Below are 42,603 nucleotides of genomic sequence, written 5' to 3' on the forward strand. Positions count from 1 at the left end.
TGAACAAAAAACGAAACCACTGACAAAAATCAATGATTCCAGAAATACATCTCGCAAAGAAATAAACGAGAAAAGCCACAACACAAACAACCAAATAATTTGATTGTCCATGCGTGCCAAAAAATTTGGCACTGACAATTTCATCGACACACTGTTGAGTTCTCAAAGAACACGCCAAACGCGGCCGCTCACACCATATGTTTTCTGTGTGAACCGCACCTTCGCAGGCAGTTCATGCTACTCTATCGGAGTCAGCAGGTCAACTTGACCGGCTCTACTCGTTCGGAGCAACCGTTCTAGCTTAGCAGAGCGGATTTCCGTGTGCAACTCGCTCTCGCGGGCGGCTTCGGAAGCGCTTCGATCTGCTCAACCTCACGTTGAAACCCTCTCGATCGCGCTGGGCGCTCGAAAGTGATGTTCTTTCGTGGGGCTGGCTGCTCGGAGCAACCGTTCTAGCCTAGCAGGTCGGAATTTCGTTCGCAACTCGCTCTCGCGGGCCGCGTTTCGGGCATCCGAACCGCTCACCACATGGAGGAACCACACGATCCCGCTGGGCGTGATCGAGGAGAAGGTTTCTCTTCCGTGGCGGTCAGCGCGATGATCCTTGCGGATCTTCCCGGTTTCCGAACTTCCGGCGGCACGTCGAGATCCAGATTCATTGGACTGCTGTGGGCCTTGCCGGGCGGCGCCTGGGCGCTGCTGACTCGATATAAGTTACACACGTCGAACTCGGAACACAAATCGGCAGGTCGTCCGGGTGATCGGGCCTTCCGGCCCGCATCGATGTCCGCTGCCGGCGTGGATCCCCTCCTAGGAGACCCGCTCGATCCGTCCGCCCAGCGCCGTCACGTTCCCGACGAAGTTGGGATACCCGCGATCGATGTGGAAGACGTCGTGCACCTCGGTCACCCCATCGGCGCAGAGGCCGGCCAGGACCAGGCCGACGCCCGCGCGGATGTCGGTCGACCAGACCGGCGCGCTCGAGAGCTGCTCCACTCCCCGGATCACCGCATGATGACCGTCTGTCCGCGCGTCCGCGCCGAGGCGCACCATCTCCTCGACGAACCGGAACCGCGCCTCGAAGACGTTCTCCGTGATCATCGACGTACCGTCCGCGACGCACGCCATGCCGATGGCCATCGGCTGGAGGTCGGTCGGGAATCCCGGGAAGGGCAGCGTCGCGACGTTCACGGCGTGCGGTCGCTCCGGCGAGGCGATGCGGAAGCCGTCCGCACGCTCGGTCACCGTCGCCCCCGCGTCCTGCAGCTTCTGCAGCACGACCCCGAGGGTCTCCGGTGCCACGCCGTTCACGGTGATGTCGCCCCGCGTCATCACCGCGGCGAAGCCCCATGTGGCCGCGACGATGCGATCCCCGATGACCCGGTGCTCCGTGGGGTGCAGCTTCTCCACCCCGCGCACCATGAGCGTGTCGGTTCCGATGCCCTCGATATCGGCGCCCATCTGCACGAGCATCGCGCAGAGGTCGACGATCTCGGGCTCCCGCGCGACATTGCTGATCACGGTCAGTCCCGTGGCCAGCACCGCCGCCATCAGGATGTTCTCCGTGGCCCCCACCGAGGGGAATTCCAGCGTGATCTCGGCGCCTCGGAGCGAGTCCGCCTGCGCCACAACGCAACCGTGCTCGATCGAGCTGGTCGCGCCGAGCGCGCGGAGCCCCGACTGGTGCATGTCCAGGGGCCGCGAGCCGATCGCGTCGCCACCCGGGAGTGCGACCACCGCGCGGTGTTCACGGGCCATCAGCGGCCCCAGCACGCACACCGACGCGCGGAACTGCTTGACCGCGTCGAAGTCGGCGCGATGGTTGAGTACCGCCGGCGTCGTGATCCGCGCCGTGTCGCCGTCGAGCTCCACCTCCGCGCCGAGGCCCCGCAGCACGTCCGCCATCAGCGGCACGTCGAGGATCTCGGGGCAGTTGGTGAGCACCGACGTGCCCTCGGCCAGCAACGTGGCCGCCATCAGCTTGAGCACACTGTTCTTCGCGCCGCCCACCGTGACCTCGCCGGTCAGCCGGGCTCCGCCGTGTACCAGAAACTTCTCTCCCACAGTGCTCAGCCTATGGCACGTCGCCCGGGCCTGTGACAGCCTGTGACCATGGCTGTCCACCTCACCCGCATCTACACCCGCACCGGCGACGACGGCACCACCGGCCTGGGCGACTTCTCCCGGGTCACGAAGTCGGACGCCCGGCTCCGGGCGTACGCCGACTGCGATGAGGCGAACGCGGCCCTGGGGCTCGCGGTCACCGTCGGAGATCCGGGGCCCGAGCTGCGCGCCGTCCTCCTGCGGATCCAGAACGAGCTCTTCGACGTCGGCGCGGACCTCTCCAACCCGATCGTCGACGATCCGGAGTATCCGCCCCTGCGCGTCACGCCCGACTACGTCGACCGGCTCGAGGCCTGGTGCGACGAGTACAACGCGGACCTGCCGAAGCTCGATTCCTTCGTCCTGCCGGGCGGCACTCCCCTGGCGGCGTACCTGCACCTCGCGCGCACCGTCGTCCGCCGGGCCGAGCGGGCGGCGTGGGACGCGGTGCGCGAGCACGGGGAGACGGTGTCAGTGCTGCCGGCGAAGTACCTCAACCGGCTCTCGGACCTGTTGTTCATCCTGTCCCGGGTCGCGAATCCCGGGGGCGACGTGCTGTGGAAGCCCGGCGGCGACCGCTGACCGGGCGAGCTACTAGGGCCGCTGGCGGCGCGGGCTGGGCCGCGACTCGAGCCAGGACTGGAAGGCCGTGAGGCCGTCCCGCGCGAAGGCGAGTTCGGTCTCCCCGCCCGGGGTGACGGCGTGCACGATCACCATGTCGGCGTCGATGACGTCGAGCTCGGTGCCGTGCGGAGCGCGCCGGCCGACGATCTCCGTCTCGCTGCGCGGCAGCGTCCAGCTGGGACCGAGCCGCACGCTGGAGAGCCGGTAGTACTTGAGTTCGTGGTCGTCGTAGCGGAGCGTGCCGTGCCGCCAACCCTGCTCCCCCGCCGCCGGCAGGTACCGCAGGATGATCGGCACACCCGCCACGCGGAGGCTGTACAGGCGCAGGACCACGACCGCGCCGACGACGAGCAGCAGCAGGACCGCGACCACCGCGGCGAAGAAGACTCCGCCCATCACGCGCTCCTCACTGCTCCGTGTCCGGATAGCAGGAAAGCCGGTGGCCCGTCCTCACCGGGCCACCGGCTTTCACGCTGCTTCTTCTATGCTACTTGCCCGCGAGGAACTCGATCGCGCGCAGTTGTCCCTGCGCGGTCGCCTGCTCGTCGGACCCGTCCGCCGCCGCCTCGAGGGCGCGCCGGACCTCGGCCTCCTCCAGCGTCGAGGCCCACTCGGCCCCGTCCGCCAGCACGGTGACCTTCTCGCCGGTCACCGAGAGGAAGCCGCCGCGGATCGCCGCAGCCAGTCGCTCGCCGCCCACCGTGTCGATGGCGACGGCGCCACCGGTGGTGAGCTGGCCGAACAGCGGCTCGTGATGAGCCAGGACACCCAGCTCACCCTCCGTGGTCTGAGCGATGACGAACGTCGCCTCGCCCGACCACAGCCGCTCCTCGACGGAGACGACCTCTACCTGAAACGCCGTGTCAGCCACTGGAAACTACTTCCCGGCGATCTTCTTCGCGGCGGCCTCGACGTCGTCGAGACCACCACAGCTGTTGAACGCCTGCTCGGGCAGGTGATCGAACTCGCCCTTGCACACGCGGTCGAAGGCCTCGATGGTGTCGGCCAGCGGCACGACCGAGCCCTTCTCGCCCGTGAACTTCTCGGCGACGATGAAGTTCTGGCCGAGGAACTTCTGGATACGGCGAGCGCGCTGCACCGTGACCTTGTCCTCTTCCGAGAGCTCGTCCATACCGAGGATGGCGATGATGTCCTGCAGCTCCTTGTACTTCTGCAGGATGCGCTTGACCTCGTTGGCGACGCGGAAGTGGTTGTCGCCCACGATCGACGCCTCGAGGATGCGCGAGGTCGACGTCAGCGGATCCACGGCCGGGTAGATACCCAGCTGCGAGATCGGACGCGAGAGCTCGGTGGTCGCATCGAGGTGCGCGAAGGTGGTGGCCGGCGCCGGGTCGGTGTAGTCGTCAGCGGGCACGTAGATGGCCTGCAGCGACGTGATCGACCGGCCCTTGGTCGAGGTGATGCGCTCCTGGAGCTCACCCATCTCGTCCGCCAGGGTGGGCTGGTAACCCACGGCCGAGGGCATACGACCCAGCAGGGTCGAGACCTCGGAACCGGCCTGCGTGAAGCGGAAGATGTTGTCGATGAAGAGCAGCACGTCCTGGTGCTGGATGTCGCGGAAGTACTCGGCCATGGTCAGGGCCGAGAGGGCGACGCGCATACGCGTGCCCGGCGGCTCGTCCATCTGACCGAACACCAACGCGGTGTCCTGGAGCACGCCCATCTCCTCCATCTCGAGGTGGAGGTCGGTGCCCTCACGAGTACGCTCGCCGACGCCCGCGAACACCGAGGTGCCCGAGAACTCGCGCGCGATACGGGTGATCATCTCCTGGATCAGAACGGTCTTGCCGACGCCGGCACCACCGAACAGACCGATCTTGCCGCCCTTGACGTACGGGGTCAGAAGGTCGATGACCTTGATGCCCGTCTCCAGGATCTCGGTCTTACCCTCGAGCTGATCGAAGGCCGGGGGCTTGCGGTGGATGCCCCACTGCTCGCCGTCGCGGCCGAGGCCGGGGGTGTCCAGGCAGTCGCCGAGGGCGTTGAAGACGTGGCCCTTGACGACGTCGCCGACGGGCACGCGGATCGGGAAGCCCGAGTCGGTGACGTCGGTGCCGCGGACCAGGCCGTCGGTGGGCTGCATCGAGATGGCGCGCACCAGGTTGTCGCCGAGGTGCTGCGCGACCTCGAGGGTCAGCGTCTTGGCCACGGACGGGAGGGTGATCTCCGCGCGCAGGGCGTTGAACAGGGCGGGGACGGCGCCGCGCGGGAACTCGATGTCGACGACCGGGCCGATGACCCGCGTCACGCGACCGGTGGCCGCAGCGGTGCCCGCCGACGCGGGCTGGGTTGCTGTAGTCATGTGTCTGCTTTCCGGTTTCTAGTTCGCGAGGGCGCCGGCGCCACCGACGATTTCGCTGATTTCCTGGGTGATCTGCGCCTGACGGAGCTGGTTGGCCTCGCGGGAGAGCGAGACGGCCAGGTCGTTGGCGTTGTCGGTGGCCGCCTTCATGGCCGTACGACGCGCGGCGTTCTCCGACGCCGCGGAGTCGAGCAGGGCCGCGAAGACTCGGGTCGCGACGTACCTCGGCAGCAGCGAGGACAGCAGGCTGTCGGCGCTGGGCTCGAAGGTGAAGTTGCGGGCCGGGGCGTCGTCGTCCGACGCGCCGTCGCTCTCCTCGACCACGAGCGGAGCCATGCGGCGCACCTCGGGGTTCTGGGAGAGCATCGACACGAAGCGCGTGTACACGAGGTGCAGCTCGTCGACGCCGTGCGTCTCGACACCGTCGATCGTCACGTACTCCTCGGAGCCGGTCTCGAACAGCTTCACCAGCGTCTCGGTCGCCGCGGTGGCGTCCGAGTGGTGCGGCAGCTGCGAGAAGCCGGTCCACGCGCCCGCGACGTCCTGGCCGCGGAACCGGAAGTAGTCCAGCCCCTTCTGGCCCATGACGTACAGGACGGGCTCCTTGCCCTCGTCCTTGAGCAGCTGGATGAGCTCGCGCGTCTCCCGCAGCACGTTGGAGTTGTAGCCACCGCACATGCCGCGGTCGGAGGAGACGACCAGGATCGCGGCGCGCTTCGGGTTCGCCCGCTCGGTGAGGAGCGGGTGATCGAGCGAGCCGGACTTGCTGGCCAGCTCCGAGAGCACCGAGGTCATCTCCTCGGAGTACGGCTTGGCGGCCGCGACTCGGGCCTGCGCCTTGGTGATCCGCGAGGTCGCGATCAGTTCCTGCGCCTTGGTGATCTTCTTGGTCGAGTTGACCGAACGGATCCGCGAGCGCAGCTCTCGGATACTAGCCATTGCGCTTGACCTTGATCGTCTCGTGCTCGACGTCCTCGGCCGGGAGGGCGTCGGACTCGGCCTCGTTCACCACGCGCGAGCCGTCGGAGGCGAGGAAGCTCTGCTTGAAGCGGTTGGTCTCGGCGACGAGGATCTCCGCCTGGTCCTTCTCGAGGACCTTGCCGCCCGCGATCGACTCGTAGACGCCGGCCGCGGCGTGGTGCAGGTGGCTCAGCAGCTCACCGTCGAAGCGGCGCACGTCCTCGACGGGCACCGAGTCGTAGTGGCCCTCGCCGCAGAGGTAGATCGAGACGATCTCGTCCTCGACCGACGACGGGCTGTACTGGTCCTGCTTGAGCAGCTCGACCCAGCGGGCGCCACGGGCCAGCTGCGCCTTCGAGGCGTCGTCGAGGTCCGAGGCGAAGGCCGAGAAGGCCTCCAGCTCGCGGAACTGGGCGAGCTCGAGGCGCAGCGAGCCCGAGACCTTCTTGAGGCCCTTGGTCTGCGCGGCGCCACCGACGCGGGACACCGAGGTGCCGACGTTGATCGCGGGGCGCACGCCCTTGTTGAAGAGGTCGGACTCGAGGAAGACCTGGCCGTCGGTGATCGAGATGACGTTGGTCGGGATGAACGCCGAGACGTCGTTGGCCTTGGTCTCGATGATCGGCAGCGCGGTCATCGAACCGCCGCCGAGGGCGTCGGACAGCTTCGCCGAGCGCTCCAGCAGGCGGGAGTGGAGGTAGAAGACGTCGCCGGGGTACGCCTCGCGGCCCGGCGGGCGGCGCAGCAGCAGCGAGATGGCGCGGTAGGCCTCGGCCTGCTTGGACAGGTCGTCGAACACGATGAGGACGTGCTTGCCCTGGTACATCCAGTGCTGGCCGATGGCCGAGCCGGTGTACGGGGCGAGCCACTTGAAGCCGGCCGAGTCGGACGCGGGGGCCGCGACGATGGTGGTGTACTCCATCGCGCCGGCCTCGTCGAGCGCGGTCTTCACACCGGCGATCGTCGAGCCCTTCTGGCCGATGGCGACGTAGATGCAGCGGACCTGCTTGGTCGGGTCGCCCGACTCCCAGTTCGCCTTCTGGTTGAGGATGGTGTCGACGCAGACCGCGGTCTTGCCGGTCTTGCGGTCACCGATGACCAGCTGGCGCTGGCCACGGCCGATGGCGGTCATGGCGTCGATGGCCTTGATGCCGGTCGCGAGCGACTCCTCGACGGGCTGACGCTCGAGCACGGAGGCCGCCTGCAGCTCGAGGACGCGCTGCTCCTCGGCCTCGATGTCGCCCAGGCCGTCGATCGGCTGGCCGAGGGGGTTGACCACGCGGCCGAGGAACTTGTCGCCCACGGGCACGGACAGCACGTCGCCGGTGCGGCGGACCTGCTGGCCCTCCTCGAGCTCCTCGTAGTTACCGAGGATGACGGCGCCGATCTCGTCCTCGTCGAGGTTCAGGGCCACGCCGAGAACCCCACCGGGGAACTCGAGCAGCTCGTTCGCCATCGCGCCCGGGAGCCCGGTGACGTGGGCGATGCCGTCGGCGGTGTCGGAGACGGTGCCGATCTCCTCGCGGGAGGCGTCGGCCTCGAACGTCGAGACGTACTGCTCGATCGCGCCCTTGACGTCGTCGGTTGAGATCGTCAACTCAGCCATGAGTACTCGTTTCCCTCTTTTGTGTTTCTGGGTGGAAGTTTGGTTGTTAGCGGGGCAGCTGTTCGGCGGCCTTGTCGAGGCGCGACGCGATGTCGGCCTCGATGACCTCGTTGCCCACCGTGATGCGCAGGCCGCCCAGGAGCTCGGCGACGACCTCGGTCTGCACCGCGATCTTGCGCTGGTAGATCCGGGCCAGCAGATCCGCCGTGCGGGTCCGCTGCGCGTCGGTCAGGGCGACCGCCGACTCGACCACGGCGACGGACTCGCCGCGACGGGCCGCAGCCAGCTCGGCGATGGAGGCGACGGCGGCGTCCACGCGGCCGACGCGCACGAGGCGCACCGTCTGGCGGAGCAGCGCCGCGGTGAACTCGTTCACCTTGCCGCCGAAGACCTTGTCCAGCAGCGCGATCCGGTCCGAGGCCGGAACCCGGGAGTCCGACAGCGCCGCGGTGAGTCGCGCCTCGCCCTCGAGGATGCGTCCCGCGCGGAACAGCTCGTCCTCGGTCTCGTCGAGCGCGTCGGCGCGCTCGGCACCGAGTAGCACCGCCACGCGGGCCTGGCGCTCGATCGCGGTCACGAAGTCGGCCGGGGCCGACCACTTCGCCGCCGCGGCGTCCTGCACGAAGGCGTTCGCCTCGGCGCTGATCTTGGCGCCGAAGAGGTTGTCGACGAGCGCACGCTTGGCGGCGGGCGCCTCGGCCGACTCGGCGAGGTGCTTGCGCAGCACGGGCTGCTCGCCCAGCACGTTGACCACGTCGGCCAGGTCGTCGGCGACGCGGGCCAGCGCGGCCCGGTCCAGACCGGCGGTCCGCTGGTCGAAGCCTGCGGCCAGCTGCCGGATCGCGTCGCGGCTGGCGGCACGCAGGGAGCGCGTGCCGATGCGATCGGCCTCGGTGACGCGGGCCGTGTCGGCGCCCTCGGTCATCGACTCGAGCTCGGTGAGCGCGCGGTCGACGGACGTGGACTGGTTGGCGGGGTCGCTGAGGTGGTCGCGGACGAGACGCCCGGCCACGTCGACGGCCTCCGCACCGAGCTCGGAGCGGAAGCCCCGCACCAGGTTGCTGCGGTTGAGCGCGACCTGGCCCTGCCCGTGCTCGCCGATCCGCGCGACCTCGCGGTCGGTCTGGGCGCGCAGCTCCTCGCGGATCGCGTCCGCGTCGCCACGTGCCTCGTCGCGGATCTGGCTGCCCTCACGGGCGGCGTCGGAGCGCGCGCGCTCCCCCGCCTGGCCCGCCTGCGACAGCTTCTCCTGCGCGATGCGCGACTCCTCCAGCTGCGCCCGGACCGTGTCCTGGCGCTCCTTCATGAGCCGCTTCACCGGCGGAACCACGAACTTCCACAGGACGAAGAGGATGACCGCGAAGGCGATCAGGTTGCCGATAAAGACACCCATTTAGTTCTTCACCACCTTTTCGCTCGAAAGTGCATCCAGCTTCGCCGTGAGGGCCGGGTCCTGCGTGACGTCGAAACCGAGCACGCGGCTCGCCAACGACGCCGAGAGCGGAGCGAGATCGGCGCGCGCCGCCGCGGCCGCGGACTCACCCGCGGTGCGCAGCTGCTCGGTCTTCTCCCGCGTGATCGCGTCCGCCTCGGCCGCAGCCCGCTGCTTCTGTTCCTCCATCGAGACGCGGCCACCGGCGCGCGCCTCGTCGCGGATGCTGCCGGCCTCACCGCGGGCGGAGGCGACTCCGGCGCGGTACTCCGACTCGGCGTCCTCGAATCCCTTGGCCGCGGCGCGACCGTCGTTCGCGGTCTGGTGGATCATCTTGTCGCGATCGTCCAGGACCTTCTGGATGGAAGGAGCCACGAAGAACCAGATCACACCGAGCACGATCAGGAAGATGATCAGGCACGAGATGAAGGTTCCCGCGGTGGGAAGAAGGAAGTTTCCCTCAGCGAGCTGCATGACGACAGTCCCCGTTTCTTGCGAGTGTCTCAGCCTGCGGTGATCGGGGTAGCGAACACGAACAGGGCCATGAAGGCGAGGTTGATGAAGTACGCGGCCTCGACCAGGCCGACGGTGATGAAGAACGGGGTCATCAGGCGGCCCTGGGCCTCCGGCTGCCGCGCGATGCCAGCGACAAGCTGGGAACCGGCGAGGCCGTTACCGATACCGGCACCGATCGCGCCGCCACCCATGATCAGGCCGCCGCCGATGAGCGCACCCTGAGCGATTGTCACATCTGCCATTGTTGTTTCCCTTTCGGTTTCTGGTAGTCGGCCTACCAGGGTCTACTCGTCCGTGGCCCGTGTGGGCCGCGAACACGTCAGTGGTCCGTCTTCTCCATGGACGTGGAGAAGTACAGGATGGTGAGGAGCGAGAAGATGAACGCCTGGATGAGGCCGACGAAGAGCTCGAAGGACTTCCACAGGGAGTTCGGGAACCAGAGGATGTAGGCCGGCAGCAGCGCGATGACCGCGACCATGACCGTGCCCGCGAAGACGTTGCCGAAGAGTCGCAGTGCGAGCGACAGCGGCTTGGAGATGAGCTCCTCGATCACGTTGATCGGCGCCAGGCCGATCGCGTGGCCCTTCACGACCTTCGCGGGGTAGCCGAAGATGCCGTGGGTGCGGAAGCCGGCGAAGTGGTAGCCGAGGTAGACGACCAGCACGAGGGCGTAGACGAAGCTCACGTCGGCCGCCGGCGGCATGAAGATCTCGGTCGGGGTACCGCCCTCACCGGAGTACTGCTGCGGCAGTACGGCGAGCCAGTTCGCGAAGAGGATCAGCGTGAACAGCGCGATCGCCAGCGGCAGCAGGAACGGCGCCACCTTCATGCCGATCGCGCCCTCGACCTGGCCGCGGAGCTGGATGGTGACGGCCTCCCAGAACAGCTGAACACCGCTCGGCACGCCGGTCGAGGTGACCTTCGCCTTCAGGATGAACGCCAGGATCAGGACGATCGTCGCGGCGATCGCGGTCGCCAGGATCGTGTCCCAGTGAAAGGTCATGCCCCACAACTCGAACGACTTGTAGTGGGCTACCTTGATCGCGCCTTCGGCGTACAGGTTGGTGTTCATGACTGCTGGCGAAGCCCTTTCAGAACGGGGATGACGGTGTTCAGGACGAGGACGACCTGACCGACGGCGAGGCCGAAGATCACGCCCAGGCCTGCGGGCCGGAGGAAGTAGGCGATGACGAGCGCGACGACCGTGACCACGGCGAGGCGCACCATCGAGTTGACCGCGACGGGAGCCTTCCGCGGCTCGTCGTCCGCGGTGATCACCGAGACCTTGAGAACCGCGAGCTTCGCGTTGAGGAGGGCCATGAGCCCGCCGACGAAGAACCACGCGCCGAACCAGATCTCGCCGTACGCGGCGGCGATGCCCGCGACGACGACAGAGATGCCCGCGAGGATCACGAAGGGGTTGGCGAACGTCACGACGCCGCGGGGCGCTGTGCGATCGGCCGAGGGGGCGGGCGTCGTCATGTCCCCTCCTTCGGGGTCAGGGTCGCTCACGCGAAGGGTCTCGCGGCGAACGGGGGCGGCGTCTGCCGAATCCGTAGCGTGGGTCACATCACGAATTCTTTGTGATTGGCTGAGACTCTACCAAGAAGTAGGGGCACTCCCCACATCGGGGCTGCGCCGTGATCCAGCCGATCAACTACACACGATAGTACAACAGGACGGCCGTCCTGCGTTACCGGGCACCCGTCTTGGGCGATGTATCTGACCTCGCGGTTTCGGAGTAGCGCTCCCGCAGGCGGGGCACGATCCGCGGCACCACGGTGACGACGAGGGCGCACAGCAGGCCCGCTCCGAACAGGGGCGCGATGAGGGTCGGCGGCAGCATCGTGGACGCCGCGGCACTCAGGCCCAGCACACCCACCCACAGGTAGATGACCACGACGACGCGGCGCTGACTGTGTCCGATCTGCAGCAGCCGATGATGCAGGTGCATCTTGTCGGCGGTGAACGGGTGCACCCCGGCGCGCGTGCGGCGCACGACGGCCAGCAGGAGGTCGAGCATCGGCACGAACATCACCGCCACCGCCAGGAGGAGCGGCAGCAGCAGCGCGAAGATGTCGGTGGTGCCGTAGGCGTTCTGGGAGATGCGGCCCGACGCGGACGTCGACGCAGCGGCGAGAGTGAGGCCGAGGAGCATCGAGCCCGAGTCGCCCATGAAGATCCTGGCGGGCTGGAAGTTGTGCGGCAGGAAGCCCATGCAGGCGCCGAAGAGCGCGGCCGTGATCAGGGCCGGGGGGTACGACGGTGCGTCACCGCCCGAGTCGAACATCAGCCCCACGGAGAAGATGAGGATCGCGAGGGCCGCGAGGGCCGCCACCCCCGCCAGGAGGCCGTCGAGCCCGTCGATGAAGTTCATGGCGTTGACGGTGGCGACCGCCACCACCACGGTGAGCAGGCCGGCCTGCAGCTGGTCGAGCACCACCGTCGTATTGATCCCCGGGACGTAGACCACGTTCCAGGCCACCCCCATCACCACCAGGAGGGCGGCGGCGAAGATCTGTCCGACCAGCTTCGTGAGGGCGTCGACGCCCCACCGGTCGTCGATGACACCGACGACCACGATCACCGCGCCGGCGACCAGAACGGCGACGGCATCCTTGGAATAGGCAAAGCCCCGGGTAAGAGCGGGCAACTGCGCGGCCAAGAAGATCCCCGCGACCATCCCGATGTAGATGCCCACGCCCCCGAGACGCGGAGTGGGAACCACGTGGACGTCGCGCGCACGCGGGACGGCGACCGCCCCGAAGCGGGTCGCCACGACCCGGACCAGCGACGTCGCGAAGAATGTGACAACTGCAGCTGTCAGTCCCACTACCAGCAATTCCCGCATCGGGACCCCGGCAGCGCCGGCCCCGGCGACCCCCCCGCCCAGCATCTCGATGTGCACGCGTGCGAATCTACTCGCACCCCCGAGCCGACGGCTTCCGGCGGGCCGAGGCTTTGCGATGACACTTCGTCGCACCCCGCCTGACCTGAGCGGATGGACACGATCCACCCGACTGCCCGAATGTTACTGACGAGTCGCTCACATAGCCTCCGCGAAGCAGGCCAATGACGCACATCACTCGTTGGACCGTTATAGTGTCCTCGGTCATACACCTGAGAACGCAGTATGTGGGTCACAGTGTGGCCACAGTCGAGAGGAGACGTTCGCGGTGACGCAATCCGTTGTGCAGGGCTCGACGCCTGCCAGGCGACCTTCCTACTGGTCGATCATCAGCAAGAACTTCTCCAGCACCGTCGTGGATTCGATCCGCACGATCGGGCGCAGCGTTCGGATGCTGATCATGTCGCTGGTGGCCATGGTGACGGACACGGTCCGCGGCCGACTCCAGTGGAAGGAGGCGCTGAACCAGGTCTGGTACATGATCGGCGTCACCACCTTCCCGGGCGTCCTCATCGCCATCCCGTTCGGCATCGTCATCTCGATCCAGGTGGGCAACATCATCGCCCAGCTCGGAGCCGACTCGCTCCAGGGTGCCGCCGGCGGCCTCGCCGTCATCACGCAGGGCGCCCCGATCGCCACGGGCCTGCTGCTCGCCGGCGCCGGCGCCTCCGCCATCGCCGCCGACCTCGGCGCCCGCACGATCCGCGAAGAGACGGACGCGATGCGCGTCATGGGCATCAACCCGCTCAACCGCCTCGTGGTGCCCCGACTGCTCGCCGCGTGGATCGTCGCGCCGCTGCTCAACATCCTCGTGATCGCGATCGGCACGCTCGCCGGCTACCTGGTGGCCGTGGGCGGCCAGGGCGTGACGCCCGGCGCCTACTGGCTGTCGTTCGGCTCCTTCGCGCACCCCGTCGACGTGTGGATCTCGCTGATCAAGTCCTTCATCTTCGGCACCGTGATCGCGATCATCGGCTGCCAGCGCGGCCTCGAGGCCCGCGGCGGCTCGCGCGGCGTCGCCGACGCGGTGAACGCCACCGTCGTCCTCTCGTTCGTCGTCATCTTCGGGTTGAACCTGCTCATCACGCAGGTCACCACGATGTTCTTCCCGATGCAGGTGGGCTGACCAATGACCAACTCACGCAGGGCACAACCCTCTTCATCCCCGGCGCAGGTCGGCTGACCCATGACCTCCTGCACCGCCGTACCGACCGCCTTCGTCCCTGAACAGGTGAGCTGATACATGGCAACCGTTTATCGCCCTCGGGGCACACGCTGGTTCTTCAACCTGTTCGGAGCATCCGGATCGGCCTGGAGCCTCTTCGACACCATCGGCCACGTCGTCTCCTTCATCGCCGAGGTGATCCGCACCGTTCCGCACGCGATCAAGCACTACCGGTCGCAGATCATGTACATCCTCACGGACATCACGTGGGGCCGCGGCGCGCTCGTCGTCGGCGGCGGCACCGCGCCGGTGCTGGCGGTCCTCGGCATCACCGTCGGCGGCATCGTCGCCGTGCAGGGCTTCGCCATCCTCAACATGCTCGGCATGGGCCCCCTGACGGCCGTGGTCGCCTCGTTCGCGAACACCCGTGAGTTCGCCCCGATGCTCGCGGGCGTCGGCTTCGCGGCACAGGCCGGCTGCCGAATGACCGCCGAGATCGGCGCCATGCGCATCAACGAGGAGATCGACGCGCTCGAGTCCCTCGGCCTACGCTCGGTGTCCTTCGTGGTGACGACCCGCGTGCTCGCGGGCCTGATCGCGGTGGTCCCCGTCTACCTGATCACCCTGATCCTGTCCTGGCTCTCCTGCGCCTGGGTGGTGAAATCGGTGTACGGCATGCCATCCGGCACGTACGACCACTACTTCAGTCAGTTCGTGAGCGGATCGGACATCGTCTTCTCCGTGATCAAGGTGGCCGTGTTCCTGACCGCCGTGATCATCATCCACTGCTACCAGGGCTTCTTCGCCTCCGGTGGTCCGGAGGGCGTCGGTACGGCCTCAGGCCGAGCCATCCGCGCCAGTCTCGTGGCCGTCGTCGTCCTCAACCTCGTCATGACCGTCGCGCTGTGGGGCTTCACCTCCCCGGTCTACTTCAAGGGGTAACCAATGGGAGTCGTTTCCGTACCAGGAATGTCGATCGAGCGGTCGGTGCTGCGGCGCCGCGGGCTCATCGCTGTCGCCGTCATCCTCGCGATCCTGCTCGTCGGGTGGCTGGTCAAGGCCCTGTGGCCCAAGGACGAGTTCTCGTTCACGCTCCGCTCCCCCGCGGTGGCGGCCGGCATCAAGGACGGCGCGCCCGTCCGGATCCAGGGCATCAAGGTCGGTGAGGTCACCGGTATCTCCGCCCTCGGCAACGGCCAGCAGGGCGTGAAGGTCACGATGAAGTCGGCCGACGGCAAGTCGCTGACCAACAACCTCGAGGCCGCCTACTCCGCCGGCAACCTGTTCGGCGTCTCCGAGGTCATCCTGACCCCGCACGACGGCGGCGGCACGCTGCAGGAAGGCGCCCAGATCGCGCCCACCAAGCCGATCACCGACAACACCGTCTCGAACATGATCATGACGATCGGCGACGTCAACAGCGACGCCCTGCGCCCGCACATGAGCCAGATCCTGCTGAACTTCGACGCCTCGTCGAAGGCCATGCTCCCGCTCTTCACGGCCCTCGGCAGTGTCGCGCAGGCAGTGCAGGACACGCAGCGGCTCACGACCGCGCAGACCTTCCCGGTGATCACGCAGGCCATCGAGAGCGCCGACTCCGCGACCACGGCGCTCATCCCGGCCGTGAAGACGCTGTTCGATTACGCGCCGGTGCACGACAAGGGGTGGGTCAACCGCGGCAAGGCGACGCTGGACTCGCTCACCAACGAGCGCGACAGCCTGACCGCCGCACTGCAGAAGATCCTCGACCCGAAGGCCCTGGCGGGACTCCAGACGGCGACGCCGATGCTGGTGGCCCTGATGCAGCCGCTGCTCAACGCCTTCCCCAACGGGAGCGCGACGGGCGTCGGCATCCAGATCGGGCAGCTGATCGACAACGTCCGCAAGGCCATGCCGAACACCCCGAACGGGCCGGTGCTGAACCTGCGGCTGTCGGTCGACTACCCTGCCATCGGCGCGATGCTGCCGCCGGCACCGACGTTCACCTACATCCCGCCGAAGCCGGGCGAGAAGCCCACCGAGGCGAAGCCGGGCGAGACCAAGCCGGCGACGCCGTCGCAGGGCGCACCGTCGTCCGCGAAGCCGAGCACCCCGACGTCCACGAAGCCTGGGAGCTGAGCCAACGATGAAGTCAATGAAGGCGACCTCGATCAAGATCGTGGTCTTCGCCGCGGTGATGATCCTGCTGCTCGTACTGGTGATGCAGGCATTGACCCGGCCGCCCCAGGGCGACCTCGACACCTTCCACGCCGAGTTCAAGGACGTGTCCGGCCTCAAGGTCGGCGACGATGTGCGCATGCTCGGTGTGCAGGTGGGCAAGGTCAAGGACATCGCGGTCAAGCAGTCCTCGGACCACCGGCTCTCCAACGCGGCCGTGACGTTCTCGGTGCAGCGCGACCGCAAGTTCCGTGCCGACGACACGCTGGCCATCCGGTACCAGAACCTCACCGGTTCCCGGTTCCTGGAGGTACGGCCCACGCCGAAGAGCACGGCGGCGGAGGTGAAGCCCGGCAGCACGATCGAGGAGAAGTACACGCAGTCCTCGTTCGACATCACGTCGGTCTTCGTCGGCCTCAAGCCGGTCCTGTCGACGCTGAACGCCGATGACATCAACCACCTGTCGCAGTCGGTGCTCGCGGTGATCCAGGGCAACGGCGAGGGCCTCGGCCCGCTGCTCGGCTCGCTCGACAAGCTGATGGCCGTGAGCAACGACCGGCAGCGCGTCCTGACCCAGCTCATCACGAACCTGGGCTCGGTATCGGAGTCCATCGGCGGGGCCTCCCCCGGCCTGACGAAGGTGCTCCAGCAGCTGGACGTCTTCGCCCGCACGCTGGCCAGCAACATCGACTCGATGCGCGAGTGGTCCGACAAGACCTCGGGTGTGGTGAGCCGCACCAACGCGCTGCTCGCGGCACTGGGCCTCACGCCCAACGAGAACCCGCCGCTCGACGCCATCGTCAGCAACGCGATGCCCATGGCGGAGCAGCTGGTGAACGCGCTCGCGACCCTCCCCGGCATCGTCCAGCTCCTGAACGAGGGCACGAAGCCGCAGGCGGGGCCCGCGGTCTCGGCGACCTGCAGCAAGGGCCAAGCCAAGCTCCCCGGCATGATGAATCTCTTCGTCGCAGGTCAGAAGGTGACGGTATGCAATCCAAAGTGAACCTCTTCAACCGTCCGCTGCCGACGGCGGCGCAGGACCGCCGGTACCAGCTGAACTGGGGCATCGTCGGCGCCCTGATCGCCGTCATCGTCCTGGCGATCTGCGGTTACCTCTTCGTATTCCAGCCGGGCACCAAGGAGTACTCGGCGGACTTCAAGGAGGCGCAGGCCGTGCGCTCGGGCGTCGACGTCCGCGTCGCCGGCATCAGCGTCGGATCGATCTCCGACGTCGAGCTGCTCGACGACCGGGTGCGAGTGAAGTTCCGCGTCGACAAGGACGTCTTCCTCGGTGACGCGACCACCGCGTCGATGAAGATGCTGACCACCGTCGGCGGCTACTACATGGCGCTGACCCCGATGGGCACGACGAGCCTCGGCGACAAGCCGATCCCGCCGGAGCGCGTGTCGATGCCGTACAGCCTCCTGGAGACCTTCCAGCAGGCCACGCCGAAGGTCGAGAAGATCAAGGCGACCCCGATCCGCGAGTCCATGTCGCAGCTGAACCAGGCGCTCGAGGACCAGCCGGAGTCGATCCGCAACACCGTCGGCACCTTCAACAAGATGTTCGAGAACATCCTGCGTCAGCAGGACCAGGCGGGCGACTTCGTCAAGGTGATGGGCGAGTACTCGACGACCATCAACCAGAACGGCGACCTGCTGCTCTCGCTGATGCGGAACATGAGCACGTTCTTCTCCGCCGCCGAGGTGAACCTGGCCGGCTTCAAGAGCTACCTGTCGAACACCACGCAGCTCGTGCAGCGCCTCGGTCCCCTGCTCAACGTCTACCTCAACAACGTGGACCCGCTCGCCAGCCGCTTCGACGCGCTGGTGGCCAAGGCCCGCGAGGTGGTGCAGCAGGCCGAGCCCGCGATCGCCAACGCCAAGGAGATGCTGGCCGGCCTGCAGAAGACGATCGCGCCCGACGGCACGATCCAGCTGAACCAGTCCGAGCAGACCTTCCTCGCGACCAATGTCTGCATTCCGAGCCCGGGGGTGACCTGCTGATGCGTAAGTTCCTCGCTTCCCGTGGCGCGATGTCCGCGTTCGTGGTCATCGTCGCCGCCGCGCTGGTCCTCGGCGGTGTGGCCTTCAAGGGCCTCACCGAGAAGACCACCTCGTACTGCGCCGAGCTCGACAACTCGGTGGGCCTGTTCACCGGCAGCAAGGTGGCGCAGTTCGGCTACCCGATCGGCGAGATCACCAAGATCACCCCGAACGGCGCCACGACCCGCGTCGACTTCGACCTGCCCGCCGACCGCAAGCTGCCGACCAACGTCGGTGTCGTCGCGATCGCGGACTCGCTGGTCGCCCAGCGCCGCCTGGAGCTCCTCCAGACCTACACCGGCGGCCCGACGTGGCAGCCCGGCAAGTGCATCACCAACACCAAGACGCCGCTGTCGATCACCGAGTCGCTCCAGGCGGTCTCGAAGGTCGTCGACGATCTGACCGTCGGCGGCGGTGACGAGGAGTTCCGCAAGGCGATGGCCTCCATCCCCGCGCTGAACAAGGCGACGCAGGGCACGGGCCCGGAGATCTCCGCGCTCACCAACAAGCTCGGCGAGCTGATGCGCAACCCCGGCCCCGGCATGGGCGACGTGGCGGCGATCCTCGACGCCTTCGCCCCCGCGTCCGACGGCCTGGTCCAGAACTGGGACGAGATGCGCGCCTTCCTCACGAAGTACGCGTTCCGGATCAAGAACGTCGGCGAGCCGCTGATGGACACCGGTATCGGCGCCTTCCCGCAGCTGGTCCCGCTGGTGAAGGTGCTGGCCACCGTTTTCGACAAGTACGGCGCCTTCATCGCTCCCCTGCTCGAGGTCACGGTCCCCACCACGACCCTGCTGGCGGCGACGACCAAGCAGTTCGGCGACCTGCTCAACATCCTGCCGCCGCTGATCCGGGCCTTCCAGGTGAGCGTCGACAAGAAGACCCTGGCCACCAAGATCACGTACCGGCCGCCGTCAGCGCTGGTGCCGTCGAAGAACCCGGCCCAGACCTGCAACAACCTGAACCGGTTCGCGCCGGGCCAGTGCAAGGTCGCCGATGCGGGCCACGTCAACGTGGAGCTCATCTCCACGGTCCTGCGCGCGACGGGAGCGGCGTACTGATGCGCAATCCATTCACCAGGCGGGCCCTCGCGATGGGCGTGGCCACCGTCGCCACCGGCGCGGTGCTGGCCGGCTGCGGCTCCGTGCCCTTCAACCCGTCGGCGATCCCCGCCCCCGGCCAGCCGGGCGGCGGCGACGGCTACGTCGTGCACCTCGACTTCACGAACGTCCTCAACCTGCCCGACCGGGCGCGCGTCGTCTTCGACGGCGTGGTCTCCGGCCGCCTGCAGAAGGTGACGCTCGAAGAGGGCAAGGCCGTCGTCGACGTCAAGATCAACAACGGCGTCCAGGTGCCCAACACGGTCACCGCGACGCTGCAGCAGGACACGATCCTCGGCGACACCTACGTGGCCCTCAAGACCACGCCGGGCAAGCCGGGCACGCCGCTGAAGGGCGGCGACACGCTGCCGACGACGCAGACCAAGCCGCCGACGCAGATCGAGGACATCCTCGCCGACCTGGCGAACTTCCTCGGCAGCGGCAGCCTGATGCAGCTGCAGGACACCTTCAGTCGGATCAACAGCAACCTGCCGGCCGACCCGCAGAAGCTCTCCGGCCTGGTCAAGACGGTCTCGCAGACCGTGGTCGACCTCGGCGCGCAGAGCGACAACGTGAGCCAGGCGATCACGTCGGTCGGCGGCCTCGTGACGACGGTCAACGACAACGACCAGATCCTCGTCGCCCTGCTCAAGCCGACGGACGACTGGTTCGGGGACACGCTCGACCTGACCACCGGCGCCATCAAGCTGCTCAGCCGGCTGTCCGACGCGCTCTCCCCGCTGATCTTCACCGCGCCGCTGCTCGACGCCTCGACGGCGACCGTCGCGGGCGTGATCAAGCCGCTGATGTTCCCCGGCTGGCCGAACATGAACGGCCGGCAGGCGAACCTGGCGAACCTCGAGGACCTGCTGAAGAACAAGATCCTGCCGTTCCTCTCCAGCGGGGCCAAGGTCAACGTCAAGGAGCTGGGCACCAACGGGAACGTGCCCACTTCCGATGCCGCCCGCCAGGCGGTCAACAACCTTCGGATGGTGGGAGCAGTTCCGTGAAAAAGAGCACCTTCTTGAGCCTCCTGACCTTCGCGTTGGTCATGGTGCTGGGCACGGCGTACATCGCCTTCGGCGTGCTGCACTGGCGGCCGCTGGCGGACTACCGCTCGGTCACGATGAAGCTCGACAACGCGAACCAGCTGCTCCCCGACTCCTCCGTGCTGCTGCGCGGCGTCAAGGTGGGCAACGTCGAGACGATCGACCGCAAGGACGGCAAGGTCGTCGTGAAGTTCCGCTACGACGGGAAGTACAAGATCCCGTCGGACACGGGCCTGCGCATCGAGCAGCTGTCCGCCGTCGGCGAGCCGTACATCGATTTCCGCCCCGAGAACCTCAACGGCCCGTACCTGGCCGACGGCTCGACGATCGACATCGCGAAGATCAAGGAGCCGCTGTCGCTGCCCGAGACCTTCCAGCTGATCTCGGGCCTGACCAGCAACATCAACTCGACGGACCTCGGCGGCATCACTGAAACCCTGGCGGACGCGACCAGCAACACGCAGGGCTCGCTGCCGAACATCTCGCAGGCCGGCGATCTGCTGGCCCGTACCCTGACTGCCCGGATGCCCAACATCCGCCGCATGATGGAGAACACGCAGGACTACCAGGCCGACATGGACTGGCTGCCGGGCGCGATCTCCGAGTTCGGTCCCGCGACCCGCACCTTCGTGGTCAAGGACGTCGAGGTGCTCAAGGCGCTGGACGTCCTCATGAACGGCATCAACGGGCCCGAGATGCTCACGAAGTCGGTCAACCCGTTCCTGATGAAGATCGCCCCGAACACCAGCAAGCTCCTGTCGAACCTCGGTCCGATGACCGAGCCGCTGGTGCCCGTGGTGCAGGCCCTGACGGACGTGCTGCCCCAGATCGACATGGCCGCGCTACTCTCGCAGGCGTTGAACACGGTCGGCTCCGACGGTGCCGCGAACCTCACGGTGGTCATCCCGCCGAAGAAGTAGCGCTCCACCGGACCGACGAACCCCGACACGATTGGCTACGCGACAAGTGACTGATTCCACCCCGGACGACAAGAACCTCGCTGACGAGGCCGCGGCGACCGAGGAGACCGTGCAGGACACCGTCGACGAGGCGGCCGAGGAGACCGCCGACGCGACCGAGGAGATCGCGACGAAGGACGAGGCTCCGACCGAGAAGGTCTCGACCGCGAAGAAGGCCGCGCCCGCCGCGAAGACGGCCAAGCGCCCCGCTCCCCCGGTCGAGGACGACGAGGACGACGTCGTGGAGGCGCCCGTGCGCCGCCCGAAGGCGTCGGCCCGGGCCGCGGCGACGCGGAACCAGGCCGCGGGCCTGACCGCCGGCGCGACCGTCACCACGGTGGTCATCACCGTCGTGATCCTGGCCCTGCTCGCGGCGTCGATCACCTTCGGCGTGCTGTGGGGCCTGCAGAAGTCCGAGAACAGCGACATGAAGGCCGCCGCCGCCGAGAAGTCGCAGGCCGAGAAGGTGGCCGCGGAGTACGCCGCCGGCGCCTCGACCTTCGACTATCGCGACCTCGGACCGTGGCGCGCGGCCATCGTCAAGGGCGTCTCCCCCGACCTCAAGACGCGGATGGACGCCACCGCCGGCGCCATGAACCAGCTGCTGCAGCCGCTGCAGTGGGTGTCCAAGGGCACCGTGATGGACGCCGTCGTCAACTCGCAGTCGGGCCCGATCTACAAGGTCAGCGCCTACGTCAAGGTCGAAGCCACCAACGTGCAGGCCGCCAGCGGCCGCGAGGTGGTCACCGTCTACAACGTGACCCTGGACAAGGACAAGGACTGGCAGATCACCGACGTGGGCGGCTCGCTCGCCGATCCGTCGTCGCAGGCCACTCAGCCGACCCCGGCGGCACCGACCGAGGGCGCGCAGACGCCCGCGGAAACGCCCGCTCCGGGCAACTGACGCCGTAGCCGTCCCGCCGAAGCGCCCGGATCCCGCATGGGTCCGGGCGCTTCGTTGTTCTCGTGAACGTGCGATCATCGAATGGTGAATCAGCCGCAGATCCCGCCGCCCGGATACGCACCTCAGGGGTACGCACCCCAGGGTTACGCGCCCCAGGGGTTCGGCGCCCCCACTCCCCCACCGCGCCGCTCGGCCGGCCTGGTGGCCGGGCTGGTGGTCGCGTCCGTCCTCGTGCTCGCGCTCCTGGCGTCGACGGTGACCTTCGCCGTGCTGTGGAGCGGCGCCCAGGGCCGCGCCGACGACGCGCGCGCCGAGCTGGCAACCACCCAGCAGGCCGCGGCCGACGACGCCAAGGCCGAGGACGTCGCCGGGAAGTACGCGATCGGGTCGTCGACCTTCGACTACCGCGACCTCACCCCGTGGCGCACCGCGATCACGACCGGTGTCTCGCCGGCGCTGAAGGCGAAGCTCGAGGCGACGGCCGGCGCGATGAACCAGCTGCTGCAGCCGCTGCAGTGGGTGTCGAAGGGGACCGACCCAGTCGCGGTGGTGACCAGCCGTAGCGACTCGACCTACAAGGTGGCCGTGTTCGTGACGGTGACCGCGAACAACGTGCAGGCCACCGCCGGCCGCGAGCTGCTCACCCGCTACGACGTGACGCTGGACAAGGCGCAGAACTGGCTGATCACCGACGTCGGCGGCACCGCTGGCCCGACGAAGTAGCTCAGGCCAGCGATTCGACGGTGACGCCGAGGACCTCGGCGATCCGGGCGGTGCTCACGGCGCCCTCGCGCAGCACGCGCGGCTGCGGCCCGGACAGGTCGACGATGCTCGACGGCGCGGCGTGCTCGGAGGGCCCGCCGTCGAGGTAGACGTCGACCGAGTCGCCCAACTGATCCCGCGCCTCCAGCATGGTGGCGGCGGGCGGCCGGCCGGAGACGTTGGCGCTGGAGACCGCCATCGGCCCGACCTCGCGCAGCAGCTCGATCGCGACGGGGTGCAGCGGCATCCGCAGCATCACGGTGCCGCGGGTGTCCCCGAGGTCCCACGCGAGGCTGGGCGCCTGCTCGACGACGAGGGAGACGGCGCCGGGCCAGAAGGCGCGGGTCAGCTCGCGGGCGGCGTCGCTGACGCGGCTGACGAGCCCGTCGATGGTGTTCCACGAGCCCACCAGCACGCCGACGGGCATGTCCGGGCCGCGGTTCTTCGCGGCGAGCAGGGCCGCGACGGCGCGCCCGTCGAAGGCGTCGCAGCCGATGCCGTAGACGGTGTCGGTCGGCATCACCACGAGGTGGCCGCCCTTCAGCGCGGACCGGGCGGCGCTGAGGCCCGCGGCACGGGATTCCGGGTCGGTGCAGTCGAAGGCGCGGCTGGCGATGCTCACGGGTCCATCCTGCCAGTCACGTACCGGGGCCTTCCCGCGAGGTCCCGGTGCTCGGCGACGCCGCCGAAGCCGGCCGCGCGCAACTGCTCGGCGGTGCCGGCGCCGTTGCTGTCGTCGTGCTCGACGCCCACGGCGCCCCCGGCGGCGAGGAGTCGAGCGGCGAGCGGCGCGAGGTCGCGGATCAGGTCCAGCCCGTCGGCGCCGGAGAACAGCGCGACGGCGGGGTCGGCGGCCGCCTCCCGGTCGAGCTCCGCCCCCTCGGGCACGTACGGCGGATTGGACACCACCAGGTCGACGGTGCCGAGCAGCTCCGTCAGGCGCGCGGGCAGCGCCGGGTCGCGGACGTCGGCGTCGAGCACCGTCGCCGAGCCCGCGAGCGCGGCCGCGTCGGCGTTGCGGCGCAGGTAGTCCAGGGCCGCGGGGTCGCGCTCGACGAGCACGACGCGGGAGTCGGGCACCGTCGCCGCGAGGTACAGGCCCAGCGCGCCGGAGCCGGCGCAGAGGTCGACGACGGCGGCGCCGCGCCCGACCTGCCGGGCGGCCCAGACGGCGAGGAGCTCGGTCTCGGGCCGCGGGACGAAGACGCCGGGCCCCACGGCCAGCGTGAGCGGGCCGAAGTAGGCGCGGCCCAGGATGTGCTGCAGCGGCTCCCGGGCCGCCCTCCGGGCCAGCAGGGCCTCGTACGCGGCCGCCTGCTCCGGGGTGGCGTCGTCGGCGATCGGGATCCGCCCGCGGTCGATGCCGAGGGCCTCGGCGAGCAGGACCTCCGCGTCGAACCGCGCCGACGGGACGCCGGCCTCCGCCAGCCGGGCCGTCGCGGCGGCGGCCAGCATCGTGGGTCGGGTCACGCCGGGTTACTCGGCCTCGAGGCGCGCCTGGCGATCGGCCGCCTGAAGGGCGTCCAGGAGGGCGTCGAGCTCGCCGTCGAGGACCTGGTCGAGGTTGTGCGACTTGTAGCCGATGCGGTGGTCCGCGATGCGGTTCTCGGGGAAGTTGTAGGTGCGGATCCGCTCGGAGCGGTCGACGGTGCGGATCTGCGCGGCCCGGGAGTCCGACGCGGCGGCCTCGGCCTCCTCCTCGCGGAGGGCCTGCAGGCGCGCGGCCAGCACCTGCATGGCGCGGGCCTTGTTCTGCAGCTGTGAGCGCTCGTTCTGACAGGTCACGACGATGTTCGTCGGGAGGTGCGTGATGCGGACCGCGGAGTCGGTGGTGTTGACGCCCTGCCCGCCCTTGCCGGAGGAGCGGTAGACGTCGATGCGCAGGTCGGACTCGTCGATCTGCACCTCCTCGACCTCGTCGGGCTCGGGGTAGACGAGCACGCCGGCCGCGGAGGTGTGGATGCGGCCCTGGCTCTCGGTGGCGGGGACGCGCTGCACGCGGTGCACGCCGCCCTCGAACTTCATCCGGGCCCACACCCCGTCGATGGTCCCGTCGGCGCCGGCGCCGCGGGACTTGATCGCGAACGTGGCGTCCTTGTAGCCGCCGAGGTCGGAGTAGGTGGCCCCGAGGGTCTCGACCTTCCAGCCGCGGCGCTCCGCGTAGCGCAGGTACATGCGGGCGAGGTCGCCGGCGAACAGGGCGGACTCCTCGCCGCCCTCCCCCGACTTGACCTCGAGGACCACGTCGTCGGAGTCGTGCGGGTCGCGCGGCGCGAGCAGGTCGGTGAGCTGCTGCTCGAGCGTCACGATCTGCTCGCCCAGCGCGGTCACCTCCTCGGCGAAGGAGGCGTCGTCGGCGGCCAGCTCCTGCGCGGCGGCGCGGTCCTCGCGGGCGGCCTCCAGCTTGCGGTGCGTCGCCATGACCGGCGCCAGCTCGGCGAAGCGCTTGCCCACCCTGCGCGCGGCGGCCGGGTCGTTGTGCAGCGCCGGGTCGGACATCTGCTGCTCGAGGCCGGCGTACTCGGCGAGGATGTCGTCGATCGCGGAGGGGGACGAGGCGCTCATGGCGGCGGTGCCTTTCTCGGACGGGGCGGGTCGATGCGGGAGCTGGGGTACCCGTGAAACGCGCCGACGCCCGGCCTGCGGGGCAGGACGGGCGTCGGCGGGACAGCTACTGCGAGTCGGCTGCGGCCTCGGTGGCCTTGCCGGCGCGCTTGCCGTAGCGCTTCTCGAAGCGCGCGACACGGCCGCCCGTGTCGAGGATCTTCTGCTTGCCCGTGTAGAACGGGTGGCACTGCGAGCAGACCTCGACGTTGATGCGGCCGTCGGCCTTGGTGCTGTGCGTCTCGAACGTGTTGCCGCAACCGCACACAACGGTGGTGGCCACGTACTCGGGGTGGATACCCTGCTTCATGATTGCCGTCCTTCTCGTTCGTGGTCGCCGGGTCGACCCTGGCGTGCGCCAGGACCGTGAACCGGAACCCATACCGACGTTCCAGTATGCCAGAACGCACTGGGCTTCGAGAAATTCCCGGCTCCCGCAGGTGGGCGACGACGCCGTGGTCACGATGCGGCGGACGTTTGGTGGTTGACTGGCGCGCCGCAAGTCCGCCGGTGTTAGCTACGAGCTGTCACCAGACCGGCGCCGGGAGCGAAGCGAGCGGGCCGAGTTCTCGAGAAATCCGGGAGTGAAGACGTGAACGAGTCAGGCAATGGACCGGCGATCGAGCCCGCCGGGACCGTGATCGGCGGCTACGTCGTGGAGCGCCTGCTGGGCGCGGGCGGCATGGGCGCGGTGTACGCCGCGCGGCACCCGCGGCTGCCGCGCGTGGACGCCCTGAAGGTGCTCCCCACGGCCTTCTCCCACGACCCGACGTATCGGGCGCGGTTCGAGCGCGAGGCCGACATGGCGGCGCGGCTCGACCACCCGAACATCGTCCCGGTGTACGACCGCGGCAACGACGACGGCCGGCTGTGGATGTCCATGAAGCTGGTCCCGGGCCAGGACGCCTCGGCGCTGCTCGCGAGCAACCCGACCGGGCTGCCGGTGAACCAGGTGCTGACCATCGTCGACGCGGTGGCGGCGGCGCTCGACTACGCGCACACCCAGGGCCTGCTGCACCGCGACGTCAAGCCCGGCAACATCATGATCGACGCCACGGGCTCGACGCCGCGCGTCATGCTCGGCGACTTCGGCATCGCCCGCCAGCAGCAGGAGCACAGCGACCTGACCTCCGTCGGCATGGTGGTCGGCACCCTCGACTACGCCTCGCCGGAGCAGCTCAGCGGCGACCCCGTGGACGGCCGCAGCGACCAGTACAGCCTCGCCGGCACCACGGTCCAGCTGCTCACGGGCGCCAAGCCCTTCGGCGCGAGCAGCGGTACCGCGGTGATCCGCGACCACCTGATGGCCCCGCCCCCGGCGCCGTCGCGGCAGCGCCCTGGCCTCCCGCCCGCGATCGACGCCGTGATCGCCCGCGGAATGGCCAAGGCGCCGCAGCAGCGGTACGCGACGTGCCACGACTTCGCGCAGGCCCTGCACGCCGCCGCGGCGGGCGCGTACCCGCAGGGGCAGGCACCGTCGAACCCGACCACGCGGGTGGCGACGCCGCCGCCCGGCGCGGGCTTCCGTCCCGCGACTCCCCCGCCGTTCCAGGGCGTGCCCTCGCAGCCCTTCGCCCGGCCGTCGGGCCCGGTGTCGAATCCGCAGGTCGCGGGCCCGCAGGGCACGTGGCAGGGCGGGCCGGTGGGCCTCGCCGGGCAGTCGCCGCAGCAGGGCGGCACCAAGAAGGGCGTGGTCATCGGCGCGATCGCCGCGGTCGCGGTGGTGGCCGTGGCCGCGGTCTCGATCCTCGCGCTCAGCACGAGCTCCGACGATGCCGTCGCCTCCCCGACCAGCACCGCCGCCAGCAGCGCGCCGTCGACGCCCGCGACCACGACACCGGTGAGCAACACCTCGACGGTGCGCGACGGCTTCATCGACCCGTGCCTGCTACCGCCCACCACGATCTCGACGCTGGGCATCAGCCCGCTCGCCGATGACCCGGGGCAGCGGTCGGGCACCGCCGGCGCGAAGTACGCCTGCAAGGGCTCCGACTCGAAGGCCAGCAACGCGGACGTGAAGTTCGCGACCTTCGAGACGTCGAACTCGTGGGAGACGGGCGCGGCGGTGTCGGTGTCGGGCACGACGAAGTGGCGCTCCTTCACGGTGCCGAGCACGAACACGAACACACCCGACTACTGCATCACCGCGTACAAGTCGCTCACCAACGGCGTCCTCTACATCGGACTGCAGAAGGTGGGCAACCGGGACTGCAACCGCGGCACGGAGATCGCCGCGGCGATCACGCCGTTCCTGCCGCAGTAGGCGCGCCCCGTCGGCCCGCCCGACGGTGCCGTCGTCTCCCGCAGCGCCCCACGGTGCTCCCGCGGGGGTTCTTCACTCCGGCGCCGGTCGCCTACACGCCCGTCCACTCCCGCGGGAGTTCCTCACCGATCATCGGGTCGCAACCCCGGACTCTGTGAACACCTCCCGCGGGAAGGCTCCTCAGGGCCAAGGCATCGGCACCGCTGTGCTGAGCGAGGTTCTCACCACCGCCGACACGGTCCGCCTCGACGTCCCGCTCGGCAGCCCGGCCCGGCGGCTGTATGAACGCCATGGGTTCGAGACGGTGCATGAGGACGCCGTCGACGTGTTCATGGTGCGCACGACGGAGAACGTGCCGAAACACCCCTGAACACGCAACGGCGCCCCACTCCCGAAGGAGTGGGGCGCCGTCGTCTGCGTGATGCGGTCAGTCGTTGTCGCCGAAGCCGCTGTTCTTCTGCACCGTCATGAGGAACTCGATGTTGTTCTGCGTCTTCTTGAGCTGGCTGATCAGCAGGTCGATGGCCTGCTGGCTGTCCAGCGCGGCGAGCAGCCGGCGCAGCTTGTTCACCACGGCGGCCTCGTCGGGCGCCATGATGAGCTCGTCCTTGCGGGTGTTCGACGCCGCGACGTCGACGGCCGGGAAGACGCGCCGCTCCGAGATCTTGCGGTCCAGCTTGAGCTCGGCGTTGCCGGTGCCCTTGAACTCCTCGAAGATCACGGTGTCGCCGGTGGAGCCGGTCTCGACCAGCGCCGTGGCGATGATCGTCAGCGAGCCGCCGTTCTCGATGTTGCGCGCCGCGCCCAGGAACCGCTTCGGCGGGTACAGGGCCGTCGAATCGATACCGCCCGAGAGGATGCGGCCCGACGCGGGGCTCGAGTTGTTGTAGGCGCGGCCGAGGCGGGTGATCGAGTCGAGCAGCACCACCACGTCCTTGCCGCCCTCGACGAGCCGCTTGGCCCGCTCGATCGCCAGCTCGGCGACCGAGGTGTGATCGCCCGGCGGCCGGTCGAAGGTGGAGCTGATCACCTCGCCGCGCACGCTGCGCTGCATGTCGGTGACCTCCTCCGGGCGCTCGTCCACCAGGACCACCATGAGGTAGCACTCGGGGTTGTTCGTGGCGATCGCGTTCGCGATGTCCTGCAGCACCGTGGTCTTACCGGCCTTCGGCGGCGCCGAGATCAGGGCGCGCTGGCCCTTGCCGATCGGCATGATCAGGTCGATCACACGGGTGGTGAGGATGTTCTGCGCGGTCTCGAGGCGCAGTCGCTGGTTGGGGTACAGCGGCGTGAGCTTGTTGAACTCGGGCCGGTTCTTCGCCGACTCCACGTCCTGGCCGTTGACCGAGTCCAGGCGCACGAGCGGGTTGAACTTCTGCCGGTTCGCCTGGTTGCCCCGGCCACCGCCGCCGCCCTGGTTGCCGCCGGTGTCGCCCGAGCTCTCGCCGTCGCGGGGCATCTTCACGGCGCCCGTGATCGCGTCGCCGCGGCGCAGGCCGTTGCGGCGGATCATGTTCATCGAGACGTAGACGTCGTTCGGCCCGGCGATGTAGCCCGAGGTGCGCACGAAGGCGTAGTTGTCGAGCACGTCGAGGATGCCGGCCACCGGCTGCAGGACGTCGTCCTCGCTGACCTGCGGCTCGCCGTCGTTCTGGTTGCGGTCGCGGCCGCGACGGCGCTCGCGGAAGCGGCGCCCGCGGCGTCCCGTGCCGTCGCCGTCGTCGTCCGGGCCGTTGTTCTGGTTGCGGTTGCCCTGGTTGTTGCCCTGGCCGCCCTGGTTGTTGTTCTGATTGCGCTGGCGGTCCTGGCGGTTCTCGCCCTGCTGGCGGTCGCCCTGCTGGCGGTCGCCCTGCTGGCGGTCGCCCTGCTGGCGGTCCTGGCGGTTCTCGCCCTGCTGGCGGCCCTCGCCGTCGGCGTTCTGGTTGCGGCGCTGGTTGCGCTCGCGGCGCTGACCCTGCTGGCCCTGCTCGCCCTCGTTCTTCGGGGCGTCGCCCTGGGGCGCGTCGGCCTGGGCGCTCGCGTCGCCGTCGTCCGACGGTGCCCGGTCGGCCTTCGCCGCCCGCTCGCCCCGCGGGGCGCGGGCCGTGCGGCCCTCGGTCTTCGGCGCGTCGGCGGCCTCGGCCTGCGGCGCCTCCGCCTTGGGGGCGTCGTTCGTGGGCACCTCGCTCGTGGGCGCCTCAGCCTTCGGAGCCTCCGCCTTCGGGGCCTCCGCCTTGGGGGCGTCGTTCTTCGGCGCCTCGGCCTTGGCGGCCTTCGGCGCGGCCTTGGCGGCGCCGCCGTGGTCGTTGATCGCGGCGATGAGATCGCCCTTGCGGAGCCCGGAGACCCCCTTGATCCCCAGCTCGCTCGCGATGCCTCGCAGTTCGGCCAGCACCATGCCGTTGAGGCCCGAGCGGCGACGCTCGTCGGCCCGCGTGGTGCTGGCCGCGGCGGTGGCCGTCTCCGGGCTGGTGGTCACGTCCGTTTCGGTCACGGAGTTCCTTTCAATTCCCTGTTCGCGCACTGCGGAAGCAGGGGCCTACCGTGCTCGCCGGGCTGTCCTGCGTTGGTGCACAGGTGTTTTCGCGGGCGACGCACGAATGACGAAGGTGCTTGTTGCGCTTCGGCTGCCGGGCCCCGCGTTTCCGGCGGGGGCACACATGTCTCGGCCTGATGTGGAGACCGGCGCGCCAACACGTCCGAGGCTGGTTGCTGGGCGTGGAATGGCAATGTGCCGAAACAGCGTCCGCACACTGGTCGGACACTTTTGCCATGATAGCGCGGGTACCGGCGCCCGGCAATCACCACCCCCGGGACCGCGCGCTCAGCCGCGCGCGACCCCGTCGGCGATGGGCAGCTCGCGCACGACGAATCCGGCCTCGACGGCGGCGTCCGCGAGGCGGGTCGGCAGCGCCTGGGGGGTCAACGCGAGCACGGTGGGCCCGGCGCCGGAGATCGCGGCGGCTACGCCGGCGGCGCGCAGCCGCTCGACCAGCGCGAACGACTCCTTCATGGAGGCGGCCCGGTACCGCTGGTGCAGCCGGTCCTCGGTGGCGTCCAGCAGCAGGTCCGGGTGCGCGGTGAGCGCCAGCACCATGAGCGCGGCGCGCGAGGCGTTGAACGCGGCGTCGGCGTGCGGCACCAGGCGGGGCAGCATGCCGCGCGTCACCGAGGTCGAGGACTGCACGTCGGGCACGAAGGCGTAGGCCCGGATGTCGGGGTGCACGTCCACGCGCCGGGCCCCGTAGTGCAGGGGGGCCGACGGTGCCGCGCTCGCCGCCGCGTGGTCGCGGTAGCCGGCCACGTCGGGGACGGGCACCGCGGGCACGGTCCAGGAGACTACCGCGCCGCCGAGCACGCTCGCGGAAGCGTTGTCGGGGTGGCCCTCGAACTCGGAGGCCAGCTGCACCATCTCGTCGGTGGTGAGCCCGCGGGGCGCGTCGGCGTCGGCGGCCAGCGCGGCGGCGGCCGCGATCCCGGCGACGACGGCGGCGGCCGACGAGCCGAGGCCGCGCGAGTGCGGAATGCGGTTGACGCAGGTCAGGCGGAGCCCGGTCGCGGTGACCCCGAGGTGCGCGAGGGTGCGGCGCAGCGCCACGACCACGAGGTGACGGTCGTCGTCGGGCACGTCCCCGGCGCCCTCCCCCGTGACCACGACGGTCAGGTCACCGTCGGTCCCGGGATCGACGGTCTCGACGGTGACGTCGTCGTAGAGGCCGAGCGCGAGGCCGAGGGTGTCGAAGCCGGGGCCGAGGTTGGCGCTGGAGGCCGGGACGGTCACGGTGGCCTTCAGGCCGACGGGCAGGACGAGCGGGGCGTTCGAGGCGGGGGACACGGGCGCGGCTACTCCGTCAGCCCCATGGCGGCGGCCACGGCGACGGGGTCGATGCCGACGCGGGCGATCTCGGGCAGGCTGCTCAGCGCGGTGTCCGGGTCCTTGAGGCCGTTGCCGGTCACGGTGCACACCACGGTGGAGCCCTTCTCGATCCAGCCGTCGGCGGTGGCGGCGAGGAGGCCCGCGACGGACGCGGCCGACGCGGGCTCGACGAAGACGCCCTCGGTCTTCGCGATGAGGCGGTAGGCCTCGAGCAGCTTCTCGTCGGTGGCGGCGCGGAACTGGCCGTTCGACTCCTGCTGGGCGGCGACGGCCTGGTTCCAGGACGCAGGGCTACCGATGCGGATCGCGGTGGCGATGGTCTCGGGGTCCTTGACCGGAGCCCCGTTGACCAGCGGCGCGGCGCCCGCGGCCTGCACGCCGAGCATGCGCGGGCGCGCGGAGATGATGCCGTCGGCGGCGTACTCGCTGTAGCCCTTCCAGTACGCGGTGATGTTGCCGGCGTTGCCGACGGGGAGCGCGTGCACGTCGGGGGCCTTGCCGAGGGCGTCGACGATCTCGAACGCCGCGGTCTTCTGGCCTTCGATGCGCACCGGGTTCACCGAGTTCACCAGCGAGATGGTGTCGAAGGTGGCGGTGGTCTTGCGGGCCAGCTCGAGGCAGTCGTCGAAGTTGCCGTCGACCTCGATGATCTTGGCGCCGTACATCACGGCCTGGGCCAGCTTGCCCATGGCGATCTTGCCCGCGGGCACCAGCACGGCGCACTCGAGGCCGGCGATGGCGGCGTACGCCGCGGCGGAGGCGGAGGTGTTGCCGGTGGACGCGCACAGCACGCCCTTCTTGCCGGTGGCCTTGGCCTCGGTGACGGCCATGGTCATGCCGCGGTCCTTGAAGGAGCCGGTGGGGTTGAGGCCCTCGACCTTGAGGTGCACGTCGCAGCCGGTGAGCTCGGAGAGCGCCCGCGCGGGCAGCAGCGGGGTCGCGCCCTCGCGGAGGGTGACGGGCGCCCAGCCCGGCTCCCACGTGTCGCACACGGGCAGACGGTGCCGGTAGGCCTCGATCAGGCCGGGCCACGGGGTGTGCACGGTGGCAGCGGAATTAGTCACTGGTTCCCTCCAGACGGAGCACGGAGGACACGGCGGTCACCACGTCCAGGTTCTTCAGCGCCTCGACGGTGGCCGAGAGGGCCGCGTCGGGTGCCTTGTGGGTGAGGATCACCAGGCGCGCGCCCCGCTCGGGGGTGTCGGCCTGCTGGCGGACGGTGCTGATGGACACGCTCCGCGCCGAGAACTCGTTCGCGACGGCGCTGAGCACGCCGGGCCGGTCCGCGACCTCCATCGCCACGTAGTAGCGGGTGAGCACCTCGCCGATCGGCGCGATCGGCAGCTTGGCGTACGCCGAGTCGCGGGGTCCGCGGCCCGAGACGACCTTGTTGCGGGCCGCGGCCACCAGGTCGCCCATCACGGCGGAGGCCGTGGGCGCGCCGCCCGCGCCGGCGCCGTAGAACATCAGGCGGCCGGCGTTCTCGGCCTCGACGAAGACGGCGTTGTAGGCGCCGTCGACGCTGGCGAGCGGGTGCTTGAAGGGCACCAGCGCCGGGTACACGCGGGCCGAGACCCGCTGCGCGCCCTCGGCATCGGTGATCTTCTCGCAGATCGCGAGCAGCTTGATGGTGCAGTCGAAGGCCTTCGCCGCCTCGATGTCCGCGGCGGTGACGCCGGTGATGCCCTCGCGGTGCACGTCGTCGGCCTTGACGCGGGTGTGGAAGGCGATCGAGGCGAGGATCGCGGCCTTGGACGCGGCGTCGTAGCCCTCGACGTCGGCGGTGGGGTCGGCCTCCGCGTAGCCCAGGCGGCCGGCTTCGGCGAGCACGGTCTCGTAGGCCTCGCCCTTCTCCGCCATGTTGGAGAGGATGAAGTTGGTGGTGCCGTTGACGATGCCGGCGACGAGGCCCACCGAATCGCCCGCGAGGGACTGCTGCAGCGGGCGGATCACGGGGATCGCGCCGGCCACGGCCGCCTCGAAGTACAGGTCGGCGCGGGCCTTGTTGGCGGCGTCGGCGAGCTGGCCGGTGTACTCGGCGAGCAGCGCCTTGTTCGCGGTGACCACCGACTTGCCGGCCTTGAACGCGCTGAGCATCAGCGTGCGGGTCGGCTCGATGCCGCCCATCACCTCGACCACGATGTCGACGTCGTCGCGGCCGACCAGGGCCTCCGCGTCGTCCGTGAGCAGGCTCTTCTTCAGGCCGAGGGCCTTGAGGCCGCGGTCCTTCGTGGTGTCGCGCACGGCGATCCCGCGGATGACGAGGTTCGCGCCGACGCGGGCCGCGAGGTCGTCGGCGTTCTCCACGAGAATGCGCGCCACCTCGGTGCCCACGGTGCCCATGCCGAGGAGGGCGACGCCCAGTTCCCTCTGCTGTGCGGATTCGGTCATCAGAGCACCTCCAGGCTCACCAGGTCGTCCACGGTCTCCCGGCGCAGGATGAGCCGCGCCGCGCCGTCCTTGACCGCCACCACCGCGGGACGCGGCTGCATGTTGTAGCGGCTGGACATCGAATAGCAGTAGGCCCCCGTGGCGGCGACGGCCATCAGGTCGCCCTCCGCCAGGTCGCCGGGGGTGTCGGTGTCGCGGACCACGATGTCGCCGGTCTCGCAGTGCTTGCCGACGATGCGGGAGAGCACCGGCTCGCCCTGCGGATCGCGGCTCGCGACCACGGCGGTGTACTCCGCGCCGTACAGGGCGGTGCGGATGTTGTCGCTCATGCCGCCGTCCACGGAGACGTAGCGCCGGAAACCCTGCGGGCCGACGTCCTCGGAGTCCACCACGACGTCCTTGATCGTGCCCACCTCGTATAGCGTGATCCCGGGCGGGCCCGCGATGGCGCGACCGGGCTCGACGGCGAGGTGCGGCGTCGCCAGTCCCAGTGCGGCGGACTCGGTCTCGACGATGTGCCGCAGCTTGGCCGCGAGGTCCGCGACGGGCGGCGGATCGTCGTGCGGGGTGTAGGAGATGCCCAGGCCGCCGCCGAGATCGATGGTGCTCAGCTGCGCGGTCTTCTCCGCGCCGAAACGGGCGACGACGTCGCGCAGCAGCTCGAGCACGCGGCGGGCGGCGATCTCGAAGCCGTTGACGTCGAAGATCTGCGAGCCGATGTGGCTGTGCAGGCCCACGAGCCGCAGGTTGTCGGCGGCGAAGACGGCGGTCACGGCCTTCATGGCCGGCGAATCGGAGCCGTTCGACGCGAGGGAGAAGCCGAACTTCTGATCCTCGTGCGCGGTGGAGATGAACTCGTGGGTGTGCGCCTCCACGCCCGGCGTGAGGCGGATCAGCACCTCCTGCACGGTGTTCCGCTCCCCCGCGACGGCGTCGAGCCGCGCGATCTCCGAGAGCGAGTCCACCACGACGTCCCCGATGCCCGACTCGACGGCGTAGTCCAGCTCGGCGACCGACTTGTTGTTGCCGTGCAGCGCGATCCGCTCCGCGGGGAAGCCGGCGCGCAGGGCGACGGCGAGCTCGCCGCCGCTGCAGACGTCGAGGTTCAGGCCCTCGTCGCGCACCCAGCGGGCGATCTCCATGGAGAGGAACGCCTTCGAGGCGTAGTGCACCGCGGCGTCCGCGCCGAACGCCTCCCGCATGCCGCGGCAGCGGGCCCGGAAGTCGTCCTCGTCGATCACGAGCAGCGGCGTGCCGAACTCGGCCGCGAGCGCGGTGACGGGCACCCCGGCGACGGAGACCGCACCGTCGGCCTCCCGGCGCGCGTGGGCGGGCCACACGGCCCGATCCAGTTCACTCACGAGTGGTGGCCTCTCACATCCGGTCGGGTGCCGAAACACCCACGAGCGCCAGGCCGTTGGCGAGCACCTGGCGGGTGGCGGCGCACAGCGCCACGCGGGCGCGGTGCAGGTCGGTCGGCTCCTCGTCGCCCATCGGCAGCACGCGGCACTCGCCGTAGAAGCGGTGGTAGGCGCCGGCCAGCTCCTCGAGGTACCGCGCGATGCGATGCGGCTCACGGAGATTCGCGGCGCCCGCGGCCACGGCGGGGAACTCGCCGAGGGTGCGCACCAGATCGCCCTCGCGAGCGTGGTCGAGCAGGCCGAGATGCTCCGTCGAGGCGACGACGCCGAGCTCGGCCGCCGAGCGCGCGATGGCCGAGAGCCGGGCGTGCGCGTACTGCACGTAGTAGACGGGGTTCTCGTTGCTCGCCTGGGCGAGGAGATCCAGGTCGAGGTCGATGGAGGTGTCCACCGAGCTGCGCACCAGGGAGTAGCGCGCGGCGTCGACACCGACGGCGTCCACCAGGTCGTCGAGGGTGATGACGGTGCCGGCGCGCTTGCTCATGCGGACGGGTTTGCCGTCCTTGACCAGGTTCACCAGCTGGCCGATCAGGACCTCGATCTGCGCCGGGTCGTAGCCGAGCGCGGCGGCCGCGGCCTTGAGCCGGCCGATGTAGCCGTGGTGGTCCGCGCCCAGCATGTAGATCGCGAGAGTGAAGCCGCGGTCGAACTTGTGCTTGATGTAGGCGATGTCGCCCGCGATGTACGCGGCGTTGCCGTCGGACTTGATGACGACGCGGTCCTTGTCGTCGCCGTAGTCCGTGGCCCGCAGCCACCAGGCGCCGTCCTTCTCGTACAGGTTGCCGTTGTCCTTGAGCTGCTGGACGCTGCTCTCGACGAGGCCCGAGCTGAACATCTCGTCCTCGTGGGTGAACACGGCGAAGTCGGTGCCGAACTCGTGCAGGGTGCGCTTGATGTGCCCGAACATCAGCTCGACGCCGTCGGCGCGGAAGGCCTCCACCCGCTCGGTCTCGGGGAGGTCGAGGATGCCCGGGTGGTCCTTGACGACGGTGGCCGCGATCTCGCCGATGTAGTCGCCGGCGTAGCCGTCCTCGGGCGTCGGCTGATCACGGGCGGCCGCGTCGAGCGAGCGGGCGAACCGATCGATCTGCGCGCCGTGGTCGTTGAAGTAGTACTCGCGAGTGACCTCCGCTCCCTGGGCCTCGAGCACGCGGCCGAGGCTGTCACCCACTGCGGCCCAGCGCGCGCCGCCGAGATGGACGGGGCCCGTCGGGTTGGCGGAGACGAACTCGAGGTTGATGAGCGCACCGTCGAGCGCCTTGCCCTGCCCGAACGCGCCCGCCTGCTCGAGGATGTTCACGACGAGCTGGTTCTGCGCGTCCGCGGCGAGCCGGATGTTGAGGAAGCCCGGGCCCGCGACGGTGGCCTCGTCGACGCCGTCGGCGTTGCCGAGGGCCTCGGCGAGCCAGGTCGCGAGGTCGCGCGGATTGACGCCGGCCTTCTTCGCGACCTGCATCGCGATATTGGTCGAGTAGTCGCCGTGTTCGGGGTTGCGGGGCCGCTCGACGGTGACGCGTTCGGGCAGCACGGAGACGTCGAGGCCGCGCTCGGTGAGCACGGTGGTCGCGGTGGCGTGCAGGAGTTCCGAAAGGTCAGCGGGAGTCACCGGTCCATCCTAAGGTGCGCCTGACCGCCCGGTTTCCGCCGGGCCTGCCCTATGCGCTAACCTTGCTACGCCCTGCGCCCCCGTAGCTCAGGGGATAGAGCGTTCGCCTCCGGAGCGAAAGGCCGCAGGTTCGAATCCTGCCGGGGGCACTTTCTTCTGCGTCACTGCATTCTTCGCCCCGATCCTCTCCCCTCGCACTGCCGCGTGTGCGCCGCCGCGGCGGCGGTGTTGGAATGGTCCGGTGAGCGAACCACTCCACGATCCCCCGCCCCGCGTCGCGCGGGTCCGCTCGCTCGTCTTCGCCGACGGTGCGCCCGTCTGGCGGTGGCGGGCCGGCCTGCGGGCCGCGGCGGCGGTGGCGATCCCCGGGGCCGGGCTGGTCGCGGCGGGGCACGCGAGCTCGGCCCTGTTCACCACCTTCGGCGCCTTCGCCGTGCTGTACGGCGAGGGCCGCGCCTACCGCGTACGCGGGCACGTGGTGGCGGCCGCGGGGCTGGCGCTGCTGGTCGCGGTGTCCATCGGGGCGACGATCGGGTGGGCCGTGCCCACGGGCGGCGCCCTTCTCAAGACCTGCGCCGTGCTGATGACGGTCGTCCCCGCCGTGGTGGCCGTCTTCGTGGTCGACGCGCTGCGACTGGGGCCGCCGGGCGCGCTGTTCTTCGCGCTGGTCGGGTCCGGAGGGCTGATCGCCGTCGAATCCGGCGCCGATCCCGCGATGCTGGTCGTCGGTGCCGCTCTGGGCGCGATCTCGTCGGTGCTGGTGTCGATGTCCGGGGTGCTCGTCGATCCGTCGGCGCCGCAGCGGGAGGCCGCGGGGCGCGCGATCGGGGCGGTGAACGCGTACCTCGCCACCGACGGTCCGCCATCCGCCGAGCGCCGGCACGCCGCCGGTTCCGCCCTGGTCGCGGCCTGGTCGACGATGGACGACGCCCGGGCGGCGAGCCGCCCCGCCGATGCGGCGCTGCTGGCCGACCTGCGGGACGCCAACCGGCGTTTCGCCGCCGCCTCGTCCGACGACGCGGACACGGAGGCCGACCCCACGCGCGCGGTCACCACGTCGCGGCTGCGGCCGACGGTGGGCCACCGCCTGCGCCGCTCGCTCAGTCCCTCCTCCCACGCCGCGATCACCGCGGGCCGGGTCGGCGTCGCGTGCCTCGCGGCGGGCGCGGTGAGCATCGCACTCGGTTTCGAGCGGCCGCACTGGGCGGCGATCAGCGCCCTCGTGGTGTTGCAGAACGGGGTCGACCGGGTGCACGGCACCGTGCGGGCGTTGCACCGATTCCTCGGCACCGCAGTCGGATTGGTGCTCTTCGCGGGCCTGCACGCGGCGGCTCCGCAGGGATACGCGCTGATCGCGGTGGTCGCCGCACTGCAGTTCTGCATCGAGATCCTCGTCGTACGCAATTACGCCGCGGCGGTGGTGGTGATCACCCCGGTGGCGCTGCTGGCGAGCGGGGCGGGCGTCACCGGCGGGGCGGCGGGACCGGTGATGCGCGACCGCCTGCTGGAGACCCTGGTGGGAGTCGTGATCGCGCTGCTCGCGATGTACCTGCTGGACCCGGGCGCGCACCGTCGGACGTTCGCCTGGACCGATCGTCGGATCCGTGGCGCGGCCACGGATCTCGTCGCCGCCGCCGCGGCCGTGCCGGTGGGCGCCGAGTCCGCCCGCGAGGCGGCCCGGCACCTGCACTTCGAGCTGGAGGGCGGCGTGCGCGCGGGCATCGACTCGATGCACAACGAGCCCGAGTGGGCGGCCGAGCACTGGCCGGCGCGAGCAGGACTGGTGCACGACGGCTACGACCTGACGTCCGCCTTCTGGACGACCGCGCCCGATGCCCGCCTCCCCGACGCCGCCGCCTGGCGGAGCCGGTTCTGACGCCTCAGGCCGCGTGGGCGCCGGTGTTCGACGGTGCGCACCAGGCGGTGTCGGCATCGTGGTCGGCGAGCAGCTGCTCGAGGAGCGGCGGGCCGTGCGGACCATCGAGGACCTTCGCGATCAGTTCGTGGTCGGCACAACTGTCCTCGAACTGGCGGCGGAGGTCCTGTTCGACCCACGCGTCCCGGAACTGCGCACACCGGGTGCGCCAGCGGACGAGCGCCTCGCGATGGAGCTCCTCGGCGTGGCGCCGGTGATTGACGCGATGCGTCCCTGCGGGATCGGCGCCGCGGCGCCAGCCGGTCCGCCCGGCGTACGGCTCGCCGTGCGGGATCGTGATGGTCTCCCATCCGCGCGGGTTCTCCGTGAGGTCGGGGACGACCTTGCCGTGGTGGGCGTCGCAGGCGAGGGTGAGCGCGGTGACGTCGGTGGCGCCGCCGTGGGCCCACTCGGTGACGTGGTGGACCTGGCAGCGGGTGGCGGGCGCGTCGCATCCGGGTGCGGTGCAGCCCTTCTCGGAGCCGTACAGCGCGATCCGCTGATCCGCGGAGGCGAGGCGCTTCTCCCGCCCCAGGAACAGCGGCCGCGAGGCGAGGTCCAGCACCAGGACGTACTTCGGATTGGCGCCCATCATGCGTAGTGCGTCCGCGACCGGGAGCCGGCCACCGGTGGCGGTGGTCGCGATGCCGGTCTCCGACTCGAGCTGATCGATCCCCACAGTGATGATCGGGACGCAGGGCAGCCCTCGATGGCTGCCGAGTCCACCCGAACCGATGACGATGCCGAGCGCATGGGCGAGGGCGTCGTGGTTGCGTTGCGCCGCGCTCCGGGTGTCGCGCGCGGCGGCGGCGCGGACCGCGTCCGCGTCGCCCGGATCGACCGGGGCCGCGACGTCGTCGGGATTGCCCACGCCCGGGCGGGCGAACATCTCGAGTACCACATCGAGCAGGGCGCGGCACTCGGGCGAGAGCGCGCCGCCGATGTCGGACATCAGGTCGTCGCCCTGGGCACTCACGGTGAGCTCGCGCGAGCGCCGGATGCGATCCTGGTCGGGCTCGGCACCGTCGGGATCGAGGAGGGCGACGGCGCGCTTACCGATCTGATCGATGTCCTCCGGCGGCACACTCTCCGCCGCCGTCACGAGGATCTCTTCGACATCGTCGAGGTCGCCGCCGTTGAGGCGGTAGCACTTGTCGAGGATCCGCCCCATCGCCGTGGCGTGCCGTTCGGAGATCCTGCCCTCGCGCTGCGCCTCAGCGATGAGTTCGTACTTGGGCTCAGGCGCGAAGCCGCGGGCGTGACGCGGCACCCGGTTGTACGCGCCGTGCATCCGGCCACGCGCCTCCGCGCCGGCCAGGCGCAATTGGTCGACGAGGAGTTCCTTGAGCCCGGTGTACCCCAGCTCCGCGGGCAGCCCCTGCTCGAACGCGACCCCGGCCAGCACGTTCTGGCCGTACGGGACCTTGCGGGCGGCCGTCTCCAGGCGGCGCAGACACTCGAGCACCTGCTGCGAGGAAAGCATCACCGGATCTGCCGCGGCGAGCCGCTCGGCGGCCCGCTCGAACACGACGAGGGCGTCGAGATATTCCTCTGCCGTATAGGAATTCATTCGAACTCACCCCCTCGCTCCCTTTCGATCATACGGTCCCGTTCGAACACATACCACACACTCGAATGTTCATTCGCGACCCCGGCCGTAGGCGCCGGAGTGACGGTCACCCCGCGCGCGAGATCTCCACGCTCTGCCGTAACCAACGGACATGACTTTTGTTTGGACCAATTAGATTTCGTGGAGCCGGTCACGCCATCGACGCAGTCATCGACACCGGCTCTTGCCGATCTCAAAGCCGTTGCAATCGCGATCGCGGCAGGAGTGGTCGTGCGACGATGGGCCGCATGGAGGAGATGCCCCTGGGAGGCGGGACACCGCGCCACCTCCTCCGCCGCATCGAGCTCCGGGATCAGCTGTGGCGGTATGCCATCGCGGCCCTGACGCTCGGGTTCGGCGCGTTCGGCGCGGTCACCATCGTCATCCCCGACGGTGCGGGCGACAGCCGGTGGCGACAGATCACGATCGGGCTCATCTGCCTCAGCGTGGTCCCTGCATCCGCCATCGTCGCCAGGACTCCGCTCGCCGGCGCGCTGTGGTCGAAGGGATCCCGGGGCAAGGGAAGCGTCGTCTTCGTCGCCTACGCCGACGTCGGACTCGCCGGCGTCGTGCTGTGCATGCAGAACGCCCAGGCGGCACTGATCGGCACCGGTTTGTTCTCCGTGATCGGCGCCTATGTGGCGCATTTCGTGGGCGGACGGGTCATGGCCCTCCACATCGCCTTCTCGACGGCGGTCATCCTCGTACTCGGAGGGACGCTCCTCGCATCAGGGTTCTACCCGCTGACCGTGGGCCTCGAAGTGGTCGTCGCGCTCGTCGTGGCCAATGCCGTGGTGGCCCTCCTCCGGAGGTACGCCATCGAGATGCAGCGCCTGATCAGCAAGCAACTGCTCGAGTCGTCCCTCGATCCGCTGACGAACGTCCTCAATCGGCGCGGCTTCGCGTTCTCGAGCGACCGACTCCTCCACCGCGCGACCGGCGATCTGCTCGTCGCCGCGATCGACGTCGACCAGTTCAAGACCATCAACGATCGCTTCGGCCACACCGTCGGAGACGGCGTCCTGCGCAACGTCGCGCGCCTGATCGCCACCGGGACCACGCCGAACGCCGTCGTCGCCCGCCTCGGCGGCGACGAGTTCGCCGTCATCAGCGCAGACCCCGACCGCGACGCGATCTTCCTGACCGAGACCATCCACCGAGACCCGGTGCGACTGCCCGACGGCAGCGCGGTGTCCCTGAGCATCGGACTCGCGCACCTGGACCACGACGCGACGGGCCGCACCGCGCACACCACCGCGGACGTACTCGACGCCCTGAACGACCGCGCCGATCGCGCACTGAAGGCGAGCAAGACCGCAGGGCGGAACCGGACCACGACCATCGACCACTGACCAGCGCCCGTACCCGGCGCCCCCGGACCGCTGCCATCCCGAGGCTGTTGCGATTCTGAACTCGGAGGCGCTCACCCGTGGGACGATGTCCCCATGGAGGAGATGAAACCCGGAGCCGGGGCGCCGCGCCACCTCCTCCGCCGCATCGAGTTGCAGGACAGGGTGTGGCGGTACGCGATCACAGTTCTGACCCTCGCGTTCGGGGCGTTCGGGGCGATCACCATCTTCTCCCCCGACGGTGCCGGCGACAGCCGGTGGCGACAGATCACGATCGGGCTCATCTGCCTCAGCGTCTTCCCCGCAGCGGCGATCGTCGCCAGGACTCCACTCGCCGGCGCGTGGTGGACGAAGGGGCCACGGGACAAGCGCAGCATCGCCTTCGTCGCCTACGCCGACCTCGGCCTCGCCGGCGTCGTGCTGTGCTTTCAGAACACCCAGGCGTCGCTGATCGGCACGGGCCTGTTCTCCGTGATCGGCGCCTACGTGGCGCACTTCGTGGGCGGACGGGTCATGGCCCTCCACATCGCCTTCTCGACGACGGTGATCCTGGTGCTCGGGGCGAGGCTGCTCGTCGCCGGCTTCCAGCCGGTCAGCGTCGTCGTCGCAATGGTCGTCGCGATCGTCGTGGCCAATGCCGTGGTGGAGCTGCTGCGCCGGTACACCGTCGAGATGCAGCGCCTGATCAGCAAGCAACTGCTCGAGTCGTCCCTCGATCCGCTGACGAACGTCCTCAATCGTCGGGGCTTCGCGTTCTCGAGCGACCGACTCCTCCACCGCGCGACCGGCGATCTGCTCGTCGCCGCGATCGACGTCGACCAGTTCAAGACCATCAACGATCGCTTCGGCCACACCGTCGGAGACGGCGTCCTGCGCAACGTCGCGCGCCTGATCGCCACCGGGACCACGCCGAACGCCGTCGTCGCCCGCCTCGGCGGCGACGAGTTCGCCGTCATCAGCGCAGACCCCGAG

The 42,603-nt window shown here is 69.7% G+C and carries 39 protein-coding genes and 1 tRNA gene; 17 read left to right on the forward strand and 23 right to left on the reverse strand.

Annotation, left to right across the window (positions count from 1 at the left end):
• Nucleotides 1-810: 810 nt before the first annotated feature.
• A complete protein-coding gene (gene murA / locus LB823_RS14040) occupies nt 811-2,064 on the reverse strand; it encodes a UDP-N-acetylglucosamine 1-carboxyvinyltransferase (protein WP_224647854.1) in 1,254 nt (417 codons plus the stop codon).
• 48 nt (nt 2,065-2,112) lie between these two features.
• Here murA and LB823_RS14045 point away from each other — a divergent pair, with 48 nt between their 5' ends.
• Nucleotides 2,113-2,685 (forward strand): cob(I)yrinic acid a,c-diamide adenosyltransferase, encoded by a 573-nt coding sequence (locus LB823_RS14045; protein WP_224647855.1) that lies wholly within the window; start codon nt 2,113-2,115, stop codon nt 2,683-2,685.
• Between the two features lie 12 nt (nt 2,686-2,697).
• Here LB823_RS14045 and LB823_RS14050 read toward each other — a convergent pair whose 3' ends face one another.
• The 11 genes from LB823_RS14050 to LB823_RS14100 form a co-directional block, all read right to left on the reverse strand.
• Nucleotides 2,698-3,123 (reverse strand): DUF2550 domain-containing protein, encoded by a 426-nt coding sequence (locus LB823_RS14050; RefSeq protein ID WP_224647856.1) that lies wholly within the window; start codon nt 3,121-3,123, stop codon nt 2,698-2,700.
• Nucleotides 3,124-3,214: 91 nt separating this feature from the next.
• Nucleotides 3,215-3,598 (reverse strand): F0F1 ATP synthase subunit epsilon, encoded by a 384-nt coding sequence (locus LB823_RS14055; RefSeq protein WP_068524661.1) that lies wholly within the window; start codon nt 3,596-3,598, stop codon nt 3,215-3,217.
• A 6-nt stretch (nt 3,599-3,604) separates the two neighbouring features.
• Nucleotides 3,605-5,050 (reverse strand): F0F1 ATP synthase subunit beta, encoded by a 1,446-nt coding sequence (gene atpD, locus LB823_RS14060; RefSeq protein ID WP_224647857.1) that lies wholly within the window; start codon nt 5,048-5,050, stop codon nt 3,605-3,607.
• Between the two features lie 18 nt (nt 5,051-5,068).
• Nucleotides 5,069-5,989, reverse strand: coding sequence for a F0F1 ATP synthase subunit gamma (locus LB823_RS14065; RefSeq protein ID WP_224647858.1), 921 nt, complete (start codon nt 5,987-5,989; stop codon nt 5,069-5,071).
• Complete coding sequence (gene atpA / locus LB823_RS14070; protein ID WP_224647859.1) at nt 5,982-7,616, reverse strand: F0F1 ATP synthase subunit alpha; 1,635 nt, start codon at nt 7,614-7,616, stop codon at nt 5,982-5,984. Before atpA ends, LB823_RS14065 begins: the two co-directional genes overlap by 8 nt.
• A 46-nt stretch (nt 7,617-7,662) precedes the next feature.
• Nucleotides 7,663-9,009, reverse strand: a complete 1,347-nt coding sequence (locus LB823_RS14075) for a F0F1 ATP synthase subunit B/delta (RefSeq protein ID WP_224647860.1) — start codon at nt 9,007-9,009, stop codon at nt 7,663-7,665.
• Nucleotides 9,010-9,522, reverse strand: coding sequence for a F0F1 ATP synthase subunit B (locus tag LB823_RS14080; RefSeq protein WP_224647861.1), 513 nt, complete (start codon nt 9,520-9,522; stop codon nt 9,010-9,012). It abuts the gene before it with no gap.
• A 29-nt stretch (nt 9,523-9,551) separates the two neighbouring features.
• On the reverse strand, nt 9,552-9,806 hold the full coding sequence (locus tag LB823_RS14085; RefSeq protein WP_040765682.1) for a F0F1 ATP synthase subunit C: 255 nt from the start codon (nt 9,804-9,806) through the stop codon (nt 9,552-9,554).
• Between the two features lie 77 nt (nt 9,807-9,883).
• Complete coding sequence (gene atpB / locus LB823_RS14090; RefSeq protein WP_224647862.1) at nt 9,884-10,636, reverse strand: F0F1 ATP synthase subunit A; 753 nt, start codon at nt 10,634-10,636, stop codon at nt 9,884-9,886.
• A complete protein-coding gene (locus LB823_RS14095) occupies nt 10,633-11,046 on the reverse strand; it encodes an ATP synthase subunit I (protein WP_224647863.1) in 414 nt (137 codons plus the stop codon). The genes atpB and LB823_RS14095 overlap by 4 nt, the downstream gene beginning before the upstream one ends.
• Nucleotides 11,047-11,257: 211 nt before the next feature.
• Nucleotides 11,258-12,460, reverse strand: a complete 1,203-nt coding sequence (locus LB823_RS14100) for a glycosyltransferase family 4 protein (RefSeq protein ID WP_224647900.1) — start codon at nt 12,458-12,460, stop codon at nt 11,258-11,260.
• 280 nt (nt 12,461-12,740) lie between these two features.
• Between LB823_RS14100 and LB823_RS14105 the strand changes: the two genes are divergently transcribed.
• From LB823_RS14105 to LB823_RS14150, 10 genes are all read left to right on the forward strand, one after another.
• On the forward strand, nt 12,741-13,598 hold the full coding sequence (locus tag LB823_RS14105) for an ABC transporter permease (protein ID WP_224647864.1): 858 nt from the start codon (nt 12,741-12,743) through the stop codon (nt 13,596-13,598).
• A 117-nt stretch (nt 13,599-13,715) separates the two neighbouring features.
• Nucleotides 13,716-14,579, forward strand: a complete 864-nt coding sequence (locus LB823_RS14110; RefSeq protein ID WP_224647865.1) for an ABC transporter permease — start codon at nt 13,716-13,718, stop codon at nt 14,577-14,579.
• A gap of 27 nt (nt 14,580-14,606) precedes the next feature.
• Nucleotides 14,607-15,755: an MlaD family protein gene (locus LB823_RS14115; protein ID WP_224647866.1), complete on the forward strand. Its 1,149-nt coding sequence runs from the start codon at nt 14,607-14,609 to the stop codon at nt 15,753-15,755.
• Nucleotides 15,756-15,771: 16 nt separating this feature from the next.
• Complete coding sequence (locus LB823_RS14120) at nt 15,772-16,797, forward strand: MCE family protein (protein WP_224647867.1); 1,026 nt, start codon at nt 15,772-15,774, stop codon at nt 16,795-16,797.
• Nucleotides 16,782-17,801, forward strand: coding sequence for an MlaD family protein (locus tag LB823_RS14125; RefSeq protein WP_224647868.1), 1,020 nt, complete (start codon nt 16,782-16,784; stop codon nt 17,799-17,801). The genes LB823_RS14120 and LB823_RS14125 overlap by 16 nt, the downstream gene beginning before the upstream one ends.
• A gap of 29 nt (nt 17,802-17,830) precedes the next feature.
• Nucleotides 17,831-18,904 carry an MlaD family protein gene (locus LB823_RS14130; RefSeq protein WP_224647869.1) on the forward strand — a complete coding sequence of 358 codons (1,074 nt, stop codon included), beginning with the start codon at nt 17,831-17,833 and terminating at the stop codon, nt 18,902-18,904.
• The gene (locus LB823_RS14135; protein ID WP_224647870.1) at nt 18,904-19,953 is read left to right on the forward strand and encodes an MlaD family protein; all 1,050 of its coding nucleotides are present in this window, start codon (nt 18,904-18,906) and stop codon (nt 19,951-19,953) included. The genes LB823_RS14130 and LB823_RS14135 overlap by 1 nt, the downstream gene beginning before the upstream one ends.
• 14 nt (nt 19,954-19,967) lie before the next feature.
• On the forward strand, nt 19,968-20,912 hold the full coding sequence (locus LB823_RS14140) for an MlaD family protein (protein ID WP_224647871.1): 945 nt from the start codon (nt 19,968-19,970) through the stop codon (nt 20,910-20,912).
• A gap of 46 nt (nt 20,913-20,958) precedes the next feature.
• The gene (locus tag LB823_RS14145; RefSeq protein WP_224647872.1) at nt 20,959-21,855 is read left to right on the forward strand and encodes a hypothetical protein; all 897 of its coding nucleotides are present in this window, start codon (nt 20,959-20,961) and stop codon (nt 21,853-21,855) included.
• An 84-nt stretch (nt 21,856-21,939) separates the two neighbouring features.
• Nucleotides 21,940-22,578, forward strand: a complete 639-nt coding sequence (locus LB823_RS14150; RefSeq protein ID WP_224647873.1) for a hypothetical protein — start codon at nt 21,940-21,942, stop codon at nt 22,576-22,578.
• Between the two features lies 1 nt (nt 22,579).
• Here the strand turns inward: LB823_RS14150 and LB823_RS14155 are convergent, their stop codons facing one another.
• From LB823_RS14155 to rpmE, 4 genes are all read right to left on the reverse strand, one after another.
• Complete coding sequence (locus LB823_RS14155) at nt 22,580-23,239, reverse strand: L-threonylcarbamoyladenylate synthase (RefSeq protein WP_224647874.1); 660 nt, start codon at nt 23,237-23,239, stop codon at nt 22,580-22,582.
• Nucleotides 23,236-24,087, reverse strand: coding sequence for a peptide chain release factor N(5)-glutamine methyltransferase (gene prmC, locus LB823_RS14160; protein ID WP_374201329.1), 852 nt, complete (start codon nt 24,085-24,087; stop codon nt 23,236-23,238). The genes LB823_RS14155 and prmC overlap by 4 nt, the downstream gene beginning before the upstream one ends.
• 6 nt (nt 24,088-24,093) lie before the next feature.
• A complete protein-coding gene (gene prfA, locus LB823_RS14165; protein WP_224647875.1) occupies nt 24,094-25,182 on the reverse strand; it encodes a peptide chain release factor 1 in 1,089 nt (362 codons plus the stop codon).
• A gap of 106 nt (nt 25,183-25,288) precedes the next feature.
• Nucleotides 25,289-25,531, reverse strand: a complete 243-nt coding sequence (gene rpmE / locus LB823_RS14170; protein WP_224647876.1) for a 50S ribosomal protein L31 — start codon at nt 25,529-25,531, stop codon at nt 25,289-25,291.
• 282 nt (nt 25,532-25,813) lie between these two features.
• Here rpmE and LB823_RS14175 point away from each other — a divergent pair, with 282 nt between their 5' ends.
• Entirely contained in the window at nt 25,814-27,484 is a 1,671-nt protein-coding gene (locus LB823_RS14175) for a serine/threonine-protein kinase (protein ID WP_224647877.1), read from the forward strand.
• Nucleotides 27,485-27,638: 154 nt separating this feature from the next.
• Nucleotides 27,639-27,854 carry an N-acetyltransferase gene (locus LB823_RS14180; protein ID WP_224647878.1) on the forward strand — a complete coding sequence of 72 codons (216 nt, stop codon included), beginning with the start codon at nt 27,639-27,641 and terminating at the stop codon, nt 27,852-27,854.
• A gap of 57 nt (nt 27,855-27,911) precedes the next feature.
• On the opposite strand, the gene rho is transcribed toward LB823_RS14180, so the two are convergent.
• The 6 genes from rho to argS form a co-directional block, all read right to left on the reverse strand.
• Nucleotides 27,912-29,957: a transcription termination factor Rho gene (rho, locus tag LB823_RS14185; protein ID WP_374201330.1), complete on the reverse strand. Its 2,046-nt coding sequence runs from the start codon at nt 29,955-29,957 to the stop codon at nt 27,912-27,914.
• A gap of 330 nt (nt 29,958-30,287) precedes the next feature.
• The gene (gene thrB / locus LB823_RS14190; RefSeq protein WP_224647879.1) at nt 30,288-31,298 is read right to left on the reverse strand and encodes a homoserine kinase; all 1,011 of its coding nucleotides are present in this window, start codon (nt 31,296-31,298) and stop codon (nt 30,288-30,290) included.
• An 8-nt stretch (nt 31,299-31,306) separates the two neighbouring features.
• Nucleotides 31,307-32,404: a threonine synthase gene (gene thrC, locus LB823_RS14195; RefSeq protein WP_224647880.1), complete on the reverse strand. Its 1,098-nt coding sequence runs from the start codon at nt 32,402-32,404 to the stop codon at nt 31,307-31,309.
• Nucleotides 32,397-33,731, reverse strand: coding sequence for a homoserine dehydrogenase (locus LB823_RS14200; protein ID WP_224647881.1), 1,335 nt, complete (start codon nt 33,729-33,731; stop codon nt 32,397-32,399). The genes thrC and LB823_RS14200 overlap by 8 nt, the downstream gene beginning before the upstream one ends.
• Nucleotides 33,731-35,131 (reverse strand): diaminopimelate decarboxylase, encoded by a 1,401-nt coding sequence (lysA, locus tag LB823_RS14205; protein ID WP_374201331.1) that lies wholly within the window; start codon nt 35,129-35,131, stop codon nt 33,731-33,733. The genes LB823_RS14200 and lysA overlap by 1 nt, the downstream gene beginning before the upstream one ends.
• Nucleotides 35,106-36,758, reverse strand: a complete 1,653-nt coding sequence (gene argS, locus LB823_RS14210) for an arginine--tRNA ligase (protein ID WP_224647882.1) — start codon at nt 36,756-36,758, stop codon at nt 35,106-35,108. Before argS ends, lysA begins: the two co-directional genes overlap by 26 nt.
• A 76-nt stretch (nt 36,759-36,834) precedes the next feature.
• Between argS and LB823_RS14215 the strand changes: the two genes are divergently transcribed.
• Nucleotides 36,835-36,907: transfer RNA gene (locus tag LB823_RS14215), tRNA-Arg, on the forward strand.
• 92 nt (nt 36,908-36,999) lie between these two features.
• Nucleotides 37,000-38,634: an FUSC family protein gene (locus LB823_RS24095; protein WP_224647883.1), complete on the forward strand. Its 1,635-nt coding sequence runs from the start codon at nt 37,000-37,002 to the stop codon at nt 38,632-38,634.
• A gap of 4 nt (nt 38,635-38,638) precedes the next feature.
• Here LB823_RS24095 and LB823_RS14225 read toward each other — a convergent pair whose 3' ends face one another.
• On the reverse strand, nt 38,639-40,243 hold the full coding sequence (locus LB823_RS14225; RefSeq protein ID WP_224647884.1) for an HNH endonuclease signature motif containing protein: 1,605 nt from the start codon (nt 40,241-40,243) through the stop codon (nt 38,639-38,641).
• A 287-nt stretch (nt 40,244-40,530) separates the two neighbouring features.
• On the opposite strand from LB823_RS14225, the gene LB823_RS14230 reads away from it, so the two are divergent.
• Nucleotides 40,531-41,634 (forward strand): diguanylate cyclase, encoded by a 1,104-nt coding sequence (locus LB823_RS14230; protein ID WP_224647885.1) that lies wholly within the window; start codon nt 40,531-40,533, stop codon nt 41,632-41,634.
• A gap of 93 nt (nt 41,635-41,727) precedes the next feature.
• Nucleotides 41,728-42,603, forward strand: an 876-nt coding sequence (locus LB823_RS14235) for a diguanylate cyclase domain-containing protein (RefSeq protein ID WP_224647886.1), incomplete at its 3' end; no start/stop codon positions are given.

This window comes from Tsukamurella sp. M9C (assembly GCF_020169415.1).
Lineage (GTDB): Bacteria > Actinomycetota > Actinomycetes > Mycobacteriales > Mycobacteriaceae > Tsukamurella.

Bases quoted from the DNA above. Each gene is read 5' to 3' on its own strand.
- atpB (WP_224647862.1), bottom strand. From the start codon at position 10,636: ATGAACACCAACCTGTACGCCGAAGGCGCGATCAAGGTAGCCCACTAC.
- LB823_RS14230 (WP_224647885.1), top strand. From the start codon at position 40,531: ATGGAGGAGATGCCCCTGGGAGGCGGGACACCGCGCCACCTCCTCCGC.
- LB823_RS14135 (WP_224647870.1), top strand. From the start codon at position 18,904: ATGCGCAATCCATTCACCAGGCGGGCCCTCGCGATGGGCGTGGCCACC.
- LB823_RS14110 (WP_224647865.1), top strand. From the start codon at position 13,716: ATGGCAACCGTTTATCGCCCTCGGGGCACACGCTGGTTCTTCAACCTG.
- LB823_RS14075 (WP_224647860.1), bottom strand. From the start codon at position 9,009: ATGGGTGTCTTTATCGGCAACCTGATCGCCTTCGCGGTCATCCTCTTC.
- LB823_RS14200 (WP_224647881.1), bottom strand. From the start codon at position 33,731: ATGACCGAATCCGCACAGCAGAGGGAACTGGGCGTCGCCCTCCTCGGC.
- LB823_RS14115 (WP_224647866.1), top strand. From the start codon at position 14,607: ATGTCGATCGAGCGGTCGGTGCTGCGGCGCCGCGGGCTCATCGCTGTC.
- LB823_RS14085 (WP_040765682.1), bottom strand. From the start codon at position 9,806: ATGGCAGATGTGACAATCGCTCAGGGTGCGCTCATCGGCGGCGGCCTG.
- LB823_RS14045 (WP_224647855.1), top strand. From the start codon at position 2,113: ATGGCTGTCCACCTCACCCGCATCTACACCCGCACCGGCGACGACGGC.
- LB823_RS14130 (WP_224647869.1), top strand. From the start codon at position 17,831: ATGTCCGCGTTCGTGGTCATCGTCGCCGCCGCGCTGGTCCTCGGCGGT.
- LB823_RS14120 (WP_224647867.1), top strand. From the start codon at position 15,772: ATGAAGGCGACCTCGATCAAGATCGTGGTCTTCGCCGCGGTGATGATC.
- LB823_RS14095 (WP_224647863.1), bottom strand. From the start codon at position 11,046: ATGACGACGCCCGCCCCCTCGGCCGATCGCACAGCGCCCCGCGGCGTC.
- LB823_RS14065 (WP_224647858.1), bottom strand. From the start codon at position 5,989: ATGGCTAGTATCCGAGAGCTGCGCTCGCGGATCCGTTCGGTCAACTCG.
- LB823_RS14125 (WP_224647868.1), top strand. From the start codon at position 16,782: ATGCAATCCAAAGTGAACCTCTTCAACCGTCCGCTGCCGACGGCGGCG.
- LB823_RS14225 (WP_224647884.1), bottom strand. From the start codon at position 40,243: ATGAATTCCTATACGGCAGAGGAATATCTCGACGCCCTCGTCGTGTTC.
- atpA (WP_224647859.1), bottom strand. From the start codon at position 7,616: ATGGCTGAGTTGACGATCTCAACCGACGACGTCAAGGGCGCGATCGAG.
- prfA (WP_224647875.1), bottom strand. From the start codon at position 25,182: ATGAGCGCCTCGTCCCCCTCCGCGATCGACGACATCCTCGCCGAGTAC.
- LB823_RS14100 (WP_224647900.1), bottom strand. From the start codon at position 12,460: ATGCTGGGCGGGGGGGTCGCCGGGGCCGGCGCTGCCGGGGTCCCGATG.
- rpmE (WP_224647876.1), bottom strand. From the start codon at position 25,531: ATGAAGCAGGGTATCCACCCCGAGTACGTGGCCACCACCGTTGTGTGC.
- atpD (WP_224647857.1), bottom strand. From the start codon at position 5,050: ATGACTACAGCAACCCAGCCCGCGTCGGCGGGCACCGCTGCGGCCACC.
- LB823_RS14080 (WP_224647861.1), bottom strand. From the start codon at position 9,522: ATGCAGCTCGCTGAGGGAAACTTCCTTCTTCCCACCGCGGGAACCTTC.
- LB823_RS14050 (WP_224647856.1), bottom strand. From the start codon at position 3,123: ATGGGCGGAGTCTTCTTCGCCGCGGTGGTCGCGGTCCTGCTGCTGCTC.